Below are 56179 nucleotides of genomic sequence, written 5' to 3' on the forward strand. Positions count from 1 at the left end.
CTACAGAACCAACAAGCATTAATGATGGAAAAGATACAGAAAACCTCGCATCGATTATTCAACACTACGCACCAATAGTGTGGCTGCAATCAGGAGAAGATTATTTTCCTATGAATGCTTCAGCATATTTTACGGCACCAAGCACCTCAATTAAAAATGCATCTGACAATCAAGTAAAAATTCCAGCAGGACAAGTAACATTTGCTACTATGTTTGACTTGTTTACTCAATACTTTGATACAAAAAAACCGTTTGATCTTTATTTTGATATCGCAGCTTGCACTCGACGCGGCGCCGACCCAAAACAAGGCGACCTCACGACCAATGTTTATGTCGTAACCTCCGAACAAAAAGATAAAATATACCTACAATATATATATTTCTATGGTTACAATGGCCCTTATGATCTTGGCCCGTATCAAAAAGGTGTAGTAAATCTGCAAGGTGGGCATGATCCTGACATAGAACACATCACCATAGAGCTTGATAAAAATAGCAAACAGCCCACACGAATTTTTTATGGATCAACCGATACGCAAGATGGCAATTGGCTTGCATGGAATGATAATACTATTGAAAAAAGTGGCACACACCCTGTCGCTTACGCAGCACGCTATAACCATCGCTTTTATCCAAAAATGGGCACCTATGTACGCATGTTTGGCATGGCTAATGATATCACCAACCAAGGTACCAAGTGGATGCCCAACAATCTTGTAAGATTATATCCGGTAGCCGATAAACGCTTTGACAAAAACACGATGGGCTGGCTCTACTTTCCAGGAATATATGGCACAAAAGATAACAGTATCAAACCGCTTGGCCTCCAACAATGGTTTGCAAATGCTACATGGGATATTGAAGCACCGAGCACTGCACAGTTCTGCCTTAACATACCGGTACGCGATCCAAAAAATATCGATGCGGCAAAAATGATAGCCCAAGATCAAATTGACTACCGAATCTGCATTGCAAAAAATATTCCCCTCGCAACGGCTCTACCAAGTACCCAGCAACAAGAACTACAAAAAGATCTCAATAACCTACTAGCCGAAGCGGTTTTGAATAAGAATGTGTCCAAAATTCAAGAATTACTCAAACAAGGTGCTGACGTAAATTCAAAATTCAATCGAGCAACACCACTCATGTTTGCAGCAGCAAATATTAAAGATCCTTATATTACTGCCCTTCTTCTAGTAAATGGCGCCGACCCTTTTATTATTGATGATCTAGAAGGCAAGACAGCCTATCAAATGGCATTTGAACAAGGTGTTTTTAGAGTCACCAATGTTTTTAGAGATGCCAAAATTTGGGGCCTGCCAAGTGGTGACTTGCAGACAGACCTCAATGCTTTTAAAGCACAAACAGATAGTATGAAACCATGGGTCAACGCCATGATGCCTCAAACATCGTGTACTGATGTCGTGGGCCTCTCTACAATCCTAAAAATAATGACGGCCGCTCGTTTTCTTCAAGTTGCAATTCCACGAAATATGCAACTAAAAGGAGTTTCTTGGCCAACAGGATGGCAACAAATGTATGACACTATTGGTCAAGATCTCAATCAATTACAAGCACAATTAAGTCAAATTCAGAATCGTTATAAAGCCTGCGATCAAGCCGCAGTAGATGCAACAAATAAGGCAATAGAAACGGCAAAAGCAGCCGCGGATAAAAAAGCAGCTGATCAAGCCGCTGCCGACAAAGCTGCCGCTGATAAAGTTGTGGCTGATAAAATTGCAACCGAACAGGCCAGAATTGCTGCACAAACCATGCCACAAGGTGGAGGATGGACCGACGATGCTGCACGTTGCGCTTTCTTTTTAGATGCTCGAAAATATAATGTTATTTACGCTGCCAGCAACACGCAAACTGCTGAATCAATTCAAAATGCCTTCAACGCTATCAAGTCAATTTTAAATCAACGTCAACAATTGAATATTCCCACAACAGTCAATGGGGCAATAGGGTGTGAGATACAAAATCTTCATTACTTATTCCATAAGTTGCAAGATGATACCAATACACTCAAAGCATCCGGTAATATTTATGCTACCATAGCACAAACTAATGCCGACTGGTTTGCAAGCATGCAAGCATATATCGATTCTATGGAAGCGGTATCACACCCGGCGGCTTTATAACTCCTGAAATAATACAAAATACCTTTAACATCATAAAATCAATCTTGGATCAACGCAAACAGCTGAATATTCCAACAACCGTCAATGGGGCAATCGGCTGTGAGATACAAAATTTGCATTATTTATTCCATAAGCTGCAGGATGATACCAATACATTCAAAGCACCGGGTAATATCTATGACACCATAGCAAAAACTCACGCAGAATGGTTTAAAACCATGCAAGAGTACATAGATTCATTTGCTACATTATCTGCTAGAAATACGGCAATTGCAGCAGCAAAAAACTCGCTAATAGCTGCACAAAATCCTGGCAATGGAGCTTTCTTTAACGCAGATGGAGCTTCTAGACTCGTCAGTGCGTTACAACAGTTCATTGATAATCCTACCGTTGCTCATGCGCAGGCTGTATTGAGTATAAACGCCTCCATGTCAGACCGTACTGGCAACACTACAGGTTTTCTTGGTTTAAACGGCGTTGGTGGCTTCAATGAACTAACAGCTTTTGTAAATGCAAAATAAATGATTAAACCTAACACATCTTTAATGCAAAAAATTATGGAAATTGTCTGAAGCCAAGTTTTTGCCAGTCAGCATCAAATTTAGCCATACCCTGATTAGTCAAAGGATGCGTTATAGCTTGTTCAAACACATTTAATGGTAATGTCACAATATCAGCACCAGCCATCACTGCTTTATTAAAATGACGCACGCTGCGGATTGATGCTGCAAGAACTTGTGTTTCAAAACCATATTGGTCAATCATCTCACATAGTTCGCTTACTAACTCAACACCTTCAATATCAATGTCATCCAACCGACCAACAAAAGGCGAAATGACATGCACACCCATTTTGCTCATCATCAAGCCTTGTAGCATAGTAAACACCAAGGTGATGTTAAGCTTTACATCTTCATCGACTAAGCGCTTAATCACCGCATAATAATCGGCATGGCACGGTATTTTAACTACCACATTATCCGCAAGATCAGCAATTATTTTTGCTTGATTATAGACAGCCTCAGGATCTTTTTCTGTCACCTCAACGCTGACCTCGCCCTCAGGCAATAATGAACAAATTTCTAGTACCTGTTTTTTAGGATCGCCACCTTCTTTACTCAAATGCGTTGGGTTGGTGGTGACGCCATCAATTAACCCGGTAGCTAACCATTTTTTAATATCAGTTATGTTTGCTGTGTCTAAAAAAATCTTCATTCGATTCCTTCTTCTTTTTTAAGAGCATTTATGAGTTTTATTGCTTTTTTTAACGAGACCGCATGGTCGTTTATATCTTTCCACGGATCGCCTTTACGCGCAAGCCGTTTAAAAATATTCTTGATAGTGAATTGGTCAGGCTTTAATGTTTTTTTGGAAACTTCTGCCCACTCAAGTGGCGTAGCCACCGGAGCTCCGGGGCGCGCTCGTAGCGAATAGGGTGTTACACCAGTGGCGGTAAAACCATTGCGCAAATAATCAATAAAAATTTTGGTAGTTCGTTTTGTTTTGCGCATTTCTAAGGTTCTTGTTTTTGGATCGTGCACGACCAGTAACTTTGCGGCATCGTGGGCAAAATCTCTGACCACATCAAAATCTAATTCTGGTTTTAAGGGGACCACCACATGCAATCCACGTGAACCGGTAGTCATAACAAACGGCTGCAGCTCTAAATCTTCTAACAATGCTTTAAGGTCAAGTGCCGTACGACGCACTTGGTTAAAATCTTTACCCGATGGGTCTAAATCAAAAATCATACGATCAGGCTTGTGTAAATTTTTTGTGGTGCTCAACCACGTATGAAAAACCAGTGACAATTGATTGGCAAGATAGACAAGACTCGCCTCATTATTCACCACGACATGGTGCACAATGCCACCTTCCTGTTTTTTTATGCTTACCCGTTCTATCCAATCGGGAAAATATGCACCCGCCTCTTTTTGATAAAAACCTTCGCCGGTTATTCCGTCAACAAAACGCTGCATGCTGATAGGCCGGTTCTTCATATGCGGCAGCATTGTTGGCGCAATGCGTTGGTAGTAATCAATCACTTCCTTTTTGAGGATTTTTCCTTGAGGGAAAATCATTTTATTAGGATGGGTTATAGTAACGATGTGCTCACCAATTTTTATCTCGGGATCAGAATCATCTTGTTTTGAAGAAGCCTTGGCTTTAACTTTTTTTTTAGAGATAGGTTTTGATTCATGTTCAAGATCATCCTTATCTGCTTTCATCTTGATCATCAACCATTGGCCACCTGCCATACGAATCAAAGCAAATGCACCATGCAATCTTTTGCCTTCAAGAATAACTTCAACCGTGCCACGCTTATAACATTCTTTCATCGGCATGAACTTGCCATCTTTTTCTTTAATATTTTTATAGGTCCCACTGTCCCAAATGACAACCTCGCCAGCGCCATAGTGACCTTCTGGAATGGCTCCTTCAAACGTTGCATAATCCATAGGATGATCATCTGTCGGCACGGCAAGTCGTTTTACTTTAGTATCAGTTGATGGCCCTTTTGGCACCGCCCAGGATTTGAGCACGCCATCAATTTCCAGCCGCACATCATAATGCAAGTGGCTTGCAGAATGCTTTTGAATCACAAAAATAGGTTCTTTAGATGACCTTTTTTTATCGCCTGCCGGCTCACCTGATTTTTTAACATCACGCCGTGCACGATAGGTTGTTAACGAATCTTTTTTTGCCATCATCTCTCCTGAACATAATGCAAGGCCCAACAAAATAGGCATTATATTTTTATACTTCAAGTTTCATCCCATCGTAGGCAACCTTAACCTCAACGCCCCGCTCTTGAGCCAATGATTTGATGCGTGCATTCACCGTACGCCCATCTGCGGCAACTATTTGTGTGCCACAATGGGTCACCACCATGAGCGGCACTCCCTCTTTTTGGCACCAACCAAGTTGTGCACGAATCGTCGTGTGACCAAAAAGTTTGTCCCCTTTACGACGGACCATAGGCCGCACAATCGTTGCGCCATCGCCAACATACAACTTCACGTTTTTTAATGCATCATAACGATCATCAATAGAAATCAAATCATGCACCACAAAAATAGAAGTTTTTTCTGCCGTGATGCGATAGCCAACTCCCGGAGCCAGCAACGAGTGTATCACCGGAAATGTTTCGAAAATCACACCACAAATCTCAACCTTTTTGCGCGGCTCCATGGTATGGCGCTCTTTAATGGGATATTTTTCCATCAATGCCCAACTCTCTTTGGTAGCATACACCGGACATGGTGCGCCATTTTTTAGTCCCCAAGCGTGGTCGGGGTGTGCGTGGGTGATTACAATTGCATCTGGTTTTAGAACCCATACTTTTTTGAGCCAATCTTGACCACAGTCAATCATTATGCGTTTGCCTTTGCGCGAGATAATGGTAGACGTATGCCGACGATGGCGAGGCGTTTTGACATCAATGTAACCACGAGTTCCCAAGAAGGTGATCTTCATTTTTTTCTCACGAAAAAAGAGTACTTACTTTATTTTTAGTATGTAGCACACCCACCGCCACACAAGCAAGATATTGCCAAGACGCAAAAAAAGGCCGCAGTGGAAATTTGATTTTCTACTGCAGCCTTTGTAATCAGATTTGTTTTCTTATTCTATTTTTTTTGATTTTCTTGGCGCTGTTGAAGCTCATAAGCCTGCTTCAATGCTTGAAATATTGTGTCAGAATTATCTAAACGTTCTTCTATCATGATTGATTCTACCGTGCCATTCTGGTCACGCACAGTGCGCGTCGCACAATGGATACCCATGTGTTGACCACTGGTAAAATATTTTGCAAAAAATCCTACTAGGCCAGTTTTTTGCTCATAAACTTCTCCATCCGGAGCGATAGTCTTGGTCACCGTATTATTTTCGTTAAACATGCCATGCACATGAGCGTTCATAAAAAACATAGAACTTAAAAAAAATATACCAAAATTTTTTTTCATACGTAGAGCCTTTCTGTTCAAAATTAATAATTTCCAAACCGGATCAAACGTATCAAGATTTTTTTTTATAACAAGCACTTTATCCACTTGACGTCATGGCAAATGGGTTCCGGGAAAGATAGTGCCAAGACACAAATTTTGATAATTAACATGAAGTGAATATAAAAAACTTATCAGCTATTTTTCCTAGCCGAAGTTCTCTTTGCTCTGCTTGCTGGTCATTATACATCTCGCTCAATAGAACAAAAGCAGTCTTTGCAAGACCTGAAGACAAACTGTTGATAGAAGTCATACCCGAAGCATGTCGTGTATTGAAACCACCATCTACCCTACCAGCTTGAGGACCACTCACAAAACCTGTAACGACAAGTTCTTGTGAACAAGACTTCTCAATACATTGTGAAAAGTATTGCCAGTTTGATCCATCTGGACTTTGTCCTACGGCTTTAAAGACTCTCTCTTCAGCCAGCGCATTGGCCCCAATACACAGCATCAAACCTAAAAGCAATCCATTTATTTTATTGTTTGTCATAAAAACCTCTCTATCTATACAAAAAATTAATAAGCTGTTCTTCCAACTATAGCAAAAAAACCCTTTATAACAAGCACTTTTACCACTTTTGGCACCATGACACATTGATCGGAGACAGGTTAGGCAAGAGACAAAAAAGGCCGCGGTGAAAATTTGATTTTCTACTACGGCCAATCTTACAATAATACAGAATTTATTTATCGAGCTTTGCTTCTTCTTTTTTAGCCAATTCCTCATTATAACGACTTTTCATAATCGTAAACAAAGACGCTTGACCATTTGACAAATGCCCAACAGTTCCACTATCAACCATCACAATCAAACCACTATATTGACCAGCATCAGGACCATTCAAGACGTGTGTAATACAATAAAATTTATTATTAGTTGGGCGCCAGACATACGATTCATAAAGCGCACAAAAATATTTACTCACGGTACCATTCGTCGTTGGTTCTTGCCATGGATGAGCATTCATACCCCAGACATTCATTCCCGCAATAAGCATCAAGCTCAAGAATACTACTCTCATTTGTTTGTTCATCATCAAAATTCCTCGCTCTATAAAACGTTGGTAATATATCGCGTTTGAGACTAACAGAGGAAACACCAAAAACAAAAGCTTTTTCACCTCGATCACGGTGGCACATTTAAAACAATTTCACCAAAAAAAACGTATCAACAATCTTCTTTTGACCAAGGCTGAATGATGCTCTTGTCGGCTTTAATTACCGTTTGCTCATTTTTTAGATGCCTGTTGCTTGTTATACAAATCTCTCAATTTTGAAAAATTTACCACTGGATCTGGCAGAGGATGTTGCTTGAATGCCTCATCCAACAAGAAACAGTCGATTTCTTTTTTCCCTGAATCATGCGCTATCTCACGACCAATGGTCATAGTACCGTCTTCATGTGTTAAACGATAGAGAGTCAATGTGGAATCAGCAGAATGCTTATACAATTCCTTGAATACTGCATTATCATCCATGCAAAAGGCCAATGAAAAACACACCATGAAACTCAAAAAAAACATAGATAATGGTTTATACATCATAACCCCCTTATTTTATATCTACCAATATAACTGAGCATAGCGTATGCATTATATGCATAGCAACAAGGTATTACCAAGGCGCGAAAAAAGCCGCTATAAAAAAATTTTACAGCGGCTTATCTCATATTCTTTACTGCGTAAGAAAATTAAAACCCCGTGATGACATCACTTTTTTTGCAGATCATTGCGAAACTCCTTAACTAACTCATTAAAGTGGTCCGCCCCAGGAACTCTTGCAGTCCAGACCAGCCCCGGCTGCTCTTCATAACTGCACAGAAACTCAATATCACTCGCTTGAATATCAGGTGTACTGCAACGAACAATCAACTTGGTTCTGTCATTATATCTTTGGCTATAACACATTCGACCGCGAGCGTCCCTGTCCTTGCTAATAGCATTATTAGCTGCACAAACTTCCATCGAGAAAATAGCTAAATTTTGCCCTATTAATAAACAAAAAACAACAATTCTTAACAAGCACAAACGCATCGTAAAACTCTCCAAAACATTTTTTATGAAAACACTATCTGTCACAATAATAACAAAACAGTCTCAACAAAAATAGTTTTAAATTCAATTTTACGGCTTGACGCTTTTGTAAGAAATTACGTGTCTTTATGTTTTAAAATTCTGTAGTTCAACCATATCAGCCTGCTGTTGTTCATACATTTTTTGTAACTCTTTGAATCGAAAATCACTTGCCTCAGTAGTATAAATATCCCCGCGGCTATCTTGAACATTGTAGTGACAACTCACTATTTCTTTTCTTCTGCCACTTAAAATTTTCAATGCTATAAGTGTTGTTTTTGGCCCAACTAATTTGGTATAACAAACCCAATGAGCTCCATCTCCCGCCTGTCCTGTTGATAACGATACTAAATCTGAATGTGATAATTGCACGGCATTTGCATCAGCCTTTTTTTCTGGTTCTTGATTCATACCCCATACATTCAAGACACTACTGAGCATTGAGACCAATAAAATATTATAATAATGCATGGTAACAACCCCCTAAACCATGTTTAATACATCTACTTATTCTTTTTGCATTTTACTACAAAATATTCGTCTAATTCAATACTTTCATGAGATTCGACGTCATAAGGCAAATCTTCAACACCTTCAAGGGCTAAAGCTTGAATCTGCAATCCGTACATTCTTCTCAGCGCATAAAAATTAGTTGTTGGTATCGGATCAATAATATAACTGCCTGATTCAGCAAGCCAACGTTGTTTGCGACACTGCAAAGTAAAGGACGTATTATTGTACAAAGCACCACATACAAGACATTCGTGATTATTTAGAAATTGTATATAGGTGGTAGATTTTATTGAACCATCTGCGGCTCGAGAAATACTTTGTTGAACCCAGCTTTGCATACCAAAAAGATTTGACCCGGCGCATACTATAAGACTCATGAAAAATATTCTATGTTGACGATGCATCATATCATTGCCCTTTCCAATATTTTCAGACTCAAAGATCCAACCTTATTGGTGTACCACGTGCATCAATACAAAGCAAGATTCGGCTAAAATCAAAAAAAATACCGCAGTAGAAATGGTCTTTCTACTGCGGCTTATTATATTCTTTAACGTTCTGTGGGATTACTCACCAACCCTATTGGTCATCATCAGACAGATACAATAATGATGTCGCTGGTGATTTTGGCGAGGATAATGGCGATGCCGCCTGCTGCCTTTCATACTGTCCTTTGAGTATATCAAAAAAAGCTGAATCTCTTCCCCTCTTAGGAATTAAGAGAGTAGCAATAGTTCCCTTGTTATCCACTTTAGATAAGCTTCCCCATTCTATACAAAATGGTTTCTCCTCAAATCGACCACGCACTTTTTTTTGCGCTATAATAATACTGTTTACGTTATTATACTGCGCAAAGCTAATCACTAAAGAGCCATCAGGCAAGACTCTTTTAGCTCTTAACACCTCATTATCCATACCCGACAATCGAACATTCACAACCAATATAACTATCCATAATTTTGTATGCCATAGATGAATCATTATTTAATCACAAAGTTAATTAATCGATCTTTTACAAAAATAACTTTAACAACTTCTTTACCTTCAAGCCATTTTGCAATAAGCCCTTCAGCCTCTGCTTGCACATCGCCTTGCACCGTACCACGTTGGGCAATCAAGTCGCCACGCAGTTTGCCGTTCACTTGAATTGCAAGAGTCAGTTCGTTTTCAACGGCTAGTGCAGAGTCGTACATTGGCCAGGCACAATCTTGCAATTGTTTGCCAAGCAAAGCTTGAGCCAATTCACTTGCCATGTGCGGCGCCATGACCGAAAGCGAAGCAATGATTTTTTCAATTGAATCTTTGTTCAATTTCATAGAACCAGCATGAGCTTCATTGAGCCATTCCATGAATGCAGAAATCGCCGTATTTGGTTTGAAGTTGCCAATTCGCGCTTGAAATTCTTTTAAGAATCTATGCAAACGACGCGTCACTTTTTCATCTTCTGATTCACTGGTCATTGCATTGGACAAATAATCAAACAAGCGATTTAAGAATCTTCGAACGCCTTCAAGACCATTATCTTGCCATTCACAATCAAGTTCTGGCGGTCCCATGAAGAGCATATATAAACGCAATACATCAGAACCGTATTGCTCAACCATGTCGTCCGGATTGACTACGTTGCCTTTAGATTTCGACATCTTTTCAACAAGACCTGATTTTTCTGAATATTTAAGCACCATGCCTTGATTAAACAAATGGGTAAACGGCTCATCAAATGGCACATGACCAAGATCGTACAACACTTTGACATAAAAACGTGCGTACAATAAATGTAAAATAGCATGTTCAATACCACCAACATACAAATCAACCGGCAACCAATAATTCATGTCTTGAGGTGTCCATGGTTTGTCAGCTAAATGTGGATTTGGATAGCGCAAGAAATACCAGCAGGATCCAGCCCATTGTGGCATGGTATTGGTTTCACGCTTTGCCGGTCCAGAACATTGTGGACAAGGCGTATTCACCCACCAATCAATAGCAGCTAATGGTGACTCACCGGTGCCTGTTGGTTGATATGATTCAACATCAGGCAACTCAACCGGTAATTGATTTTCTGGTACTGGTACAACACCACATGTTTTGCAATGAACTAATGGAATTGGCTCACCCCAATACCGCTGACGAGAAAACACCCAATCGCGTAATTTATAATGCACTTTGCTCTCTGCCAAGCCCTTGCTCAATAAGAAATCAACAATCGCTTTGTTGCCGTTTTCAAATGCAGAGAGTCCGTCAAATTGACCACTGTTGATGAGAACACCATCGCCGGTATAGGCTGCAGTGAGTTTGCCATCATTACCACGAACCACTTCTGGAGCATCAATGACTTGCACGACAGGTAATCCATAATGCGCTGCAAAATCAAAATCACGTTGATCGTGAGCAGGCACTCCCATGACAATACCAGTACCATAATTTTTTAATACATAGTCGGTCACATAGATTGGCACTTGAACGTTAGTGACAGGATTGGTAGCATAGGCACCTGAAAATACACCTTCTTTTTCTTTTAATGCTTCTTGTTTGTCAGTAATGCGTTGTTTAACGCGACCACAAAAACCATCAACTTCTGTTCTACGATCTTCGGGTACAATACGACGAATAACATCGTGATCGGGAGCAATGGCAAGGAAGGTCACGCCACACAATGTTTCAGCACACGTGGTGAATACCGGAAGATCAAGCTCAGCACCATCAAACGTTTTGGTTTTGAAGATAATGTTGGCGCCTTCGCTTTTTCCAATCCAATGCTGTTGCATGAGTTTAACTTTTTCAGGCCAATCAAGTTTATCAAGGCCAGTCAATAATTTTTCGGCGTAATCAGTAATACGCAACACCCATTGTCTAATGTTTCGCTGCTCAACCTGTGTACCGCAACGATCACAAGCGCCGTTGACTACTTCTTCGTTGGCAAGGCCGGTTAGGCACGAGGTACACCAGTTGATAGGCATATTGGATTCGTATGCTAGCCCAGCATTATACATTTGCAAAAAGATCCACTGCGTCCATTTATAATAATGGGCATCCGTGGTATTAACTTCTTTATCCCAATCATAAATGGCAGCAATTGCTTGCAACTGTTTTTTGAAGTTTGCAATGTTGCTCGCGGTGCCAATTTTTGGGTGAATACCTTTTTTAATCGCATCATTTTCTGCTGGTAACCCGAAAGCATCCCAACCCATGGGGTGCAAAACATTATACCCTTCAAGCCACTTAATGCGCGCGTAGACATCAGACAGCACATAGCCGCGCCAGTGGCCGACATGCAACCCTGACCCTGAAGGATACGGAAACATATCTAAAACATAATATTTTTTACCACTACCCGTTGGCTTAGTTTTTGCGGGTGGGTTGTTTTGCCACATCTCTTGCCATTTTTTTTCTATACCTTGAACATCATAACTCATTGGATTCCTTTGCAAACAAAGTGATAGGGAGATGATAGTAATCTAGCATAAAACGAGTATAATTACAGCATCGCCAAACACAAACCAAAAGGAATATATTCATGACAACGCCAGTCACGTCACAACAAAACGCAATTGCCCACAAATACGATGAAAACATTCTTGTTGTGCAACGCACACACTTATTCCCTGATGGCGCATGGCATGGATTAAAACAAATAGATTTTGCGCACTACACACAAATTATTCAAGACAATAAAGAATTTTTGCCACGAACGCACATGGAACTCGACCCACGATTCAAACAAATTATTCCCTACCTGGTTTTTGAGCATGAAGGCCGCTACTTTTTAATGCAACGGCAAGCAAAGGCATCAGAACAACGACTTAAAAATAAATTTACGTTGGGAATTGGTGGCCACGTACGCGAAGAAGATTTAACCGATGGCGCGTCAATTTTCGATTGGGCCAAACGAGAATTTCATGAAGAAGTAGATTATTCAGGAAGTCTGACTATCAAGCCCTTGGGCATTTTAAATGATGATTCTAATGAAGTTGGCCAGGTGCACATTGGCTTTGTTTTGTTATTGCAAGGCGACTCAGACCAAATTAGCATTAAGTCTGAACTTAAAAGTGGCAATCTTGTTTCTATAGAAGAATGCGCCGCACTTGGCGACGCACTCGAATCTTGGAGTCAAGAAGTAGTTAATTTTTTAAAGAAATAGCTGCCGAATAATAACGGGTAAATCATCTTTAGACTTATCACCTGCTGCAAGCCGCTCTAAAACTTCAGACGGTTTTAACCAAAAAGACTCAGTAAAATCATCGGTATTATACTGCGGCGCTTTGTTGGTACGCAAAAGATATACTCGCATAAAAGCAGACGTGCCATGCTTTTGTGGATTGAGTGACCCAAGACATTCATAAGAACTCGAGTTCGCGTCAATACGGAGCTCTTCCATTAATTCTCGAGAAAATGCTTGTTCATACGTCTCACCAGCTGACACATGTCCGCCCATACTCGCATCAAAACACAAAGGGAAAAGACGCTTATTAGCAGCTCTACGCGGAATCCACAACTGACCCTTATCATTCATGACAAATGCATTAACTACGCGAAAATTTGATGTTTTATCGGCATAAACTTTCGAACGCAATTGCTGACCAATTACCTGGTCATTTGAATCAACAACATCGAGAAGCTCATCTGCATGAGAACTCTCCCAGGCAGCATAATACTTCTTGGCACCATCAACCCATTCACGTACTCGCGGGTACTCCATGGGACCTTCTTCTATTATTTTTTCACACACTGCAATAGCGTCTTTTAATAACATTTTACAAAAGTGAACTACGCGTTTGCCATCTTTAACGGTGATGGAATATCCCAACGCATCACGTACTTCTAAAGAATTATTCAGCACCTCTGTATAACAAAGACGATCAACAAACTTATTATGATTTTCACTCAATGGACACAACACGTACAGATCGCCACCTTGATTTTTTTGTTGTGCTGCCGCTAAGGTAAGTGATAGAACTTTGGCAATCAACTCGTCAGCAGAATGATAAAAATAAAATTCTTCACCTTCACGCTTAAGCCACTGCGCATGAGTTATATCCTTTTTATCAACCACGCCATTAAACTTATCGAATAGCTGATTAATATCGTCATATAACATGCCAAAAACACGGTAATCAACCAAACAATCTCCATTATTAAGAGCGATAATATGATGTCCTGGATCAAAGTCATATTTTCTCAACAGGCTACGCAACTGACTTTCCTTAATTCTCGATGAGAAATGCAAAGGAATGCCAAACTCTAGCACTTGACTATTGCTATTAATTTCTTGATCAAGAGCATTTTTAACCACATGGTTAATCTTGCCATCACAAATCTGCCCATTAGATTTCACTAAAAAATTATTAAACAAAGAAGCCGTGCTATGCGCCAAGTAACTAGTCGTATATAAATTAGAACCTATTACCGGTATAGACCTTACAAAAACTAATGGGTTACAATCATGCAAATAGGTTATATAGTGGCGTGCAAGTTCACGATACAAACCACAAGGCAATGTGAGACTGTACTGTCGAGAAAAATCAATATCATATGATGGCACACTTAAATATTCCTGATAGGTCAACCGCACTGGCTCGCATTCATTTTTTTTATAAAACACAAACCGCACATCATCAGTAGAATATAAACTCATTTTTCTACCCGCTCGCGCCAAACCACTTCGCTTGTGATCTAGGAACTTATACAAAAAGACATGAGCGAATAAACTCATCGTCTTACTCTTTAAGCGAACCGAAACAACCATGTTTTTATCTGTTACACATTCTGGATCTCGATACACCAGAATGCCGCTGGGTTTAAGCGTTCTGAAAACTTCTCCAAAGAACTTTTCCATGCCTTCAAAGCCACCTGCATAAGAAATTATTTCATGCAACACTGAAGACGCATTAATACCATCTAATGAGGCATCTTGAAAGCTGCTCATATCTATTGCATTAAGCTGTTGCAATTTGAGACATGGACCAACTTGGGCACCAATATACTTTTTTAAACCAGGATGACGTACCGGCAATGCTTTTAATATGTTTTCATCTATATCTGAAGCAATCAAGGTAGTGCGAGCCGTAGCAGACATTTTTTCCAACATCGAAGCAATAGGATCGCCCCCTGTGCCTATTTCCAAATAGGTGCCTTCAGGCTTTTCCAATATATAAGGCAATATCCCAATTTTTTCTTGAGTATTATAAATTTGGACATTCAGTATCAATCACATTGGTTTGATAGAATTCAGAAGCTTTTTTCATAAAAGGTTCTATGTTTGTATGAAAGTACTCTAAACGCTTTACCACAATGTCTTGAGTGTCAGCCTTACGCTTACTTAACTCAGTGCCACAAGCATCACAGGTTTGCCCATCATGCGATGGCGCCAATACAGCATTGTAAACCTTAAAACAACCGGAGCAAATTTGACGATGGGCGATACGATTAATACACAAATCATCAGATGCAAGAAGTTGCACAAAGCAAACATCGTTAACCAATCAACGTTGTTGTAAAAAATTATACAAAAACTGAAATGCGAATTCGTTACGAGGAAATCCATCAATAATGAAAAAATTATTATTGTCTAAAGCTTTTGATAGTTTTTCGCCTACTAAAGCGCAGGTTGTTTCCTCATCAACATAGTCACCCCTGTCAACAATTGCTTGTATTCTTTTGCCAAGTTCAGTTTGTTGCTTGATCTCATCTCGATACATATCTCCTGGACAAATTTGAATGTATCCATACTTTTCAACCATATACTGTGAAAAAGTTCCCTTGCCACTACCGGGCGCAGATAGAAGAACGAAATGCTTTAATCCAAACGACTGATGAACCACTAAACACAAAAATAGTACTGCTATTTTTTTCATAATAAAGCCTCCTGTAGATTTTAAAATAATATTCTTTCCAACGGCTTTACTACTACCCAAAACACACGCAAAGAGATCACTATAAAAAACAACAATGAAGCAATCGATTATTGCTATAAATTGAAATCAATACGCTTTTTCATTTTTAATAAATATACAAAAAGAATTCAGAATTGGCAAGCACCATAGTCAATAAAGCGATTATTAAAATTCAGCTTGAAATTTTACATAGGGCGCGGGCGATCAAATAATATCAAAACAGCATCATACACAGCGAGACACTCAAATCTTGGAGTCAAGAAGTGGTTAATTTATTAAAAAATAATTACTTTAAAAAATCATCCGAGTCAGGAAAATACTCCAAGGGAAACATTGTATTTTCCGATCCTTTTTTAATGGGATGACCCACGTCAAAAAAATCGGGATCTTGAGCTAATGCCGACACGTGCACAACGTGTCGATTAGGTGAGCACAAATCATTAAGCAGCTCAATATAATCATAGCCCTGAGGGCCTGCTAAAATTTGGGAAATTTTAGTAGATAAATCTGATGTAGGCACAGTAGCAACAAGAGATTCAAAGTCAACAACGCTATTATTATAACAAGTATGCCCTGTAGTGGGACAGAAATTTTCTGTTGATTTACAAATTTGACAAAGAGATACCGCTTCTTTACTGCTCAATGTAGCTAGTGCACCAAATAAATTACCACAATCACACCAATAGTACTTGGTGCCATGCATAATTTTTTTGTGTTCAAAAAAAGGCTTAAGGGCAGAAAATGTTTGGCCACACCCTATACGGTCACAAATAATTTTTTTAGAAACCGCTACGTGTTGGTTTTGGTTGCTATTGTCCATAGCGCTATACCCACATGGCAACACAAAAGCAAAGCCCATTATTACTCTGATCATTACCTTTATATACTTATGCATAAACCTATCCCACAAAAAAAGTCATTATTACATAATCAAACAACAGCACGTATCTTGAGCATCGTGTGGCATTTCATACCCCGAAAATTCCTGGCTTATCTCTTGATAAGTATCCTCATTTCCTATGTCAAAGGTAGCAGCACCCAGAACATGAAGACATTCACGTCTTCGTATAAAATAATCTGCGCGCACTGCTCCTAAACGCTTAAGATTAACCTCCATGCCAGCTACAATAAGCAGCGCAAGGCACTGTGGTCTATTTTTATCCATTGCCAATTTAATGAGATAATCATTGCGGGCCGCATGAGTTGTCACATCTGCTTTTTGCAATAACAAAGCATGCATCCATGTCGAATCATTAAGCAAAATAGCTCGCTCCAAATTATGCGTAGCCTCATTTTTTTGTAACTGCACCACCTTATGCAACTCAGTACAAACTAATTCAACTTGCCCCTTTAGATCTATCTTTTGCTCGTCATTCCTGCAAGTGACGGGTGATAATTCTACTGCGGCAGAAGATGACTGGTTCATTGCATGGCCAAAGCCCGAAGATAATAACAAACCCAACAAACAACAATTCATACGTAGACGCATTACTTGATACATAAAAAATCCCTATTATCTTTTAAAAGCAAAATTTTACCTCTATCACATTATCGAACACCACGTGCATTCTGTATCCTCTTTTTTATTCTCCTGAACAAGTGGACGAACATTCCATGCATTTTGAATAGCACAGAGAATATCTGCACTCTTTTCGTCCAAATTCGCGCTCTGCAGAACATCTAAACAATGCTGTCGATTCACAAAATACTGCGGTTGCGTCATATCTATTCTTGCAAGATCAACTGTCGCCTTTGCCTCAATTAAAAGCTCTAGACAATAAGGACGATTTTTTGCAATAGCATACTTGACAAGAAAATCATTCTTTTGCGTAATATCAGCTTTACGAATCAATAAAGCACGCAGCCACTTCACATCATCAAGCTCAACAGCACGCGCTAAATTTGCATGCATCTGTTGATGGTGCTCATACTCCAATGCGCGATACTGTGCTTGGCAATCATTGAGTTGACCCTGTGAATTATGCGCGGCGGGTTGTTGGCCATGTAATGTATCACCATTATGATCTTTATCATAATGATCAGTAGACGATGATGCTTTTTCATCATCGTCTGCCAAAACCACTTCAAACGTTAAATAATCTTTTTTTTGTTCTATTGAATAAACGGATGGAGCACAAAAAAACCAGATTATCATAAAAAATAGTCCGCACATTTTCTTCATAACTCTTCCCCATGAAATATTAGGTAAAAAAATTTCTGAATATCGAATGACGCAATCGTAATTTTACAAGAGAAGCAAGCATACGAAATCCAGAACTCATACGCAGCTTACTGCCTTCTTTATCATACCATTCAGTAGGAAATTCCCGAATCTTAAAGCCAAACTTTTTGCATAAATACAAAATTTCAACATCAAAGGCCCATTTAGTCATCTCCATATGAGGAGTTACTGTTTCAATAGTGTGCCGTTTGAACAACTTAGCGCCGCATTGATAGTCATGATACGAAAGCCCAAAAAGAAGTTTAATGAGTGATTCGTAAATCAACCAGCTACCCCAACGTTTAATCTTAGGTCGCGGTGGATGAATTTTGGCACCCTTCATATAACGACTAGCGATAATACCATCGTAAAATTCTATATGCCGAAAAAGATCAAAAAAAGCTTGGGGCGACGTTGCCATATCTGCATCAACAAACCCTATGAAATTATTGGGGCGTCTCAACGCATCAAGAAAACCAGCACGAATCGCCAAACCTTTACCTGCTGCATTTTTAAGATCAACAATCACACAGTTGCCAAATTTCTCTTGGACTGATTGTACCACCTTAATGGTATTATCAACGCATCCATTCAACACCACAACAATTTCAAAATCAAGAAGTTGCTGTTGCTTGAGCGCATCAAAAAAACTTATATATTCTTCTAATGTTTTTCCTATCCTACGCTCTTCATTATAAGCCGGCATAATAATACTTATTTTGGACATATATTCTCTTAATTTTAAAAAATTGTCGTTTTTTACTGCACATTCTTACTACACTTTAAGAAAATCACACCATCAACACAAATAACACGATAAAAACCGGAGTTATCATGAATAGAATACCATTATCTCTATTTTTTTTAATGGCAAATGCATCATCACTACTAAAAGCCCAAGAATTAACCCTTAACCCAACATCGCTCTCTCATTACCAAGCACTGCAACCATTACTTAATCATTATCAACGTCCTATAACCTTTTTAGAACTGTGGCCAGAAACAGGGCAACTTTCCTGCCATGTCGCAAAAAATTATAATTCCGTATGCGTTATGATAGACGCCAAGTGCGCTCAAAATCTACTGTCAGCATGCCAAAAATGTAATAATGTCGTGCTGCTCAAACAAAATCTATCAATCAACGATATTCACAGCCTGGGCGAATGTGAACATTTTGACGTCACCTTTGTCCCTGACATTGCCAATCGTTTTCCAACAACGTGGCAAAAAGTTATTAATGAGCTTATGAAACTTGGCGATTATCTTATTATACAAGCGCCAGCACAAGGTGCTCCATTGTGCCAGGCCATTACCGATTATATACAAAAAAAACGAGGGGAACCACTCAGCGACGTCTGCACCAACGAGCAAGGAATACTGTACGTGCTCAACACACCCAAAAAACATATTATTAAACGCCGGTGGAACTATGAAAAAACATGGGAGCTTGGTGAGTACACCATCGAAAGCACGTTTGCCAAAAAAAAATTCATTAAACACAAGAAGAAACCTGCCGGTTATACAGTGACCCCATGGCACCCCGGCATTAACCTCTACACCTTTAAACAATTAAATGGCGCTTACCCCACCAAAGATATGATTCGCAGAAAAATTCAACAATTTGCTACCATGAAGCACAATGATTTTCGCATCTTCAACCTTATTATTCAAGGTGAAAAGCTCGTTCCCATTGATTGCGATGAAAACGAGCGGCATGCATCGATAAAAGAAATGTTGCCAATTCTTTTACAGCAGTTCAGACACCTGTTGTTTATCGAATCTTAAACTTTTTTAGTGCCAGCATGCTCATACTCAACAAAATCAACCCATGGGTAAAACGATGGATTTGCGTTGAGCCATAGGTACGGTTTTTATAATGCACCGGCATATCAATAATTTTTAGATTCAATTTTGCTGCACCAAACAGTAAATCAAAATCACCAAAGGGATCAAAATCTCCAAAAAAGTGGCGGTTTGCTACAATGTTTTTGTAATCGCGCGCCCACAAAACTTTGGTCCCACACAAGGTGTCTTTTACTTTTTGGTCCAATAACCAGGAAAATAATTTTCCAAAAAAGAAGTTCGCCAGCAAATTTAAGAATCGCATTGCCTCAGATTCCATGCCATAAATCAATCGCGACCCATTAATGAATTCACCCTTGCCACTCACTAAAGCATCAACAAACTTTGGCAACTCTTCTGGTGGGGCCGTAAGATCGGCATCAAGAATCATGAGAATATCTCCCGTTGCATGTGCAAAACCTTTACGCACGGCATCGCCCTTACCTTTGCCATCTTGCACATACCAGCTCACATTTCTGTGGGGATACAATGCGCAGACACGTTTTATTTCGTCGAGTGTGCCATCTTTGGAATTGCCTTCGACAAAAATAATTTCTGTCGATGCGCCCATTTCAGGGCAACGCAACACAGCTGCCTCAATATTCCCCTTTTCATTACGACACGGCACAATCACTGATACAGTAACCTTTTCAGCTTTCACGGTAACTGCCTCAGGCCGCGCAATAATCCATTCATTAAGGCACAAATTACGCACTAGAGGCACATGCATTAATACGGCATTACATAGGGTAGAAATTAAAGGAATATAGGTTGGCATAAGCATATAACGACCTTTGGTCACGACCTCAAAACCCGCAATGTATAAAAAGTTTTGTAGATCATGAGGCGATACCCAATTTTTTAATACCGTCGGCCGGCGCAATCCTAATTTTTGTGTAATGTTTAACACTGGCTCCCACAAATAGGAGTAGGTATCCACAATAATGCGCGTACCCGGATGACACAGCCGCCGCAACGATTGTAACAGTTCCTGAATGTCGTCTGTCTCCATCGTTACTAATGAAAGCACCACATAATCAAACGGGTCGTGCTGCCCTACTGTATCAAGTGATCCTTGATAAAAAGCATAGTTTGCATAACGCTCACGCGCCGTGCCAATAGAAAGTTCATCAGCATCAACACCAACACCATACGATGGCTTAACCGCATCGAGCAAATAGCCATTTTTGCAATTGACATGCAACACGGAGACTCCTTGGGGAATCACAAAACGATAAAAATTTATTACTTGTTGGTGATAGTATTTATTTTTTTTAAGCCAATAATTAAAAGGCTTTGATTGTTCTATAGTTTTTTTAACTGATGCCTCAGCGACTTGTGCATTGTGTGGCGCTTGCTGACCATGTACCATATTATTATGTGTGTCTTTTTGCACATTCATATTACTACTCCCTACAACTATGATGCCAGGACACCATAAAAAAACCTGCTATACTATAATGGTTGTGTAGCATACTCCAACCAAAAAAAACCGGCAAGCCAAAACGAGATACTGTGATTACCACTTTCAAATCGCATCTAGCGCTGACACATGTCAAAAAATATTTACCCGATAATCCTATCGTGGTGGAAGCTGGCGCTTTTGAAGGCAAAGAAACCTTACACATGAGCACACTGTGGCCAAAGGGTACAATGCACGCTTTTGAACCGGTGCCAGAAATTTTTGAAAAGCTTGCCGCCAACACGGTGCACATGCCCAACGTTATTCGTTATCCCTTAGCACTAAGTAATACAACCGGCACTGCCACGTTATATATTTCAGAAAAGCCAAATAAACCTGACATAGCATCACAAGGCAATTCGCTTCTTAAACCAAAAGAGCGCTTGAAACTTTCTCCGCTTGTTTTTCCCACCACTCTTGAAGTGCCCACAATCACACTCGATGATTGGCAAAAAAAATACAACATCAGTCACGTTGACCTCTTATGGCTTGATTTGCAAGGATGCGAACTCAATGTTCTCAAAAGTTGTCCGAATATCATGAATCATGTAAAAGTTGTTTACACCGAAGTTGAATTTGTGGAAGCATATGAAGGACAATATCTTTATCCTGATGTTGTCGCTTGGCTTGGCCAGCAAGGCTTTACGATGGTTGGAAGAAATTTTCCCGACAACCCAACGTGGTTCTTTGGCAATGCATTATTTGTGCGCAAATAACGAGCCTTATCTGTCAATTAATAAAAAATATTAGTCAATCTCTAGATTTTTACTTCTGAATCTATTACCTTGAGATACACTAATAATCAAAATTACTATTTTTCACATAAGGAGCTCAAAACAATGGCTTTTTCAGTTAAATCAAAAAAGAGTGGCAAAACGTATCACTTACATTCAAAAGAAGTAGAATTGACCGGTGGTCGCAAACAAAGAATTTATTACTTTGCAGGCGAAGCTGGCGAAAATTCACTTGATAAATTACCAGAAGGTTATGAAGTAATTGAAAACGAACGTACCGGTTTGCCAATGCTTCGCAAGAAGAGATAGGCCTTATCGCCAACGATTGATTTTCTACTACGAATTTTCTTAGTATGAATGAAAGAAAGCTAAAAATTATTTTTTAGCTTTCTTTTTTTTTGTACCAATGTAATACGATAGGGAGAAATATATGGAAGATTATACTATTTCAATGTCTACCGTCGCCCAGGATTCTGCTACCGTCCTTTCTCAAAAAAGGCAACCGCTCGTCACCGGCTTAATAATAACTACTACCATTATGACCGTTGCAACAGCTCTGGCAACGATACTGAACTGGCATTTGGTAAAACCAGCAATAAGCATTTTGTACAATGCAGCGGCCTGTCAGTTACAATTTGAGTGCTTACTCACCAGTGTATTGCCACAAGTTATAACGTTACTCCATAATAGCTTGTATGAATCTAATGTCATGGTTACAAGTCTTATTACACTCGTACTGCTCGCTCATTACCTTTGGCTTGGATTAACCCGTTACATCACCGCCATATGTACGGACGGCACTGCGCCTATCATCTATCTTTTTCCATCACCCTGGCGAGCAATAAAATCTCTTATTGCCACCGTTGTGTACCTCATTATGTTGTTGTTTGTTATTCCTGGTATCTATTGGGCAACACGCTTTACCTTCTTTAATAGCGCAATTGCTCACGATAATGCAGGCATGCTATCATCGTTCACCACAAGCTGGGCCATGACAAAAAATCAAAGCTGGCTCACCACGATTATGCATTGCATCCTCACCGTTGTTATAGTGGTTGCTCATGGCGTAACTCTTGGCCTTATCATCACCATGCCTATTATTATCGCCTTAACTTCTTTAGTTCCCTACTCTATACTTATCATCATGATTAATCTTATTGGCAGTATTGTAATAGGCCTTCTCGTAAGGATACCATGCACAATGGTGGCACATGCATGCGCCTATCGTCAGTTGACCTTGAAGAAATCTTTTTAACCAATTCTTAAATGAAAGAAACAACATGGAAATAAAACGCTTTTCGATATTCGCAACGTTTAAACATGCTTTTAAAACTATGATCGATAATGTTGGCCTTGTTGCGGTCGGCATGCTGGCTTATGCAGGAATTATGCTCTTGCTTTTGGCAGTTCTTGGCCTCATTAACATGACGCTCGTAAAAGAAATCTTTCAACATCTACCCAATCTCAAAGGTTGCCTCTGGACCCGCTGCACATTAACAGAAGAACAACTCTCTCCTATCATGATGATCTTGAAAGGCCACTTATTTGCATCAATCAGCTCAGGAATTATGTTTAGTTTTTTTGCCTACTGGCTTCAGTTTGGCTATACGAACTATTCATTACATGTGCACGATAACAATGCAGCACGCATAACAGATTTATTACCAGACATCACAAAATTATTAAAATTCATGGCTGCATCAATGTTATTCATACTCATATTTCTTGGTGGCTTAATTTTATTAGTGATACCTGGTTTTTATTTTTTACTTCGCTTCATGTTCTTTCCGTATGTTATTTTAACGCACAACGCTGGCGTAGTAGAATCGTTAAAAAGTAGCTGGCATATGACAAGGGGCTATGGCTGGGAACTCTTAGGATATTTCATTCTTTTGATAATAATTAGCACAGTTCTTGGCTGGATCCCCTTCGGATTCTTACTCTACTGGCCATTTTCTAGCTTAGCTTCTGTGTGCGCCTATCGTCAACTTTCGTCTAACCATCTTGAACAACTAGAACCTAAAGCTGAATAGGCTCGTTCAATAATATAAAACAAGGGACTGAACACAATTATTATTGCGTTCAGTCCCTTATTATTTTTAAATTAGATTTTTAATCACCGCTATAGAGCTTATCAATTAAATTCCCAACGCCATCCCAACTGAGTATGCGACCATTTGTTCGTTTTTGGCTCATCTGGCCAGCATAGACAACATAATTATTTTCAACAGCAGTCTGCGATAACTCATTCCATTTTTGCATCGGGCCAAAAAAGTTAGACGAAATCGTCTCGGATGACTTAATTTCCACGGGAATAAGTTGCGTGCCTTTATCAATAATACAATCAACCTCTAATCTATCGTTTTGATCACGCCAAAAATAAAGTGATGGCCACATACCGCGATTATAAAATTGCTTGCTCAAGTCACTGACAATGAGATTCTCAAACAATGGTCCACGAAATGGTGACAACGACAACGTCTTGGTTGAAGTGATACCCAATAAATTACAAGCAACACCTGTATCGTAAAAAAATAGCTTTGGTGTTTTGACCATACGTTTGTTAAAATTATTAAAATGTGGCGGCAGTAAAAATAAGATATAACTAGCTTGCAAAACAGAAAGCCATTTAGTTGCTGTTGGCGCAGTGATACCGCATTGGCTCGCTACCTCAGAAAGATTGAGAAGCTGTCCAATTCTTCCTGCGCACAGCATTAAAAATTTTTGAAACGTAAGCAAGTCGCCAACATTAATCAATTGACGCACATCTCGTTCAACATACGTGTGAATATAGGAAGCATATAAATCATTGATATCAAGAGCGGTAGTGTAAGCACGAGGATATGAACCTTGCACAATAAGTTCGAGCGCCCGTTTTTGTATGATCTTGTTACGACTAAGCTCGTGTATTGAAAATGGCAATAAGGTAAGAATGCCAACACGTCCAGCAAGTGATTGGGTTATGGCTTGGTTCATAAGAAAATTCTGCGAACCGGTGATGATAAAATAACTTGGCCTGGTTTTAAGATCTACTTCAAGCTGAATGTAAGATAAAATTTCGGGCACATACTGAAACTCATCCAAAATAATGCCATGTTCATTTTCATTCTCTGCCAAAAAACCTCGAGGATCTGAAGCGGCAAATTCACGGATTGCCGGATCCTCAAAAGAAAAATAGGCATGGTTTTTAAAGTATTCTTTAACCAGTGTAGTTTTCCCTGATTGCCGCGGACCTAAAATAGCCACCACCGGAAAATTAAGATATCGCTTAAGCGTTACCTCTATATCTCTTTTTAAAAACATATACTCCATCCCTTATTTTATGTGCTAATTTAAAGTTCAATTTTAAAGTAACACAAGACTACAGGGAAAAGCAAGGGGGTTTTTTGAAAACCAGACTTATACCCATCCGGACCACATAAAACAGTTACAGAATCGTGCACCACCCACCACTACGACATTGGGCTACTCTTCTTGCGGTAGCCAAACTCATGCGTGGCACCACAAGATCTTCTTCTGGGCCTTGGGCTTTTTCTTCTCGCTCTTGGGCAGACTCTTGCTCACAAGCAGCCAAAAACTTTCCAAAAGCAGCCGTTGCCTGACTCGGTTCCAATTCTCTTGCAAGATCCAAAACATTCTGGTTGAACTCGTTTTTTGCTCTAAGATTAACACGTTTTGTAGCGAGTAAAATTGCGGTAATTCTTGGACTATCGTTGATAAGAGCATACATCAAAGGAGTATAACCATGCGCTAGTTTACGATTAACATTTATCTTGCTTTGGACCAAACCGATCACTATTTCTTCATCATCGCAATTCATCTGCCGAAAATGATTAATATACGTAAGCGCATCAGAAAGATCCGGTTTTCCCATGGCAGACACATGGCCAATATGCATACAGAGTAATGTCATAATCAAGGTGATATATTTTTTCATTTTAATGCTCCTTACTAACTAACAATTTTTTGTTACCAGGCTAGTAGAGAAATAATAGATTTGTAAAGAGTCGATGCAAAAATAGACAATACTTGCTAATTAATTCCCTAGCTCACTAAACTACTAAAAGTAGCCATCGTAATAATTTTAAAAAAAGGAAACGCCATGAAAATTATGCATGTTATGCTATCATCAATCTTATTGATCACCTCACTTGTTTGCGTCGATAAAACAAATAATGCTGATTTGGACAACTATGTTACGTATCGAATCAACGTCGTTGAAAAAATGTTGGTTGATTCGCAAGACCCATACTGCAAAGAAGATATCCGCATCTTAAAACTGACTAATGCTCTCGGACTTTTAGACGACATCGAAATTATTGTAAAAAATAATGATCTCGCTCATCACAAAAAACACTTAGAACGCATTGAAGCGGCTCGAATTCAAGCATATATACTGCTTGGCAGAAATCAGATTACACCTTACGTTTGAACTTTTTTTCAATTTCATACGTGCCTAAAAGCCAACCGGTTGGGCGTCCATGAGGGCAGCTGAACCGGTTTTCTGTTTTGTGCAGATCTTCCAGAAGTTGTTCAATATGCTCCTTGCTCAACACATCACCAGCTTTAACCGCTGCCTTGCAGGCCATTTGCGCATGCATACGTTCATTAATAGTTTTGAAAAATTGTTTTTCATCAAGATGTTGTGTTTCGGTAATCCAACTTATCACCGCTTGGATAAGATCATCCAAGGATTGATTTTTCAAATGCACGGGCGTTGATTTAACCATAAGTTGTGTCGAACTAAAAATTTCTATACCAATACCATTACGTTCAAAAATATCCAAATACGGCTCCAGAAGAGTTATATCATCGGGCTTAATAGTAATAGCATAAGGAAATAACAACGGAATTGTTGCAACATCATTAAATCGCTTTGAAAATAATTCATACAGCACCCGCTCATGAGCTGCGTGCTGATCGACAATATACAATCCTTCTTCTTTTTCTAGTAAAAGATAGGTCTTACTAAACTGTCCAATAAATGTGTAATTTTTTTCTGAAACTACCTGTTCAGAAACAGATGTAAATTCTTCTTGTTCGTCACCAATAAAAGGACTTGTTTGCAAGGCTGCATCAATTGTTGCCGCTTGTAAGCTTTGCGCAATCGTGCTTTGTGTATGCACCATTTCTTGCACAGGCACATGATGCGTAACATTGTTTTTTTCTAACGATAGCGATGACGGCATATATTTTGCTGGCAACGTATACATCGGCTCAATAGCAATTCTCTGTATATTGGGCGAATAATGTTGCACCTCGGTTGCTGGCGCAAAGGTGATAGTTTTTTTCAGTTGGTTTGAAACATTCTGTTCTAATGCACTTTTTACGGCCTGCTGCAGGAGCTGCTCAATGACACGTGGATGTAAAAATTGAACTTCTTCTTTGCGTGGATGAATATTAATATCAACATGCGCCGTATCAAGTTCAATAAAAATACATGCTGCGGGAAAACGCCCTGGCTGGATAACATTGAGATATCCTTTGAGCAATGCGCTTGAAAGTTTTTGTTGTTTTACCCAACGCTTGTTAACAAAAAAGAATATATTACTGCGATCGTAGCGCATGTACTGATGATTGGAAATAACGCCATGAATGGTAATGCCACCTTGATTGCCCGTGGCATTGACTGGCAACATAACATTAGCCATGGCATGGTCCCATACTTGGGTCATACGTTGCTCAATAGTTTCTGTCGGTGGACAATGCATGTGCAATGCATTGTTATGAAACAATTTAAAATTAACGTCTAAATAATCCAAACAAAATGCAGAAAACAATTGTGCGATTGCACGCCACTCAGTATCATCGGTTTTTAAAAATTTTTTACGGGCCGGCACATTAAAAAATATATCCCGTATTGCCAAATCGGTACCAACATTAGCCGAGGCCAACGATTCTTCAATAACAGCCCCCTGCTCCAACTCAAGTTTAATCGCTTCTGTCGCGCCTTCTTCTTTGGTAATAAGCGTTACTTTGCTTACGCCTGCTATGCTTGAAAGCGCTTCGCCACGAAAACCAAACGTGGTTATTGAGTCTAGGTCATACACCGTGGACACTTTGCTGGTCGCATGGTGTTCAAAACACATATGCGCATCTTCAAGCGACATACCGCAACCGTTATCTACTACGCGAATCAGCTGTTTACCGCCATGTTCTATGTACACCGTGATGTGTGTCGCACCAGCATCAAGAGCATTTTCCAAAAGTTCTTTAACGATATTAGCCGGACGCTCGACCACTTCTCCAGCTGCAATTTTCTGGATTTGATCAGGGGCAAGACGATGTATTTTTGGCATAATAAAAACCTGGATTGCTATGAGTATAATTTTTTATAAAGCGTAGCATATTTATTCTGCTCAGCCAAAGAAAAAACTACACACAAAAATCAGGGCAATTGCCAACTACGCCTGCCTCAATGTTTTAGCAAAGTAGAACTGCTAACCAAAGAAAATTATCTTAAAAAAACAGTAGAGGGCTGCGTGTACTATCTACGCAGCCCTCTACTGAAAAATGGAGAAGAGAATTAAAAGTTATTTAAGACCAAGGAGCTTATAACCAATGCCTAAGCCAGCCATGATGCCTAATTTGCCCGCATGATTTTTTACAAAGTTATATGCCCTTGCTAAACGTGATGATTCTTGTATTGATGGTTCTGGTTTTTTATTAAATACACAAGAGTTAACTACGTGTGCTACACCACTCATTGCAGCTCCTGCCAGAGTAGCATATAAGCCTTTTTGGCAATATGAGCCAGCGCGCTCAGAAACCTGAAAATTATCATTGCGTACAAGATGCAATACCAACGCTGGAACTACACCCGCAGTTAATCCTAGGCATGCATTGCGCATAGCTTGAAGCTTACTACTTTGAGGTTGCATTATTTGCTCCAACTTTGTTAATGCATTTTCTAGTGTTTCACATGCTCGATGAACTACACCTGCCTGAGCAGCTACTGCTGATACTCTTGCTAGAACCTCTTTTGAAAAAGAAAGAGAATTGCTATCAGTCAGACTCAGCCTAGACTCAAAACTATGCTCCGGCTCAATTAAAAGCGTCAATGAGCAAACCGCCTTTAAGAACTCTGTATGCTCTTTATCAACATCATCTGCGTGTTTTTTTACACACCCAATTATCGCATATTGTTCTGTTACTTCTTTTGGTAGCGCCTCATATCGTCTTTTTAACATATCAAATTTTTCTGATACTTTATTATATCGATCGACTAGAACCTGCTCTACCTGACGAACTTGCGCAACTTTTTGGTGAACTGAAGAAATTTCGGATAATGCATTATTAATCGCCTTCTCCACCGCAGTTAATGCATCCTCAAACTTTTGGCATGCGGCACGCGTTTTATTCGCTTGCTGCATAACAGAAGCTGCACGCTCAGATATTACTTGAGAGAAATGCGGTAACATCAACCCCATACCTTGCGATACATTGTTAACACCACAGAAGACAGAAAGTTCTTGATACTGTTTATAAAAAGCTTGTCCTTCTTCATTCATAGCCTTATGTGAGGTCTGTGCCAAACTTCTTGTGTCCTTAACAATAGAATATTCTTTAATAGCTCCTCCTGCACGATTCAATAAAGCTTGTACTCGTTCAGTTTTAGAAGTGAGACTTTTAAATAACACACCTATCTCGAACTGTTCTTTAGCGACCTGCGATACGCAACCTAATCCTTCAAGCCTCTGTTTATAGACTTCAAATTCACGAGAAGCAACCAGTGCTTGTTGTTCAATACGCGCTACACGACTCTTAAGCAGCGCCTGTTGTGCCAATGTCGGTAAAAATTCTGATCCCACAGAAAGCAATGGTTTAAATTCACGTAATACTTGTTGAGCGACCTGATGCTGTTGCTGCGTTGCACTATAAGCATATTGAACGATTACGTCAGATCTTGTCGTTCGATTCAATTTCTCATAAACAGGAAAAACAACGTTATGTTGCTGCATTGCCTCATCTAAAGATTTTGCTACCATTTCTTTTGCTGCTGCAATTTTTTGCTCTGGGGTCATCCCAAACGCTGGAACTACTGACATTACAAGCGTTACCATGAACGCTGATCTTAAAATACCCTTCATAATATTTCCTCCATTATATAGGGATTATTCATTAAAACATTATACTTGTATTAATAATTAGAACTTATAAATAAATTATAAGAAAAAATTTAATACTTATTGTTAATATTAACCGATGGGGAAAGTTTGTCAAGCGGGCTATTTTTATACAATTTTTTTATTAAGTTTTATAGAGAAAAATGATCACTTATAAACATACCAGATCGATTCATTGCTGCTTTTTATAGCAAAATATATAAAGTTACAAATAGAATTATTTTGATCGAATTTAGGCCCCACGTGCCAAAGTACCCTTGATGCTCACTTGAAGAACTAAATCTGGTCCTACCTGTTTAGGCTGAACCGCAGTAAGAGTAAGGCCCTGTAGGCCAGGAATCTGCCGCAATCCACCCATAAGAGTAGCCATATCGCACTGAGAACAACGCAGCATAAGCGAGATTTGATCATTATTCAACGTAAAGGACTCCAAAAAGCCTTTATTACCGAGCAATAGCTTGATTTGGGTCATCACCATGCTAGGGTTTTGTGCCTCCGTTGTATATCGCTCCAAAACAGCCAACCGGGTATTCAACCCGATATCTTGCTCTTGCAAGGCTTTGTGCCGCTCAGCAACACCGGCCAACAAAGTCGCCTGCCTTTCCAGCGATGCCCTTTCACCTTTTATGCGCTTATAATCAGCGTACTGTTTGAAATGTACCACTGCCATGGCAACAAGCATGGCTGCCAAACCGGTAAAACAGAGACGTGTCCAATGCTTAATCTTTTTATAGGTACGTGCAGGCAGTGCATTAATAAAGTTAATATTCTTCATGCGATTCCTTTATCATACTGCGCCGCTAGGGCCAAACCAACTGCAGCAGCAAGGTTTTGTGCCTCTGTTTGTATATCAAGCGACACATGTGGCGCTATGGTTACAAGCCGACGCACCATATCCACCGTGCATAATTGTTCAATATTATTATTATTCCGTTGCATGACTGCGCCCAACTGACTGTGCCTGAATGCGTTTCCTTGCATACAACGATAAAGCGTCAATAATGCCATACGTTTGGAAGTCAGTGACTGCAGATGCAGATGAGCTGCCATAGCCAACAATTTATATTGCAATAATTGCTGCTGCGAAATACCGCAGGCATAAAAGGTAAAGGTGCCGTCATCTTGTGGATACAAGTACCTATAATCCCACACTAATCTTGTAGTATGCTGCAGCGTAAAATCTTCCTTGCATGGTGTAGCCATGGGATGCGTAATCAGTTGTTCCATAATACCAGGCCCAGACAAAGCACAGGCAATAGCGGCATTAGTGAGCTTATGAGTAGCGAGAAATTGATGAATATGACTTTTGAGAACAGTAGGATTAAATATATAAGAATTTTTCACATCGAGCGGTGCTAACGGCACCACGCGGTAAGCTTGCACAATAAACAATTGCTTCTTTGGTTTTAACCAACTTAAAACAAGCTGATTATCTCCTAGAATAATAGTGACCAACTCATGTTGTTTTTTTGGAATCAACCACACTGTCGATCCTTCCTGTGACCGTCCGATCTTTGCCCGCTAAGTCTTTATGAACTTTTACGTCATTAAAGCCGGCACTCTTCATGAAATCAGAAACCTTGTGACCTTGTTTGTACCCAATTTCAAGTACCACTTGTGGAATACCCCGCTGTTGCATTTCAGCATTCAGTTCTATGAAATCCGCTGCTTGTTCGATGAGTTCATACAAAATAGCATATCCTTCATCCTCAGCCACCAATGCTTGCGGATCTTCCCACGTAGTGACTGAATTATAAAGCTCTTCAAATTCATTAAACGAAATATAGGGCGGATTGGATACGATAAGGTCAAATAACTGATCCGTTGGTACCGCATCAAAAAGATCCGATTCCATAAAGGTGATATTGGCAATGCCATTGTGTTGTGCATTAGCTTTTGCAAGTTCAAGTGCTTGAGCCGAAATATCAATGGCATAAACCTGTGCCGCTGGCAATGCATGCGCTAATGCTAATGCAACGCACCCAGAACCAGTACAAGCATCCAAAATGGTGATCGATTGATTTTCTAACCTCTTTAAATCACCAATAAGATTAGCAACCCATTCTTCTGTTTCGGGACGAGGAATCAGCACCGGTGGTTTGACCATGATTTCAAGGTCAACAAATGGTACCGATCCTATTAAATATTGCAAAGGCATAGATTCATTAATCAGCGCATCAAGCCAGGCTGCCAACTGCGCCTCTTGTTCTGGCGTCAACTCAAAAGAATTCTGAGCTATAAGTTCAATATGATTTTTTTTAGTAATAGCTTCGACTATCCACCATGCAGATTGCTCACGCAACGTGGCGTCGTGGTACACAGGCCGTAATGAAGTTTTAATGCGCCCAATGAGCGCCGTTATTTTTTTTTGTTCCATACAAAGAACAATAACAGATCGAACTACGAAAAACTACAAACGAATGTAAGATGATAAAATAACTGCATTGAACAAAGAATATTTTAACACCCATTAGGCTTCTCAAGACTTGTCGATTTTATTGAATTTCTGCAAAGTGACTAGTTGTAAGCTGCCGATAAACACACGTTTGAAAAAGCATAAGAAAACTTACACACATAGCACCGGTAATAACGTTACCTACCCATATATGCGAAGGCATCACATGACTTGCAAAAATATACCATGTTTTGTTTATTATTGAGACAGCTATACCAATAATTACCAAGCCCATAAATAGTTTCAATAGGTTACCTTTGGTTAGCTTCCAACTTGTCTTGAAAGCCTCTATAACGCTTGCATTTTTATCAAAAATGATATGCATAAAGAATTCAACTCGAAGGTATAAAAAAAATAAGAAAAAAATAAGAAAAAATGTTGACGCGAAAACGTAATCTACTCTCTCTAAATTTATAAACTCGTATGATCTAATTATTGTTGGTTCATATGCAAAGAATTCTAATTTTAAAACAAATATTGTCATGGTTATACAGAGTACCATTAAAAGAACAAATGATTTAATAAATTGCCGCCAACCCGGAACAAGTGCTTTAAAAGAAATTTGATTATTATCATGTGAATGCAAATAATAATTAATATAAATAATTGCTGGCAAACCAAATACAGCAATAGGTCGTAAAACTTTAAATAAATACAATGTTGCCAATGGCGTCTTTGATAGCGAAAAAATGTGCATAAGCAAATTGCCCACCAATAAATCAACTATAAAAATGACCGGTAACAACAACATAAAAATTTTTAATAAATTGAGATAATCAACTTTTATGATTTGAAACACATGTTTAAAAGTTTTAACTAGAGTAAAACGATTCTGCATATGATCACTCCTCGGGTATTATATTAAGATGATAATTATAGCGAGCCTATCATGGTGAATAGAGACAACGCAAGATTATCCATTAAGTAGTTGTTCTACGTATTCTTGCGCATCAAACACTTTTAATTGGTCAAGTTGTTCGCCATAGGTTATGTAAGCAATAGGAATGCCAAGCTCTTGCGTAATGGCAAACACAATGCCACCTTTACCCGTGCCATCCATTTTGGTGAGCACAATACCATCAAGATGTGTGCTTTCATGGAATAATTTTGCCTGTTCAAAGGAGTTTTGCCCAAGCATGGAATCAACAGTCAATAAGGCACACACGTTATGATGTGGCAACTGCTTGCCGATCACATTGCGAATTTTTTCTAACTCTTTCATTAAATTAGTTTTCGTTTGCAAGCGACCCGCGGTGTCGACAATTAAGGTGTCAAACTGCTCGTTTTTAAATTTTGTGCATCCGGTAAATACCACCGATGCAGGATCTTGATTTGGATTACCCACCAAGATTGCAGTATTACTACGCTCTGCCCAACGGGTCAGTTGCTCAGGAGCTGCAGCACGGAACGTGTCGGCAGCTACGAGTAATACTTTTTTACCCTGGCTACTTAAGCTATTTGCTAGCTTGCCAGCAAAGGTTGTCTTGCCGCTACCGTTAATACCCACAAGAAGGTAAACCGTAGCATGAGTTGGTGCTTTTTTTGTTTGAAGCAAGGCAAGCAATTGCTGCTCAAGAACATTTTTGAGCGTATGACCTTCTGGCAGCTTACCGCTTTGATAGGTTTGCTTGAGGTGCTCAATAATAGTACGTGTTGTTTTAACACCAGCATCTGACGCAATTAAAATTGTCTCCAACTCTTTGAGTGCCGCAGCGTCCACCGTATTACGCGCAAAAAGCGCCTGAATTTTTGTGGTGAATTGATTATAAATTTTTTGTAAGGTGTTTTTTAGAAAGCCAAACATAGGAGGAGCACCTTTCTTAAAGAAAAATTATAAGGGACATTCAACTTCCAAGGGACGAGCCATAAGCTCTGCCAGCAAATCATCTATTTTTTTTCCATTAAACATAACATGATACAATCCTTGGCAAATAGGCAACTCTAATTGCTGTGTACGAGCAAGATCGTATACCGACTGCACGGTGTTGACACCTTCAGGCGCTGTGCCAATTTCTTGCAGAATTGCCTCAAGAGTTTCACCCTTGCCAAGACGTTTGCCCAACGCAAAATTTTTACTCTGCGTGCCCGTAGCAGTCAATACTAAATCGCCAACGCCGGACAGTCCATACAGCGTCGCTTGCTTGCCGCCAAAAGCTGTAGCAAGGTGTACCATTTCATGCAGACCACGTGTTAAAAGAAATGCTTTGGCGTTCTCTTTGTATCCTGCTCCTTCAAGCATGCCAGTACCCAAGGCGAGCACATTTTTGACCGCACCACCAACTTGGGTGCCAATAAGATCGAGCGAAACATAAGGTCTAAAAAATTTTGTCGCTAGCATTTGTTGTAGCTCTAAACCAATAGCGCAATCGGAAGCGGCTATGGTTGCGCCGGTAATATCTTGATTGGCAACATCCTGGGCAAAACTGGGACCAGAAAGTACGGCCTTTTTTGTTGCAGCACCCAACACATCATCTATCATCTGGCTCACCAAAAAGTGCGTGTGCTGCTCCATGCCTTTGCTTAAAATTACCCACACTTGGTCATGCGTGCAATGAGACTTTGATTGTTCTAAAATCGTGCGTAAAAACTTAACCGGTACCGCCTCAAAAATCCACTGAGCTCCCGCAAGAGCCTCTTGCAAATCGGTTACTGGTTCAATAAGGTTACTCAATTTCACACCCGGCAAATACTGCTCGTTGCTGCCCTGTGCTTTAATAGCAGCAATAACCTGCGAATCGTGAGACCATAATTTTACGCGGTACCCATTGTGGGCTAATAGAGTAGCAACTGCTGTGCCCCAGGCGCCAGCTCCCAACAAGGTGACTGTTTTCATATGCCGTAATTCCTTTGGGTATCTTTAAAAAAAGTAACCGCTTTTTCTAGATCATTTTTAGTAATCTCTGGCCATAAACAATCAAGGAAATAACATTCCGCATAAGCTGCTTGATAGAGTAAAAAGTTGCTCAGCCGCTTTACGCCACCGGTACGTAAAATCATATCCGGTTCGGGCATACCACTGGTCCATAAATGTTGAGAAAATAGTTCGTCAGAAATTTGATCTTCTTTAAGCTCGCCTGTTTGAATCTTACGGACAATTTGTTTCACGCTGCCCATAATTTCTTGACGGGCGCCATAACAAAATAAGAAGTTAAGATTTAAGGTAGAACAATGCGCAGTGCCTTGTTCAATACGTTCGCATACGGGTCTAATTTTTTCAGGAAACAATGAACGATCACCAATAAATCTAACGCGCACACCTTTTGCTTGGTATTCTTTTAGCATGCCATCTGATTCTTCAAGCATGAGATCGAATAAAAAATTTAATTCTGTTTCGGGGCGCTTAAAATTTTCAATGGAAAAGGTATATAACGAGAGATAGGGAATATTTTTTTCTATACAAAAATCAACGACACATTTAACCGCCTGTACTCCCTGACGATGTCCCACCCAAGGCAACCAGCCTTTACGTTGAGCCCACCGACGATTGCCATCCATAATACATGCAAAGTGTTTCATTGTATTCTCCGTTATGGGCGTTTTGGAAGCACTCGTTGATTATCGCGTTAATAGCTCAGTTTTATTGATAGTCAGTGTATTAAATCTGGTATTCCATGCAGTAATACCATAACTGATTGCGTGGTACATCAACACCGTACCACTTGCAAATACAACGCGTTCAACAAAAACAACCGGAACTAAGCCATACCACACTGCCGGGGTCATAGGATCGGCATAGATCCAAATAACAGAACCTACCGCATGGGCCATAAAGGTTGCGCCCAATGACTCCGCAAACAATGATTTTTTACGAGCTAGGGTGAGCACCACCGGCACTAACCAGTAAAGACTATAAACCCACGCTTGTCCGCCAACCGGGTTGAGTATGAATAAACCCATACACGTTAAGGGGACGCCAACACGGAACAATAATGAGGAGTTTTTCCAATAAAGAGCTGCAAAAAGCCCAGGAATATGGTATGCTAAGTGTATGAATGATAGAGAACCAGTCCACAAGAACTTTAAGCCCAACCCCATTCCACAGATCGCTAGAATCCCCGTGTTGCTACTGAACGCACCAGCCAATGGTATCACCATAGATGTTGCAGAAAACAGCGCGGTATACGACCCAATAATAAAACTTACTTTAAAAAAGCTCGCTATCTTTATTAGAATGTTAAATAAGAGAACTGACAAACCGGTTTTTGACACAGTATTTGAATTATTTTTAATCATTAAATTCCCAACAAAAAGGACGGTGAAACATACCTACTAAAAATACTCCCCAAACGAGGATTAATCAACTGAAAATTTGTACAACACAAGGAGTTAACGTATGAAATACAAAGCAATAATTTTCGATATGGATGGTACCATCATTGATACCGAACATATCTGGAAACAAGCAAATCGAGTCCTCGATTAAAGAAAAATCAGCCTACGCTGACGAACTCTACGAGCAAGGCGTCTCATTCATTCAAGGGTTCCAAGAATTCCACCAAAAAGCATGTGCTCTAAATCTTAAAATGGGTGTTGCGACAAATGCAACCGACCAAACCGTATTCATCACCAATCGAGCACTCGATCTAAAAGGTTTTTTTGGTGAGCATATCTATAACATTTCCCATGTTAATAATCTGTTCAAACCCCATCCAGCCTTATATTTGCACGCAGCAAAACAACTAGGCATCGATCCATCTGAATGTATCGCAATTGAAGATTCGTCGCATGGCATTGCAGCCGCACGTGCTGCTGGTATGTTTTGTATCGGCATTAATACCGCTAAAAAACCAGAACGAATGACTGCATCGCACATCATTATTGATGAATACCACGAAATTGACCTTGAAGCATTATTAGAGCTCGTAAAGCACCAGTGAAGCGCCACAGTTTAAAAACCATTGTCTAGCGCGAAATTCTTCGTAGCCTTGGCGTAGTAGAATAACTCAAAGCTCACCAACACTGGACATCAGTCCAGTGTCATGCGGCAATCGCCCCTCGCAACCTATTCACCACAAAATATATTTTTACTCAATCACCTTGCACAACAAACACCGCTCTGCAAGTCTAGTAATAGACCTCGTTGCGTTTTGAACCGATAAACCTAACGCTTTATAAATTCGTTCCCATTCTGTGGGATTGTTCCATACCTGCCTATCATCTAAATAAAAATTTCTTATTTTAGGTAAATTCCAATCATTTTCTTGCGACCGTACAGGGCTCACAACAACTAATATAAAATCTAAAGACGGAAACTTATTTTCAATAAGATCCCTAAAAGCAATGGCTTGTTGTTTATTCATACCAAAATGTCTTATGAAAAATACTTGCTCATCGCCATTACAAAATTCATACATTCTTTTTATGCGCCTTGCGTATTTTGAAGTTATTTCGTCATAAAAATCCATATAATGAGGGCTGATTTTTCCCTGACTCACAAGAACCGCAACGTCTTCTTGAGAGCCGTCAATTGATGGTTTAATAGTCTGGGTAGTTGTTGGAAAATCATGAACGAATTGAAATCCGTAATAGTCGACTATGCCTTGCTGGTCACCTCTTATTCTTAAGCTAGATTTTTCTAAAAAGTGTGCAAAGTCATCGTTAAAAGCTTGATAAAGACCTGCAAAACTAGATACAATCCAATCAAGTGGCAGAGAGACTTGTCTTAAATTCAAACCTTTAATTGCCGCAGCCGCCGAACAGTGAGTGCCGATCGGGATGATTTTGTAAGCAAGCACAAGAGTGTTGCAACATATTAATACCGTTATTATTATTGTTTTTATCATTTTTTCATCCTATTTTATGCATCGTGAGTTTGAATTAATCATAAACAATACCGTTGCGACCACTAACGTCGGCCTCGTCTCATGCGGCGCTCGTCCCTCTCAACCACGTATGAACAAATTCTATGTATTCTGGTGGATTGTAGCTCATACACGTGTGAAAATTAAACGTATTATTTCTGCATCCTGTTTTGTCCAACACCGATTCAAGATCAATTAAAAAATAATTATTACCATCATACGAAATATTACCCGCCACCAAATCGTAATACGCCAAACCCGTACGAGCCACCGTTGCCTGTAACGAATCTAAAAATCTTTTGAAAGCATCATTTTGGTGCTTGAGACTTTTTATCGTCCCATGGCAATCTTTTAGTAAATTATTCTGTTTTTTATAACCATCGACTGCATAGGTTATATATCCTCTGCAAATCCCTTCTTTATCAAAAATTACGCAATGCAGTGGCGCAATGTCTTTATAAAAACCTTGTTTTACGCCCATCAAAAAATAGGATTTAAACCTATAATCTTTTTTCCAAACTTTAACGTATACGTTGTTTTCTTTATCGTAGTACACTTTTCTTTTTTGATTTTTTTGCACACACTTCATTTTTGAATAAGGCACATCTTCTAAATCGCATACCGCACAATGCTGACTAATTTCTCGCATGTCTGATTTAGCTTTTGTGCTATTCATGACTAAGCATTTGGATAATAAAGGAATGTTTACTTTATGCGTCCGTGACTCTGCACAAACAGGACTTAACACCGATAAAAATAATGCTGATACTATACCAATCTTTGTCATCATAACCCCCTCATAATACAACTTCCCACACTTGTTATTGGGATTGTAGCATTGGAAGCACTATGAATGATAGATTATTGATAAGAGAAATAAAAAAGGGCAAAAATCCAATGATAAAGAATCACCGAATGTTTACCCGAATTATAAAGCATCTAAATAGTTATAGTTGTGCTTGCGCCCATGCAAACGTGTCTCGCCAACGATTCAGCATTTCTTGCTTATGCAGCACGCCGAAAGCCTTAATTTTTTCTTTTAAAGTTTGGTAATCAGTTGTCTTTACTTTGTATTGCAAATCTTCCCAAGAATCAAAATAGATCATAACTTCGCTATTTTCAGGGCAATACCATTCTGAAAGCTCAAGATGATCTAATGCAAAAAATCTATACAAATGTCTTTCCGCATCATTCCTATAAAGTTCTTTTAAAAACTTTATTGAAGGGACAAAATGAGGCAACCCTAGCTGCATATTCTCAAATAACGCCAAATTGGACCATTGATAAGGAAAATGAAGAATTCCCTTAAAATCTTTTAAATCATGCGGTCCATTATATTGGCCACAATAAGTCGCTATTCCCAATTTCTTGCAGGTGCTTTGCAAATGCTGCACTTGATGGGGCTCCATGCGCAATGGAATAAATAATGTTTCTTCTTTCTTAATCTCGTGAGGAATATAACTCACTCCCTCATATCTCATGTTATTTTCTATTGAGCCACAAGGTTTAATAATAATATCACCTGTGTTAACACCTTTTGTTGATGCATAAAAATGTTCATAGGCAACATAGCCAATTACTTTCACATTTGATTGTGTTGCTGCTTTATTGAAAAGATTATAATATTCAGCATCAGGAAACTCTGAATCCCGGCTTTCCCAATCGTAATAATCAAAGCGATTACATATCCAAATTATGAGAGGATTTTTCCACCCATTTTGCAAAAAAATTCTTGCAAGTGGTGCCGTGTCTGAAGTAACAATCGCATCAAATTGATTAAAATAATCTTTATGCTTTATCCATATTTTTTCTGCCCGCTCATGACTGATGTTATATACGGCATTTCCTTTTGAATACCCATCAAATTCTGCACCTGGCTTTTCGAGAATATACCAAGAGGTGAGGTCAAGGTGTAGTTCTTGTGCAACTACTTCAAAATCTTTTACACAACCGTGATGAAAACTAAGGTGTAAAACTTTTATTGCGGTAAGCGTTGTTGGCAGTAACAAGTTAGCCAAGACAATAACAATCCCAAAAAACTTATTCATACTACCCTTTCATGATTTTTAAAATACGCTATGATATACGATTTTTAAAATGTGCTGTCAAACTTGCATGAGAACATTGACCAATTTTTTTTATGCACGATACTGTAGAGCAAAATTTAACGTCTCACAAAGGAATCGTCATGAAAATAAACAACATGTTATTAATGTTTGTTTTACCTATTCTGCTTATTCATCATGTCAGCAAAGCACATACCAACATACGCACGCTACCATTCAAAAAAGTCATTATCTGGGGCCACAAACTCCATTCTCATACCCATTCTTATATACATTATGCTTTTTATAAAACATTCAAACATCTGGGTTATGATACCTACTGGCTGGATAATACAGATGAAGTAAGCACTATAGATTTCACCAATTCACTTTTCATTACCGCTGGTCAAGTAGACCAAAAAATACCATTAAGAAATGACTGTCGCTACATACTCCACAATTGCAATCTTGAAAAATACCAGCCATTGTTCGAACAAAATCTATGCATACTACTACAGGTATATACCCACGATTGCATAAAGCGTAACGACACAAAAATAGACGATTGTATCTATATGGATATCAACAATAAAATACTCTATATGCCATGGGCTACTGATTTATTGCCTTACGAAATCGATGCCATAAAAAAACAAGTTTCTCATAGAAAAACAGAAGACTGTTTTTATTGGATAGGAAGCGTTTGGGGTGATAACGAGCAAGGCAATTATGATACATTGAATCAATTTGTTAAGGCATGCACAAAAAACAATATTAAATTTAAACAGTTTCTATTTATTAGCCCAGAAGAAAACATACAATATATGCAACAATCCTATCTGGCACCAGCCTTACAGGGGCAATGGCAATGCGAAAATGGCTACATTCCATGCCGCATATTTAAAAACATTAGCTATGGGCAAATGGGCATTACCAATTCAAAGACCGTGTACGATCTTTTTAAAGGCAAAATTGTCTACAATCAAGACGCCTTCCAACTTTTTTACGACGCCCAAGAACGATTACGCACCATGGACATTACAGAACTTTATGAGCTGATGGATTTTGTACGAGATAATCATACCTATATTAATAGAGTCCAATCATTACTCGATTTCATGAATATCATAAAACCATTTAATAACTAACCAATAACGGAGGCTCCCATGAAGTTATTAAAAAACCTTTATTTTATACTAGCACTCTGCACCTCTATGCCCGCGCTCACTGCATCTGATAAAATTTTGATTGTCACTCAGGCTTTCAATCGTCCCGACTTTATAAAGCTACAACATAAAACGTTTAGAGCATTCCTTAACGATGATTATGAATTTGTTGTCTTCAATGATGCTAACAACGTATCGATGCAGAATGAAATTCAAACCACATGCCAAGAATGTAATATTCGCTGTATCAACATTCCCCAAGCAATGCACTATCAAAGAGATAATCCCTGCGCACGCTCTGCTGATGCCGTTCAATATTCGCTGAATAACCTAGGCTTCAATCATGATGGCATTGTATTTGTTATAGATTCGGACATGTTTTTGATAAAGCCATTCAGCATCACAGAATTCCTCCAAGATAATCAATGCGATCTATATGGATGCCTTCAACAACGCGAACACGTGACCTATATCTGGAATGGCTTAGTATTCATGAATATGCGCACACTACCAAACAAAAAAAGCATAAATTTTGATTATGGTAAAGTCGAAGGTCAAGCTACCGATGTTGGCGGACACTTGCATTATTATTTAAAAAATAACCCTTCATTACGCGTTAAGCTTTATTCAAATACGCACTTATATGAATTACCCAATGATGAATCAAAACTCAGACGCTTGGGATACGATTCACTAACGATACATTTAGTATCAAAGATATACAGCGGCTCATTTGATATGGAATTACACGCGCAAGACCATTTCCTTCACTACCGAGCTGGTGGCAACTGGAATCGTAAGTCTCCAACCTACCACAGTGACAAAACAGCCCTACTACACGAATTTATTGATGCAGCGCTTATAGAATATAGTGAAAATAAATAATTTAAATTTAAAGGTAAAAATGAAAAAAATCTTATTATTGATAGCCCTCAGTTGTAACAGTTATACACAAAACACTTTTGAATGTGTGTCATATAAAACCCATGGCCATCTAGATACCATCTTCCTTCAAAACATGGTCAACACATTCAACGTTGATAATTTTTTTGAAACAGGAACTTTCGACGCCGGTACCACTATTAATGCAGTACCGTACTTTAAAACAATCGTCACCGTAGAACTTCACGATAGTCTTTTTGCAGGTTCAAAAGCAAAACTCGCTCCTTACAAAAATGTAATACCATTTCATGGACACTCTCCTGAGGCCATCAGAATATTCGCTCCACAATTACAAGGCACCATCTTGTTTTGGCTCGATGCCCACTATAGCGGTGAGGGCACTGCATTAAGCTTTAGCAATCACGAAGCTCCCGATGCTGTAACACCTATACGAGGCGAATTAGCTGCCATTAAAGCGGCAAATCTCAACGATTGTGTCATCTTAATAGACGACATTCGAGGCTTTGGCATTGAAGTTGCTGGTGTTGAATATTTAGGGTGTTGGGCATATCCGAGTGTGCAAGAATTAAAACGCGATTTACTTGCGATTAATCCTAACTTTACCGTCATGTTGTTGGGCGACATGCTCCTCGCCTATGACCAATCCAAACATCAACCACTGTTTTCTGACACAGTACAAGCCTGCACTAAGACGCGATTGTATGATGGGTACAATCTCAGCAATGAAGAACTGCTCGCAGCAGAAGAAGTTATTCAGCATGCGCCTGAAAAAGAAAAATCGTGCCTAAAAAATCTCTATAAACTTATGACTCATCACAAAGACCCCATGTTTTGGCATGATTTGTGGTATGGCCTTGTTGAACTCGGCGATGGCAATTATGCTCATGCCCACAGTGCATTTTCTAAAGTTGCCCTACGAACCCAGACCTTTAACAAAAACAGACAGTACAACCTAAAAACCATTGCCTATAATCACCGACGCATTGATACGTACCTCAATGCTTGTAAATAATGCATGTGCGTGATGATTGCTAATTTTCATTAACATTGCAAAGTTAAAAAAAAATTTCTAGAATGGGGCATCAATTTTTATTGAAATAATATTTTAAAAATGAGTAATGAGTAAGGGAGATCACCCTAATGAAGCCTATAAAATATATCCTGTTATCGTTATCAACAATTCTATTAACCAACCTAACTTTTAGTAATAACCCAACCCTTCCTGAACCGTATAAATCCATTAATGTTCTTGCCCCTGATTATTTTGAATGGTGGTTTCCATTAGCTAATAGAAAGATGCTTCAGCATTTTATCACCACCATGAAGCCAACTGTAGTGGTTGAAATTGGTTCTTGGCTTGGCGCATCTGCTATTTTTATGGCTGGGCTACTTCCTGACGAAAGCAAGTTATACGCAATTGATCATTGGCAAGGGTCTAGAGAACATTTTGATGGAAACTATAATCGATTACTAGTCAAACTGTACCACCAATTTTTATCAAATGTGATACATAGCAATGTTGCACATAAAATAGTCCCGGTAAAGACAAGTTCTCTTGATGCAGCAACATTACTCGATATTAACCCCGACCTTATTTACATTGATGGCTCCCATGACCCGGTAGACGTATACAACGACATTATGGCTTGGTATCCAAAACTCGCAGTTGGCGGGATTATGTGCGGAGACGATTATGGCTGGGGGAATGAACAAGTTGGCTATGTAAACAGTGGCGTTGACAAAGCTGCTGCTGAGCTGGGCGTTTCTGTATCGGTCATTGACGATGTATTCTGGTATTTTCCACCTAAAGTTTAATTATTCAATCATTAAGAATGAAACGGCAAAAACAATGGTCATTTTTTTATTATTTTTATTAGCAGTACCCCATGTTATTGGCGCCAACAATGAGCTTAAAACCTCTATTATTATTCCTTGTAGTTCAAGACATGCAGTGCATCTTTATGATTTACTCAAACTCTATGAAGCGCAAACAGTCTTGCCCGATGAAGTTGTCATTTCATTGTCTGATGTTCATTTAGTTGAACGCCATATCATTGACAAACTATGCCAACAACCATGGCGTTTTTGTGTGCAGCTACTCATCACGCCAGAAACGTTATTTGCAGGCCCCAATAGAAATAGAGCCTGTGAATATGCCACAGGGGATATATTAATTTGTCAGGATGCTGACGATTTGCCTCATCCGCAACGTGTGGAAATTATCACCTATTTTTTCAAAAAATATAATGTTGACCATCTCATGCATGGATTTTCATTTACAGAAAATATGGAAACTATGCTGCAGCGTTATCAAGACTTATCACACATTCCATTCGTTACATGGCAACCATTTGAAGACCTCTTTGAGAGGTTTGTCTTTCATAATGGCAACATTGCTATAAAAAAAAATATATGGGAAAAAATCAAATGGTCTTCTCTCCAAATAGGAGAAGATGCTGAATTTAATCGAGAAGTGTATGAATATACGACACGATGCATAGCTCTGGAAATACCATTATTGGTATACCGCATAGCTTTATCTGCAACAGTTATAAGATAAACTAAGAATATCTTGTAAAATACCTTCATTATTTTTATAATGCAGAGTCATTTATAAAAACTTCGTAGGAGAACAAGGGCATGAAGCGATTATTATTATCATACTTATTATTATCAACAATAACTGTTCATGCATTGGAAATTGAACCAGGTATTTTTATTCCTCCTCATATTTATGTGCATGCAGAGCAACCTCTTGATAATGCCAAAAGATATGCGAGTCTACCCTATATTACTGGCGACACTTTTCGCAGTATGGCACAATTTTTTGTTGATGAACTACGACTACCCATCAACCCTCTCGATATTAACAACGGCGACATTGTTTTTGTTAAAACAGACTTACTAGATTATTTTTTCACCGAACTTCATCCACATATTAAAAGTGATTACATCATTATTTCTCATAACAGCGATGATTCAGCGCCAGGCAATTACGCTCATATGCTTGACGACAATAAAATAATAGCCTGGTTTGGTCAAAACCCCGACACTGTAGATCATCCTAAATTCTTTCCTATTCCCATTGGCCTTGCAAATCCACATTGGCCAACCGGCAACACAACAGTGTTTGATCTGCTCATTCCACACGCTAAGAACATAGAAAAAAACACACTTTTGTATCTTAATATTTTACCAACGCACCCTGAACGCCAAGGAGTTGCGCAACTATTTTCCGACAAATCTTTTTGCTACAAAGCCTCTCGCAAAGCACTGCACGATTATGTATTGGAATTAGCTCAATCAAATTTTATACTCAGCCCTCGTGGCAACGGCCTCGATTGCCATAGAACATGGGAAGCTTTATTAATGGGTAGCTATCCCGTAGTGAGAACCTCTCCACTTGATAGTATCTATCAAGATCTTCCGGTTGTTATTGTCAATGACTGGCAAGAGGTTACCCAAGAATTTCTTAATCAGAAATACGAAGAAATGAGACTTAAAACATATAACAATGAAAAAATTTATTTTGCCTATTGGTTCAATAAAATCAAAGAGTGCCAGGATAATTACCTAAAAAAAGCAAAAGCTTCTCATCTGCCAAAAAACTTTAATCCTGATTTTCACCAAGCGATGAAATCAAAAACCTATGATGTTGCATTTGCTCATAATGACCCCTTCTGGAAAAACGCAAAAACTCTCTACGATAACTATATAGCCAATTTCAATCTAAGCGGGCAACCACGTATTCCCAAAATTATTCATCAAATTTGGGTTGGTAGCCCATTGCCAGAAAAATACAAATCCCTTATCGAAACTTGGAAAAAGAACCATCCAGACTGGGTACATATTTTATGGACCGATAAAGCATTAGACGCCTTAGGCCTCATCAACAAAAAACAATACGATGCAGCAACCAATATGGGCGAAAAATCAGACATAGCCAGATATGAATTACTCTATCGTTTTGGTGGACTTTATGTTGATACGGATTTTGAATGCTTAAAATCTTTTGATGTATTCAATCATAGTTGTAGCTTTTATACTGGCCTAGCCCCTGATAAAGAATTGGTAGTCTATGTAGCCCTCATTGGCGCAACTCCCGGACATCCCATATTAAAAAAATGCGTCGAACGCATAAGCACTATAAGGTCAAATTGCACCCATCCGGATGATATATTACAAAATACAGGGCCTTATTTCTTGACGCGCTGCATAGCAGAATGTCTTGATGTAACTGCACATGACACCGTACTATTTCCTATTTCTTATTTTTATCCTTGGCCAAACTATAGCAGTCAACAAAAATCAAGACCTGAAATTGAAAGTTGGATCAAACCTGAATCATATGGCATTCACCATTGGCACGTCTCGTGGGCGAAATGGTAACATTGTATTGCAATCATTATCTTAACTTAATTATAAAGGAAACTATGAAGCTACTTACTCTATTATTATCATGCACATTACTACTCTCATGCAGCACTCAAACATTTACCGCTGTTGCTAATACATCATTCCAATGGTTTACTATGCAACAAGAATATACAAAATTGACCAATGCACTTAATAGTCGCTCCAAAGATATAGAACAAACGTACTACCATCCTCATTGGGCACAAGCAAAAGAAAGTATACGGAAATTTTTATTGGGATCAGTAAATAATCAATTTAGTAAAAATTATGATTTATCGAATAATATGATTCGCCAAGGATTTAACCAAACACAAGCATACGAAGTTTCTTTTTTAAAGCATTGCATCAGCGAACGTACCAGAACATTGCTCAATAGTTATAAAGATATTGATTTTATAGGGACCTCTTTTGAATGTAATGATTTCAATTGCTCAACAAGTACTTTAGGGCATTTATTTTATGTCGCCAAAGTACTTGAAAAATGTCCAGCTGAAGACATCTCAACCATTGTGGAGATTGGTGGTGGCTACGGTAACTTAGCTCGTATTTTTAAAAGTATTATACCTCAAGCTACTATAATCATGGTTGATTTGCCTGAATTAATAGCATTACAAGCATTTTTCTTACGCTCTACATTACCAACAGTCAAAGTATTACTGCATACTCAAGCACCCGCGCACTATGAAGTTGGTGCAATCCATCTATTGCCAGTTCATGAAATCAAAAATATTACTGTCGATTCCGATGTATTTGTTTCAACCTTCGCTTTATCCGAATCAACCGAAGCACTACAAGAAATTGTTGCTGAGAAAAAATTCTTCGATGCCAATGTTTGTTATATTTCTGGACAACTACAAGGCTGGGGTAAACATAATTTTATTAATCAGTCACTAGTTCATAATGCCATGAGAGAATCGTATGACAAAGTTGATTGCCAACCATTCCATTTATTTACCAATGGTTTTGAAGCTTATGAGATCATAGGAACTAATAATTAATTATACTTGCTCAAACAAATAAAAGTATGATTATCTTTAACAATAAATAAGGAGATCATGAAATACATTAACTCCACGCTGTTTATAATCTTAAGCATTATAAGCTACTCAACAATCGATAGTAGCTCAGCAACACTCGACAATGGTTTAAATCCCTCTAAAAATACTTTATATTTGATGAATCCTAAAGATATCAATTGGTCATTGAAACCAGATTTTTTACAAAAACTAATCAACTGCTTCAATGTCGATGTTTTTATTGAAAGTGGCACATATGCAGGAGGCACAACCTCTAATGCATTACCTTATTTCAAAGAAATACATACCATTGAACTTGCGCCAGCATTATATGCCAACGCTGTTAAAAAATTTGAAAATACTCCCAATGCACATGTCTATGAAGGAGATTCTTCAGATGTATTACAGAAAATTCTTCCTACTATTCAAGGAAAAATACTATTTTGGCTTGACGGACATTTTAGTGAAGGAGTTACTGCCAAAGGTAAAACAAATACCCCAATCCTTGATGAACTCAAGGCGATTAAAAATAGTAACATAAAAAATGCTATTATTTTAATAGATGACATACGATGCTTTAAGCCCTTTGGATATACACCTCATAAAGACTCATTAAAAGATTATCCCTCAATCAAAGATCTTTATAAAGCAGTTTTGGATATTAATAATGATTATAACTTTGTAATATTTGGAGATATAGCTATTGCCCATTCTAAACAAGAATCGGTTATTAGTTCCCCGATAATTCAAGCATGCACCATAAGTCGCCTTTATGAAAACGATACCGATTCATTGCAACAAGTTCTTGAAGCTGAAGCTATTATTGCTCACGCATGCGGAGAAGAAGAAAAAGCATTACACGATCTATTTTATGCACAATTAGCTTTTGACTCATATAACTTAATAACTCACTATCGACTTTGGCACAGTTTACTATTAAAAGATTCTCAACACGCCGAACAAGAATTAATGAAAATTTTTGAACTTTTTCCACATGATAAACGCATACAGTGCCATATACAAAAACAAAAAAATAATAACCACCCAGCACAATTACATAGCCTTAATATATTTCAAAATACACCCGATTTTGATACCGTTGGCTATGATAACTGCACCATGGAATCAAATGGAGAACTCCCTATTATTGAATCAATGATAAAAAATGGCGATATAGTATTTGATGTGGGTGCCAACAAAGGTGAATGGAGCCAGCATGTACTTGCCTCAAAATCTAATATACGACTCTATGCATTTGAGCCAATTCCTACAATCTTCAATCAGCTTCAAAAAAATATCGCTCATGATTTTGTTGCTACGCATAATTTCGCCATCTCAAACAAAAATGGCGAAGAAATTTTTTTTTATTATAACAAAAACTCTCTTTCATCAGAATTAAGTTCTTTTTATGAACGACCAGTCGTTAATAGAATATTTAATGCCCGGCCAATTCCTATAAGAGTCAAAACTAAAACATTAGACTCCTTTTGCCAAGAACAAAGCATTGAACAGATTGATTTTTTAAAAATAGACACTGAGGGCTCAGAGCTTAATGTTCTAAAAGGATCTTCTTTAATGCTAAAAAAAGGAGCTATAAAAACCATACAATTTGAGTATGGTGGAGCTTATCTCGAAGCCAAAGCCACCTTAAAAGAGATGTTCGATCAATTAATCGCCTGCCATTATATAATTTTTAGAATTATTCCCAACGGACTAATAGCAACTGCTGAATGGTCTATAGCCTTAGAAAATTATCGTTATTCTAATTATTTAGCTGTTTATCAAAAAAACAATTAACAGTCCACTGAGCTGACAAAGTGAACTCTGCATCAATTAAAACCCATTAAATCCAAACTCTTGACCGCCGAGCACATAAAATAACATAGTGATGCTAGAGCGATATCAAAATTAATAATTTCAGGGGTTGTACATAACAATGAAGTTTTTTCAACATAAATTTCATATCACACAGTTCATAATATTACTCTTCATACAAAGCATCGAGGGAACTTCTGATGAACATTGGAAATATGGAAATATATATGCCATAGGCGACAGCAATGCAGCCTTTTGTTTTACAAATACAGAAATTGAACCACGAATGATTGATTCCAGCATCACACTTTATGAACAATCCATGCTCACCTATGCAGTCAATGCCCACACCACTCTCACTATCCCTTGCACTATGCATTGGATACAAGGGCGCACTATGCACAGAATTGGAAGGGACGGCATTGCTGACTTCAATATTAAATCATTTGGGGTTCAAGAAAACGATATAGCTATATTTCTTTTTGGCACCATAGATGTATACGGACATATTTTCAGAAACAATAATAATGATGATGATACTATCACCAAACAAATGACACATCGCGATCTTGATGAAATAATAGATACATTAACAAGCAAATACCTACAAACAATTACCGAAAACAGAAAGAATTATGATAAATTAACCGTTGTAATATTTGCTTGCCTTCCACCACTCAAACATCCCTTTTATGAAAAAAACTTTTTAGAAGTGTTTCCCAATCAACAATTTCTACCAACCCAAGTAAATATCATTAAAAAACTTAACGAGCGCTTAAGCTATTACAGCACACAAAACAATTTTTTATTATTAAACGTTAATGATTTATATCAAGATCAAGATGGACAATTACTGCTCAATCTATCAGATGGCACACACCATATTCACCCGAAACACACTCAACCTCTAAAAAACCGATTAATTTCTATGCTTATTGAGCACTCTAATTCATTCGTTCAATAAGCAATAAATCACCTCACTAAGTCTTTATGTTCAATCCCCATCCAAAAAACCAAACTCTTGACCCTAGGACACATAAAGTATCATAGTGTCTATTAGGGGATACTATTTTAAAGTACTTATTTGGGGGAAGTCATGAACAAGAAATCACTCTATATATTCAATTTTTTAGCCACACTCAGCATGTGTTGCTATGCCAGTGAGCCAAGCAATGCGGAGCTCTTTGAAGGCAAAAACATTTTGATACTTGGCGGCACGGGATATTTGGGTCGAGCAATTGCTGAAGAAGTTCTCAAATATAACCCAAAAAGCATTACCATATTTAGCCGATGCGAAGTAAAGCACTTTAACCTTTCAAAAACTCTTGATACATCAAAACTAAAAAGTACGCTTGGCGATATCAGAGACTACGACGCAGTCAACAGCGCAGCACGAGGCATGGATGTTGTCTTTCATGCAGCAGCACTCAAAAGAATGGACCTCCTAGAAAGTAATGTTCAAGAAGCTATAAAAACAGATATTGTAGCGTCAATCAATGTATTTAATGCCTGCGTAAACAATGATGTAAAAAAAGTAATTTTTATTTCTACCGACAAAGCATGCTTACCCATCAATGCCTACGGTGGTTGCAAATTTGTGAGCGAAAAAATATTTACCAACTACGACCCAACAAACATTCAAACAAAATTTGTTGTTGCTCGATTTGGCAATATCCTGCAAAGTACCGGGTCCGTCATTCCAATTTTTACTGACAAAATTAAAAATGGTGAAGATATTACCCTCACTGATAAAGATATGACACGGTTCATTGTTGATAAATCTGAAGCCGTTGAACTCATTTTTAATGCCCTACGCTACGGTGCAGGTGGCGAAATATTTGTAAAACGCCTTGCCGCTTTACGCGTCGTAGACCTTATTGATGTTTTAAAAGAAAATTTTAACGCCACTAACGTTGTCAGAACAATAGGCCTCAGACCCGGCGAAAAAATGCACGAAACGCTCATTAACTCATCGGAAATGTCTCGAGCGATTGAATACAACAACTTATTTATAGTAAAGCCTTCGATTCCAGGTGTTTTCACCTACACCGAGCAAACGATGCCGTTGTACATGAAGCTGGGCAAACGAGTTAATCAAGCGCTTATGCAAGAATATAGCTCTGACCAAGCGGTGATCTCCAAGCAAGAGCTTACCGATCTTTTTAAACGCTTGAATTTATTATAGGTTGTTTCATCCATAAAAAGGAAGTTCGATGAAAAAAATATTCCTAGCGCTATGCATTATAGCTTGTCACGCCATGCACGCCCAAGAAGCAAAGACCATCTTAATCTTTGGTGGCAAGACAGGTTACATAGGCCAAAAGCTCGTCAAAATTTTCAATGATATTGGACATAATACTCTCTGCGCTACTGCACGACTCGAAAACAGAGAAGAAGTTGTTAATGAGATCCTTGCAACAAAACCAGACCAGATTGTGAACGCCGCGGGTATTACCGGCAGACCTAACATCGATTGGTGCGAAGACCACAAACAAGAAACCATTCGAGCAAATGTACTTGGCGCTCTCAACCTTGCCGACATTGCCTACCTACACAATATTCACTGTACCTATATTGGCACCGGGTGTATTTATGAATATGACGAAAAACATCCCATGGGAAGTGGTATAGGATTTACCGAAGAAGAAACTCCTAATTTTGATGGATCTTTTTATTCCATCGGAAAAATAGCACTCGAAAAGTTTATTGCCTATTACCCGAATATTTTAAGTTTAAGAATCAAAATGCCCATATCGCTAGAATTAGATAAAGGGTTTGTTGGTAAAATAACTAAGTATAAAAAATTGGTGAATATTCCTAATTCACTCTCTAATTTAGAAGACTTACTACCCATCGTAGCAGACATGATTGTGCAACAATTTAAGGGCCTTTTTAATGTGGTTAATCCCGGAACAGCATCTCATAATGAAGTGTTAGATTTGTATAAAAAGTATATAGATCCAAGCTTTACTTACGAAAACTTTTCATTAGAAGAACAAGCTAAAATACTCAAAGCTCGCCGAGCAAATGCTGAGCTTAGTGCAGCGAAATTATTGCACTATTATCCTCATGTTCCGCACATTAAAGATTCGTTAGCGAAATTGTTTCAATCCATTGTACAGGAGATCATATGAAAATTAATATTTTAGCGCTAGTAGCTTTCTGTATTGCAAGCGCAAGTCATGTAAATTCTTTAGCACAGGTTCGCTTAGTGTTAAGCGCCGCTTTAAGCAATAATTATTATGAATTTAGAAAAGGACAATATATAGAAACCTTCGGCATCCTTGCCAATTTGGGCTATCAAAACCCTTACGTCATAGAAGCAATTAAAAAAGAAGGCCCTACATTCCTTGATGAATATACAACGAACGCTTTTTACTCATCAGCTAATATTCCAGGCCTCAGAAATTATGGTATTAATGAAGCAAGAACCATGCTTGATGGACTAACTCATTTTAACTTTGATGACGAGGATATGATTATAAAATTGACCGGACGTTACCAACCGACATCAGATAGTTTCTTAAAACTAGTTGAGCAAAACCCTGATGTTGATGCATTCGTAAAAGTCGATCAATGGGGTAATGTGTTTACCCTAGGTTTTGCTATGCGTTGTAAAAACATGAAAGAAATGTATAGCTCAATGGATTATAGTGCCATGGAACACCATATGATTAATGTTGAAACTGAAGTTGGCAACTATGTTAGAAGAAAACAAACAGAAGGCACCTTAAAAATTATGTACGTTAACAAATTAGACCTCAAGGCAAATCTCTATGGAAGCAGTTCAGGCATTAATCACAACGAATTTGCAAGTTGGTAAGATTATCATTGACTGTATATTTAAACGAGGATGCGAGATATGAACCAAAACTTTAAGTTAATAATTGCAAGCAGTTTTTTCTTTATACACGTTATAGCCAATAGTAATGATCCTATGAACAGTTCATATCTCCTCAATGCTCTTGCTCAATTAGAACAAGGACAAAATATCATTTTTACAAAATATGGTGATGGTGAATATAATTGCATGATAGGTATAAAGGGCGAAAATTGTGATTTCGATAAATACCATGCGTGGCTAGGAGCAGCCCTAAAGAAAGCTCTTATAAGCCTGTCCAAAAAAAACAATACTTATATAGGCAGGTGGTGGCATCCATCCGTACCTAATTTTTGTAATAAATTAGCAGCTCAACACAACACAACCATTCCCTGGGCATGGTACCATTTGTTTATGAATGACGATGAATTTTTACAATTCGATTATATGTATAAGTTTGTACGTTTCATAGTAAAAACCGACAGAAAGAAAATCTTACTTTGTAATGGTTCAAACAGCAGATTAAAAGACTTTTTTAAAGCTGATGTCTATATTGAACTACCATCACAAAATTGGTCATTTCAGTATAATCAATGGAAAAATACTCTTGAGCCGCACTTAGAGCAAAATGCAATTGTTTTAATCGGTGGAGGACTATGTAGCAAAGTTTTAATCGATGATATTACCAATAATTACAACCTCACCTGTATTGACATAGGTTCCTCATTTGATTTACTGGGTAGAAAAAAAAATACACGCGGATGGAAACATACCTATGAAGATGAAATAAGATATTACAAAGATTTTATACCTTCCTCATGGTTGTAACTTCAGTATAATTTAAACTGGTCGAACACACATAATAAGTTCGACCAGTGCCTCTTTGATTGGCGTATTCTGGTGTTGATTCACATGGACAATGCCATCGCTTAGAGACTCATTTAAGGCACCATTTTCAAGAGCATACATCGAATAAATATCAAGAAAATAGATTCCATGCAACTGAGAGTAGGACTTTAAACGCTCATTTACAGCTCTCGTTATAGCAACTCTATCCTGCAGAGATCCATATATTGGATATTCATAACTAAAACCTTTATCACAAGGCGGCAAGACTGAAACAATAACACACGTCACATTCGTATAATTATTCTTGTTCGCTTGAATGGTTCCAATATATGCAGAGACCAAAGAATCTATTATTTCTTCGGTACTTCTGCCTTGTTTATCCCGCTGTCTACCAATATGATAACGCACGTCGATCTCTCCAAAGGTAAAAACTGCAACATCATTCTCGCAGACCCCTAAAGCTCTTATATCTAATCCCCGCAATCCATCTCTGCCAACACGAAACATGGTCCTACTGACAAAAGAGTTGATATGAAATGGCATGCGATAGGTAAAACTATCCTTTGAATATTCAAAAACAAAATTTACATTGGTGGGACACGCCGGAACGGTATTATTAAAACAAAAACATGCGTGGCTATCACCAATAATATACATATCAAAACCATATAAACCATGAGAAATGAGGCCCAATAGCATTATTAATAAAATACGTAACATATTTTTACCTCTCCATCCTGACGCTATAGAAAAACTCTTGCTATTGAACAGCTTATTACCATACATTCTACCTTAGATTATATAGATCATTCGATACAAGAAAACGGGAAACAAAATGTTAAAAAATAGCTATAGACTAACATTATTGGTTTTATTTTTTTTCATTTCATTTGGCATGTTAGCTGACATTAAAACCGGTCAAAATGGGAAAACTGACTTAATTATCTTTTCTTATAATCGTCCCTTACAGCTCCATGCTCTACTGGAATCATTAACAATATTTGTATCTAATCTCAATGAAATATATGTCCTCTATCGCGTAAACAACGAACAATTTGACCATGCTTACGAAGAAATAAAAGCTATTTTTCCACGCATTAACTTTGTTAAGCAAGGCAATAACCCTCGCAATGATTTTAAACCATTACTGTTGCAATGTTTTTTTGCCTCGCCTGCAGCCTATATTCTCTTTGCAGTGGACGATGATATTGTTAAAGATTATGTAGATATGAGGACATGTACAGAAGCACTAGAAGCAACAAACGCATATTGTTTCTTTTTGAGACTCGGCAAAAATATTGTAAAACAATATGGTCAAAATATTTCATTAACATTACCTCCTTGCGTCGAAGTAAAAAAAAATATTTTTAACTATTACATCAAAAATGGCATCGGTGATTGGCGCTACCCCAATAATGTCGATATGACCGTATATAAAAAAAGCACCGTAGCGCCATTCTTTCAGAATGCTAACTACCATTCTCCCAACACCTTAGAAGCAATGTGGGCAGCTCAACAAAATTTAAACACTTATGGATTATTTTTTGAAACTTCAAAAATGTTTGCTCTACCAATAAATATTATTCAAGAAGATTGGTACACGACTCATGAAAACAGCTTCACTGCCCAAGAATTACTACACCTATGGCAAGACGGCTATGCCATGAATCTCGCGCCATTCCATAACCTTAATAATCCATGCGCATTTGTAGCCATCCCGCCAACATTTATCAAAAGATAAAAATACGTAAAAAAAGGCCCGCTGAGCACATACATTTTGCTCAGCGGGCCTTTTCAATTCAACAAAATTAGAACGATATATCAATGTTTTCTAAACACCATAATCCAAGACTTTTATCATCATATATTCCACCCTGCT

The 56179-nt window shown here is 38.5% G+C and carries 59 protein-coding genes; 24 read left to right on the forward strand and 35 right to left on the reverse strand.

Translation table 11 applies throughout. The annotated features are described in order from the left end of the window. Both NTX86_00960 and NTX86_00965 read left to right on the forward strand, forming a co-directional pair. A partial coding sequence (locus tag NTX86_00960) for a Vps62-related protein (GenBank protein ID MCX5921878.1) occupies positions 1-2144 on the forward strand: 2144 nt, incomplete at its 5' end. 44 nt (positions 2145-2188) lie between these two features. Beyond that, positions 2189-2665, forward strand: coding sequence for a hypothetical protein (locus tag NTX86_00965; protein ID MCX5921879.1), 477 nt, complete (start codon positions 2189-2191; stop codon positions 2663-2665). A 34-nt stretch (positions 2666-2699) separates the two neighbouring features. Here the strand turns inward: NTX86_00965 and NTX86_00970 are convergent, their stop codons facing one another. The 11 genes from NTX86_00970 to leuS all read right to left on the reverse strand — a co-directional run bounded on the left by NTX86_00970 (position 2700) and on the right by leuS (position 12152). Next, on the reverse strand, positions 2700-3359 hold the full coding sequence (locus tag NTX86_00970; GenBank protein MCX5921880.1) for a fructose-6-phosphate aldolase: 660 nt from the start codon (positions 3357-3359) through the stop codon (positions 2700-2702). Then, positions 3356-4912 (reverse strand): non-homologous end-joining DNA ligase, encoded by a 1557-nt coding sequence (ligD, locus tag NTX86_00975; GenBank protein MCX5921881.1) that lies wholly within the window; start codon positions 4910-4912, stop codon positions 3356-3358. Before ligD ends, NTX86_00970 begins: the two co-directional genes overlap by 4 nt. Next, positions 4902-5621 carry an MBL fold metallo-hydrolase gene (locus tag NTX86_00980; GenBank protein MCX5921882.1) on the reverse strand — a complete coding sequence of 240 codons (720 nt, stop codon included), beginning with the start codon at positions 5619-5621 and terminating at the stop codon, positions 4902-4904. The genes ligD and NTX86_00980 overlap by 11 nt, the downstream gene beginning before the upstream one ends. A 152-nt stretch (positions 5622-5773) precedes the next feature. Beyond that, positions 5774-6109: a hypothetical protein gene (locus NTX86_00985; protein ID MCX5921883.1), complete on the reverse strand. Its 336-nt coding sequence runs from the start codon at positions 6107-6109 to the stop codon at positions 5774-5776. A gap of 145 nt (positions 6110-6254) precedes the next feature. Beyond that, positions 6255-6641: a hypothetical protein gene (locus NTX86_00990; GenBank protein ID MCX5921884.1), complete on the reverse strand. Its 387-nt coding sequence runs from the start codon at positions 6639-6641 to the stop codon at positions 6255-6257. A 193-nt stretch (positions 6642-6834) separates the two neighbouring features. Next, positions 6835-7188 (reverse strand): hypothetical protein, encoded by a 354-nt coding sequence (locus NTX86_00995; GenBank protein MCX5921885.1) that lies wholly within the window; start codon positions 7186-7188, stop codon positions 6835-6837. A gap of 192 nt (positions 7189-7380) precedes the next feature. After that, positions 7381-7695 (reverse strand): hypothetical protein, encoded by a 315-nt coding sequence (locus tag NTX86_01000; GenBank protein MCX5921886.1) that lies wholly within the window; start codon positions 7693-7695, stop codon positions 7381-7383. 615 nt (positions 7696-8310) lie between these two features. After that, the gene (locus NTX86_01005) at positions 8311-8694 is read right to left on the reverse strand and encodes a hypothetical protein (GenBank protein ID MCX5921887.1); all 384 of its coding nucleotides are present in this window, start codon (positions 8692-8694) and stop codon (positions 8311-8313) included. A 32-nt stretch (positions 8695-8726) separates the two neighbouring features. Continuing rightward, entirely contained in the window at positions 8727-9143 is a 417-nt protein-coding gene (locus NTX86_01010) for a hypothetical protein (GenBank protein ID MCX5921888.1), read from the reverse strand. A gap of 172 nt (positions 9144-9315) precedes the next feature. After that, positions 9316-9678 carry a hypothetical protein gene (locus tag NTX86_01015; GenBank protein ID MCX5921889.1) on the reverse strand — a complete coding sequence of 121 codons (363 nt, stop codon included), beginning with the start codon at positions 9676-9678 and terminating at the stop codon, positions 9316-9318. A 38-nt stretch (positions 9679-9716) separates the two neighbouring features. Further along, positions 9717-12152: a leucine--tRNA ligase gene (leuS, locus tag NTX86_01020; protein MCX5921890.1), complete on the reverse strand. Its 2436-nt coding sequence runs from the start codon at positions 12150-12152 to the stop codon at positions 9717-9719. 101 nt (positions 12153-12253) lie between these two features. On the opposite strand from leuS, the gene NTX86_01025 reads away from it, so the two are divergent. Continuing rightward, positions 12254-12877: a hypothetical protein gene (locus tag NTX86_01025; protein MCX5921891.1), complete on the forward strand. Its 624-nt coding sequence runs from the start codon at positions 12254-12256 to the stop codon at positions 12875-12877. Here NTX86_01025 and NTX86_01030 read toward each other — a convergent pair. The 7 genes from NTX86_01030 to NTX86_01060 all read right to left on the reverse strand — a co-directional run bounded on the left by NTX86_01030 (position 12866) and on the right by NTX86_01060 (position 18577). Next, entirely contained in the window at positions 12866-14860 is a 1995-nt protein-coding gene (locus NTX86_01030; protein ID MCX5921892.1) for an NUDIX domain-containing protein, read from the reverse strand. The genes NTX86_01025 and NTX86_01030 overlap by 12 nt on opposite strands. 58 nt (positions 14861-14918) lie before the next feature. Next, entirely contained in the window at positions 14919-15218 is a 300-nt protein-coding gene (locus tag NTX86_01035; protein MCX5921893.1) for a hypothetical protein, read from the reverse strand. After that, entirely contained in the window at positions 15219-15590 is a 372-nt protein-coding gene (locus tag NTX86_01040; GenBank protein MCX5921894.1) for a nucleoside monophosphate kinase, read from the reverse strand. A 325-nt stretch (positions 15591-15915) separates the two neighbouring features. Next, positions 15916-16524: a hypothetical protein gene (locus NTX86_01045; protein MCX5921895.1), complete on the reverse strand. Its 609-nt coding sequence runs from the start codon at positions 16522-16524 to the stop codon at positions 15916-15918. 27 nt (positions 16525-16551) lie between these two features. Beyond that, positions 16552-17130, reverse strand: coding sequence for a hypothetical protein (locus tag NTX86_01050; protein ID MCX5921896.1), 579 nt, complete (start codon positions 17128-17130; stop codon positions 16552-16554). A 42-nt stretch (positions 17131-17172) separates the two neighbouring features. Beyond that, on the reverse strand, positions 17173-17811 hold the full coding sequence (locus tag NTX86_01055; GenBank protein ID MCX5921897.1) for a hypothetical protein: 639 nt from the start codon (positions 17809-17811) through the stop codon (positions 17173-17175). A 19-nt stretch (positions 17812-17830) separates the two neighbouring features. Next, complete coding sequence (locus NTX86_01060) at positions 17831-18577, reverse strand: glycosyltransferase (GenBank protein ID MCX5921898.1); 747 nt, start codon at positions 18575-18577, stop codon at positions 17831-17833. Between the two features lie 107 nt (positions 18578-18684). On the opposite strand from NTX86_01060, the gene NTX86_01065 reads away from it, so the two are divergent. Beyond that, positions 18685-19635, forward strand: a complete 951-nt coding sequence (locus NTX86_01065; protein MCX5921899.1) for a hypothetical protein — start codon at positions 18685-18687, stop codon at positions 19633-19635. Here NTX86_01065 and NTX86_01070 read toward each other — a convergent pair. After that, the gene (locus NTX86_01070; GenBank protein MCX5921900.1) at positions 19622-21094 is read right to left on the reverse strand and encodes a glycosyltransferase; all 1473 of its coding nucleotides are present in this window, start codon (positions 21092-21094) and stop codon (positions 19622-19624) included. The genes NTX86_01065 and NTX86_01070 overlap by 14 nt on opposite strands. A 113-nt stretch (positions 21095-21207) precedes the next feature. On the opposite strand from NTX86_01070, the gene NTX86_01075 reads away from it, so the two are divergent. From NTX86_01075 to NTX86_01090, 4 genes are all read left to right on the forward strand, one after another. Next, positions 21208-21870, forward strand: coding sequence for an FkbM family methyltransferase (locus NTX86_01075; protein MCX5921901.1), 663 nt, complete (start codon positions 21208-21210; stop codon positions 21868-21870). 123 nt (positions 21871-21993) lie between these two features. Further along, the gene (locus tag NTX86_01080) at positions 21994-22197 is read left to right on the forward strand and encodes a hypothetical protein (GenBank protein ID MCX5921902.1); all 204 of its coding nucleotides are present in this window, start codon (positions 21994-21996) and stop codon (positions 22195-22197) included. A 121-nt stretch (positions 22198-22318) separates the two neighbouring features. Further along, on the forward strand, positions 22319-23143 hold the full coding sequence (locus NTX86_01085) for a hypothetical protein (protein ID MCX5921903.1): 825 nt from the start codon (positions 22319-22321) through the stop codon (positions 23141-23143). A 25-nt stretch (positions 23144-23168) separates the two neighbouring features. Then, the gene (locus NTX86_01090) at positions 23169-23921 is read left to right on the forward strand and encodes a hypothetical protein (GenBank protein ID MCX5921904.1); all 753 of its coding nucleotides are present in this window, start codon (positions 23169-23171) and stop codon (positions 23919-23921) included. A gap of 79 nt (positions 23922-24000) precedes the next feature. Here the strand turns inward: NTX86_01090 and NTX86_01095 are convergent, their stop codons facing one another. Both NTX86_01095 and NTX86_01100 read right to left on the reverse strand, forming a co-directional pair. Continuing rightward, the gene (locus NTX86_01095) at positions 24001-25191 is read right to left on the reverse strand and encodes an ATP-binding protein (GenBank protein ID MCX5921905.1); all 1191 of its coding nucleotides are present in this window, start codon (positions 25189-25191) and stop codon (positions 24001-24003) included. A 124-nt stretch (positions 25192-25315) separates the two neighbouring features. Further along, positions 25316-25825 (reverse strand): ankyrin repeat domain-containing protein, encoded by a 510-nt coding sequence (locus tag NTX86_01100; protein ID MCX5921906.1) that lies wholly within the window; start codon positions 25823-25825, stop codon positions 25316-25318. Between the two features lie 165 nt (positions 25826-25990). Between NTX86_01100 and NTX86_01105 the strand changes: the two genes are divergently transcribed. Continuing rightward, positions 25991-26320 carry a hypothetical protein gene (locus tag NTX86_01105; GenBank protein ID MCX5921907.1) on the forward strand — a complete coding sequence of 110 codons (330 nt, stop codon included), beginning with the start codon at positions 25991-25993 and terminating at the stop codon, positions 26318-26320. Here the strand turns inward: NTX86_01105 and mutL are convergent. The 10 genes from mutL to NTX86_01155 all read right to left on the reverse strand — a co-directional run bounded on the left by mutL (position 26304) and on the right by NTX86_01155 (position 36702). Beyond that, on the reverse strand, positions 26304-28187 hold the full coding sequence (gene mutL / locus NTX86_01110; GenBank protein MCX5921908.1) for a DNA mismatch repair endonuclease MutL: 1884 nt from the start codon (positions 28185-28187) through the stop codon (positions 26304-26306). The two genes, NTX86_01105 and mutL, sit on opposite strands and share 17 nt — an antisense overlap. A 234-nt stretch (positions 28188-28421) precedes the next feature. Further along, on the reverse strand, positions 28422-29978 hold the full coding sequence (locus NTX86_01115; protein MCX5921909.1) for a hypothetical protein: 1557 nt from the start codon (positions 29976-29978) through the stop codon (positions 28422-28424). Positions 29979-30246: 268 nt separating this feature from the next. Continuing rightward, a complete protein-coding gene (locus tag NTX86_01120; GenBank protein ID MCX5921910.1) occupies positions 30247-30789 on the reverse strand; it encodes a hypothetical protein in 543 nt (180 codons plus the stop codon). Beyond that, entirely contained in the window at positions 30786-31499 is a 714-nt protein-coding gene (locus tag NTX86_01125; protein MCX5921911.1) for a hypothetical protein, read from the reverse strand. Before NTX86_01125 ends, NTX86_01120 begins: the two co-directional genes overlap by 4 nt. Further along, positions 31471-32391 carry a peptide chain release factor N(5)-glutamine methyltransferase gene (gene prmC / locus NTX86_01130; GenBank protein MCX5921912.1) on the reverse strand — a complete coding sequence of 307 codons (921 nt, stop codon included), beginning with the start codon at positions 32389-32391 and terminating at the stop codon, positions 31471-31473. Before prmC ends, NTX86_01125 begins: the two co-directional genes overlap by 29 nt. Positions 32392-32509: 118 nt before the next feature. After that, positions 32510-33307: a hypothetical protein gene (locus NTX86_01135; GenBank protein ID MCX5921913.1), complete on the reverse strand. Its 798-nt coding sequence runs from the start codon at positions 33305-33307 to the stop codon at positions 32510-32512. Positions 33308-33382: 75 nt separating this feature from the next. Continuing rightward, positions 33383-34273 (reverse strand): signal recognition particle-docking protein FtsY, encoded by an 891-nt coding sequence (ftsY, locus tag NTX86_01140; GenBank protein MCX5921914.1) that lies wholly within the window; start codon positions 34271-34273, stop codon positions 33383-33385. A gap of 27 nt (positions 34274-34300) precedes the next feature. Beyond that, on the reverse strand, positions 34301-35302 hold the full coding sequence (locus tag NTX86_01145; GenBank protein MCX5921915.1) for an NAD(P)-dependent glycerol-3-phosphate dehydrogenase: 1002 nt from the start codon (positions 35300-35302) through the stop codon (positions 34301-34303). Continuing rightward, the gene (uppS, locus tag NTX86_01150) at positions 35299-35985 is read right to left on the reverse strand and encodes a polyprenyl diphosphate synthase (GenBank protein ID MCX5921916.1); all 687 of its coding nucleotides are present in this window, start codon (positions 35983-35985) and stop codon (positions 35299-35301) included. The genes NTX86_01145 and uppS overlap by 4 nt, the downstream gene beginning before the upstream one ends. Positions 35986-36024: 39 nt before the next feature. Beyond that, the gene (locus NTX86_01155) at positions 36025-36702 is read right to left on the reverse strand and encodes a hypothetical protein (protein MCX5921917.1); all 678 of its coding nucleotides are present in this window, start codon (positions 36700-36702) and stop codon (positions 36025-36027) included. A 143-nt stretch (positions 36703-36845) separates the two neighbouring features. Here NTX86_01155 and NTX86_01160 point away from each other — a divergent pair, with 143 nt between their 5' ends. Beyond that, positions 36846-37346: an HAD family phosphatase gene (locus NTX86_01160; GenBank protein MCX5921918.1), complete on the forward strand. Its 501-nt coding sequence runs from the start codon at positions 36846-36848 to the stop codon at positions 37344-37346. 147 nt (positions 37347-37493) lie between these two features. On the opposite strand, the gene NTX86_01165 is transcribed toward NTX86_01160, so the two are convergent. The 3 genes from NTX86_01165 to NTX86_01175 form a co-directional block, all read right to left on the reverse strand. Beyond that, a complete protein-coding gene (locus NTX86_01165; GenBank protein ID MCX5921919.1) occupies positions 37494-38252 on the reverse strand; it encodes a DUF1796 family putative cysteine peptidase in 759 nt (252 codons plus the stop codon). Between the two features lie 79 nt (positions 38253-38331). Beyond that, positions 38332-39060, reverse strand: coding sequence for a hypothetical protein (locus NTX86_01170; protein ID MCX5921920.1), 729 nt, complete (start codon positions 39058-39060; stop codon positions 38332-38334). Positions 39061-39217: 157 nt separating this feature from the next. Next, complete coding sequence (locus tag NTX86_01175; protein MCX5921921.1) at positions 39218-40318, reverse strand: hypothetical protein; 1101 nt, start codon at positions 40316-40318, stop codon at positions 39218-39220. A gap of 140 nt (positions 40319-40458) precedes the next feature. On the opposite strand from NTX86_01175, the gene NTX86_01180 reads away from it, so the two are divergent. The 13 genes from NTX86_01180 (at position 40459) to NTX86_01240 (ending at position 54279) form a co-directional block, all read left to right on the forward strand. Then, complete coding sequence (locus NTX86_01180; GenBank protein ID MCX5921922.1) at positions 40459-41463, forward strand: hypothetical protein; 1005 nt, start codon at positions 40459-40461, stop codon at positions 41461-41463. 18 nt (positions 41464-41481) lie between these two features. After that, on the forward strand, positions 41482-42366 hold the full coding sequence (locus NTX86_01185) for a hypothetical protein (protein MCX5921923.1): 885 nt from the start codon (positions 41482-41484) through the stop codon (positions 42364-42366). A 19-nt stretch (positions 42367-42385) separates the two neighbouring features. Further along, on the forward strand, positions 42386-43396 hold the full coding sequence (locus NTX86_01190) for a hypothetical protein (protein MCX5921924.1): 1011 nt from the start codon (positions 42386-42388) through the stop codon (positions 43394-43396). 128 nt (positions 43397-43524) lie between these two features. Further along, entirely contained in the window at positions 43525-44199 is a 675-nt protein-coding gene (locus NTX86_01195) for a class I SAM-dependent methyltransferase (GenBank protein MCX5921925.1), read from the forward strand. A gap of 34 nt (positions 44200-44233) precedes the next feature. Beyond that, positions 44234-44944 (forward strand): glycosyltransferase, encoded by a 711-nt coding sequence (locus NTX86_01200; protein MCX5921926.1) that lies wholly within the window; start codon positions 44234-44236, stop codon positions 44942-44944. Between the two features lie 80 nt (positions 44945-45024). Further along, positions 45025-46773 carry a glycosyltransferase gene (locus tag NTX86_01205; protein MCX5921927.1) on the forward strand — a complete coding sequence of 583 codons (1749 nt, stop codon included), beginning with the start codon at positions 45025-45027 and terminating at the stop codon, positions 46771-46773. A gap of 44 nt (positions 46774-46817) precedes the next feature. After that, the gene (locus NTX86_01210; GenBank protein MCX5921928.1) at positions 46818-47798 is read left to right on the forward strand and encodes a putative sugar O-methyltransferase; all 981 of its coding nucleotides are present in this window, start codon (positions 46818-46820) and stop codon (positions 47796-47798) included. A gap of 57 nt (positions 47799-47855) precedes the next feature. Beyond that, positions 47856-49613, forward strand: a complete 1758-nt coding sequence (locus tag NTX86_01215; GenBank protein ID MCX5921929.1) for an FkbM family methyltransferase — start codon at positions 47856-47858, stop codon at positions 49611-49613. A gap of 139 nt (positions 49614-49752) precedes the next feature. Continuing rightward, positions 49753-50595, forward strand: coding sequence for a hypothetical protein (locus NTX86_01220; GenBank protein ID MCX5921930.1), 843 nt, complete (start codon positions 49753-49755; stop codon positions 50593-50595). Between the two features lie 132 nt (positions 50596-50727). After that, complete coding sequence (locus NTX86_01225) at positions 50728-51816, forward strand: polysaccharide biosynthesis protein (GenBank protein MCX5921931.1); 1089 nt, start codon at positions 50728-50730, stop codon at positions 51814-51816. Positions 51817-51844: 28 nt separating this feature from the next. Beyond that, positions 51845-52765, forward strand: a complete 921-nt coding sequence (locus NTX86_01230; GenBank protein ID MCX5921932.1) for an NAD-dependent epimerase/dehydratase family protein — start codon at positions 51845-51847, stop codon at positions 52763-52765. Further along, positions 52762-53454, forward strand: a complete 693-nt coding sequence (locus tag NTX86_01235; GenBank protein ID MCX5921933.1) for a hypothetical protein — start codon at positions 52762-52764, stop codon at positions 53452-53454. Before NTX86_01230 ends, NTX86_01235 begins: the two co-directional genes overlap by 4 nt. A gap of 39 nt (positions 53455-53493) precedes the next feature. Continuing rightward, a complete protein-coding gene (locus tag NTX86_01240) occupies positions 53494-54279 on the forward strand; it encodes a hypothetical protein (GenBank protein ID MCX5921934.1) in 786 nt (261 codons plus the stop codon). Positions 54280-54291: 12 nt separating this feature from the next. On the opposite strand, the gene NTX86_01245 is transcribed toward NTX86_01240, so the two are convergent. After that, the gene (locus NTX86_01245; protein ID MCX5921935.1) at positions 54292-55020 is read right to left on the reverse strand and encodes an SGNH/GDSL hydrolase family protein; all 729 of its coding nucleotides are present in this window, start codon (positions 55018-55020) and stop codon (positions 54292-54294) included. Positions 55021-55135: 115 nt separating this feature from the next. Between NTX86_01245 and NTX86_01250 the strand changes: the two genes are divergently transcribed. Then, positions 55136-56041 carry a hypothetical protein gene (locus tag NTX86_01250; GenBank protein MCX5921936.1) on the forward strand — a complete coding sequence of 302 codons (906 nt, stop codon included), beginning with the start codon at positions 55136-55138 and terminating at the stop codon, positions 56039-56041. Positions 56042-56179 lie beyond the last annotated feature (138 nt).

The sequence above is a fragment of the Candidatus Dependentiae bacterium genome (assembly GCA_026389015.1).
In the GTDB taxonomy this organism is placed as follows: Bacteria; Babelota; Babeliae; order Babelales; family Vermiphilaceae; genus JAPLIR01.

Bases quoted from the DNA above. Each gene is read 5' to 3' on its own strand.
- NTX86_00970 (MCX5921880.1), bottom strand. From the start codon at position 3,359: ATGAAGATTTTTTTAGACACAGCAAACATAACTGATATTAAAAAATGG.
- NTX86_00980 (MCX5921882.1), bottom strand. From the start codon at position 5,621: ATGAAGATCACCTTCTTGGGAACTCGTGGTTACATTGATGTCAAAACG.
- NTX86_00985 (MCX5921883.1), bottom strand. From the start codon at position 6,109: ATGAAAAAAAATTTTGGTATATTTTTTTTAAGTTCTATGTTTTTTATG.
- NTX86_00990 (MCX5921884.1), bottom strand. From the start codon at position 6,641: ATGACAAACAATAAAATAAATGGATTGCTTTTAGGTTTGATGCTGTGT.
- NTX86_00995 (MCX5921885.1), bottom strand. From the start codon at position 7,188: ATGATGAACAAACAAATGAGAGTAGTATTCTTGAGCTTGATGCTTATT.
- NTX86_01000 (MCX5921886.1), bottom strand. From the start codon at position 7,695: ATGATGTATAAACCATTATCTATGTTTTTTTTGAGTTTCATGGTGTGT.
- NTX86_01005 (MCX5921887.1), bottom strand. From the start codon at position 8,694: ATGCATTATTATAATATTTTATTGGTCTCAATGCTCAGTAGTGTCTTG.
- NTX86_01010 (MCX5921888.1), bottom strand. From the start codon at position 9,143: ATGATGCATCGTCAACATAGAATATTTTTCATGAGTCTTATAGTATGC.
- leuS (MCX5921890.1), bottom strand. From the start codon at position 12,152: ATGAGTTATGATGTTCAAGGTATAGAAAAAAAATGGCAAGAGATGTGG.
- NTX86_01025 (MCX5921891.1), top strand. From the start codon at position 12,254: ATGACAACGCCAGTCACGTCACAACAAAACGCAATTGCCCACAAATAC.
- NTX86_01040 (MCX5921894.1), bottom strand. From the start codon at position 15,590: ATGAAAAAAATAGCAGTACTATTTTTGTGTTTAGTGGTTCATCAGTCG.
- NTX86_01045 (MCX5921895.1), bottom strand. From the start codon at position 16,524: ATGCATAAGTATATAAAGGTAATGATCAGAGTAATAATGGGCTTTGCT.
- NTX86_01050 (MCX5921896.1), bottom strand. From the start codon at position 17,130: ATGTATCAAGTAATGCGTCTACGTATGAATTGTTGTTTGTTGGGTTTG.
- NTX86_01055 (MCX5921897.1), bottom strand. From the start codon at position 17,811: ATGAAGAAAATGTGCGGACTATTTTTTATGATAATCTGGTTTTTTTGT.
- NTX86_01060 (MCX5921898.1), bottom strand. From the start codon at position 18,577: ATGTCCAAAATAAGTATTATTATGCCGGCTTATAATGAAGAGCGTAGG.
- NTX86_01065 (MCX5921899.1), top strand. From the start codon at position 18,685: ATGAATAGAATACCATTATCTCTATTTTTTTTAATGGCAAATGCATCA.
- NTX86_01070 (MCX5921900.1), bottom strand. From the start codon at position 21,094: ATGAATGTGCAAAAAGACACACATAATAATATGGTACATGGTCAGCAA.
- NTX86_01080 (MCX5921902.1), top strand. From the start codon at position 21,994: ATGGCTTTTTCAGTTAAATCAAAAAAGAGTGGCAAAACGTATCACTTA.
- NTX86_01085 (MCX5921903.1), top strand. From the start codon at position 22,319: ATGGAAGATTATACTATTTCAATGTCTACCGTCGCCCAGGATTCTGCT.
- NTX86_01090 (MCX5921904.1), top strand. From the start codon at position 23,169: ATGGAAATAAAACGCTTTTCGATATTCGCAACGTTTAAACATGCTTTT.
- NTX86_01095 (MCX5921905.1), bottom strand. From the start codon at position 25,191: ATGTTTTTAAAAAGAGATATAGAGGTAACGCTTAAGCGATATCTTAAT.
- NTX86_01100 (MCX5921906.1), bottom strand. From the start codon at position 25,825: ATGAAAAAATATATCACCTTGATTATGACATTACTCTGTATGCATATT.
- NTX86_01105 (MCX5921907.1), top strand. From the start codon at position 25,991: ATGAAAATTATGCATGTTATGCTATCATCAATCTTATTGATCACCTCA.
- mutL (MCX5921908.1), bottom strand. From the start codon at position 28,187: ATGCCAAAAATACATCGTCTTGCCCCTGATCAAATCCAGAAAATTGCA.
- NTX86_01115 (MCX5921909.1), bottom strand. From the start codon at position 29,978: ATGAAGGGTATTTTAAGATCAGCGTTCATGGTAACGCTTGTAATGTCA.
- NTX86_01120 (MCX5921910.1), bottom strand. From the start codon at position 30,789: ATGAAGAATATTAACTTTATTAATGCACTGCCTGCACGTACCTATAAA.
- prmC (MCX5921912.1), bottom strand. From the start codon at position 32,391: ATGGAACAAAAAAAAATAACGGCGCTCATTGGGCGCATTAAAACTTCA.
- NTX86_01135 (MCX5921913.1), bottom strand. From the start codon at position 33,307: ATGCAGAATCGTTTTACTCTAGTTAAAACTTTTAAACATGTGTTTCAA.
- ftsY (MCX5921914.1), bottom strand. From the start codon at position 34,273: ATGTTTGGCTTTCTAAAAAACACCTTACAAAAAATTTATAATCAATTC.
- NTX86_01145 (MCX5921915.1), bottom strand. From the start codon at position 35,302: ATGAAAACAGTCACCTTGTTGGGAGCTGGCGCCTGGGGCACAGCAGTT.
- uppS (MCX5921916.1), bottom strand. From the start codon at position 35,985: ATGAAACACTTTGCATGTATTATGGATGGCAATCGTCGGTGGGCTCAA.
- NTX86_01155 (MCX5921917.1), bottom strand. From the start codon at position 36,702: ATGATTAAAAATAATTCAAATACTGTGTCAAAAACCGGTTTGTCAGTT.
- NTX86_01165 (MCX5921919.1), bottom strand. From the start codon at position 38,252: ATGATAAAAACAATAATAATAACGGTATTAATATGTTGCAACACTCTT.
- NTX86_01170 (MCX5921920.1), bottom strand. From the start codon at position 39,060: ATGATGACAAAGATTGGTATAGTATCAGCATTATTTTTATCGGTGTTA.
- NTX86_01175 (MCX5921921.1), bottom strand. From the start codon at position 40,318: ATGAATAAGTTTTTTGGGATTGTTATTGTCTTGGCTAACTTGTTACTG.
- NTX86_01180 (MCX5921922.1), top strand. From the start codon at position 40,459: ATGAAAATAAACAACATGTTATTAATGTTTGTTTTACCTATTCTGCTT.
- NTX86_01185 (MCX5921923.1), top strand. From the start codon at position 41,482: ATGAAGTTATTAAAAAACCTTTATTTTATACTAGCACTCTGCACCTCT.
- NTX86_01190 (MCX5921924.1), top strand. From the start codon at position 42,386: ATGAAAAAAATCTTATTATTGATAGCCCTCAGTTGTAACAGTTATACA.
- NTX86_01195 (MCX5921925.1), top strand. From the start codon at position 43,525: ATGAAGCCTATAAAATATATCCTGTTATCGTTATCAACAATTCTATTA.
- NTX86_01200 (MCX5921926.1), top strand. From the start codon at position 44,234: ATGGTCATTTTTTTATTATTTTTATTAGCAGTACCCCATGTTATTGGC.
- NTX86_01205 (MCX5921927.1), top strand. From the start codon at position 45,025: ATGAAGCGATTATTATTATCATACTTATTATTATCAACAATAACTGTT.
- NTX86_01210 (MCX5921928.1), top strand. From the start codon at position 46,818: ATGAAGCTACTTACTCTATTATTATCATGCACATTACTACTCTCATGC.
- NTX86_01215 (MCX5921929.1), top strand. From the start codon at position 47,856: ATGAAATACATTAACTCCACGCTGTTTATAATCTTAAGCATTATAAGC.
- NTX86_01220 (MCX5921930.1), top strand. From the start codon at position 49,753: ATGAAGTTTTTTCAACATAAATTTCATATCACACAGTTCATAATATTA.
- NTX86_01225 (MCX5921931.1), top strand. From the start codon at position 50,728: ATGAACAAGAAATCACTCTATATATTCAATTTTTTAGCCACACTCAGC.
- NTX86_01230 (MCX5921932.1), top strand. From the start codon at position 51,845: ATGAAAAAAATATTCCTAGCGCTATGCATTATAGCTTGTCACGCCATG.
- NTX86_01235 (MCX5921933.1), top strand. From the start codon at position 52,762: ATGAAAATTAATATTTTAGCGCTAGTAGCTTTCTGTATTGCAAGCGCA.
- NTX86_01240 (MCX5921934.1), top strand. From the start codon at position 53,494: ATGAACCAAAACTTTAAGTTAATAATTGCAAGCAGTTTTTTCTTTATA.
- NTX86_01245 (MCX5921935.1), bottom strand. From the start codon at position 55,020: ATGTTACGTATTTTATTAATAATGCTATTGGGCCTCATTTCTCATGGT.
- NTX86_01250 (MCX5921936.1), top strand. From the start codon at position 55,136: ATGTTAAAAAATAGCTATAGACTAACATTATTGGTTTTATTTTTTTTC.